Below are 43,762 nucleotides of genomic sequence, written 5' to 3' on the forward strand. Positions count from 1 at the left end.
TTCTTTTTTTAAAACCCCCCCGCCATTTGGGTTTGGCGGGGGGGCCAAAACGCGCCCCCCGGGCGGGGTTTGCATGGGGGGGGTCGGGCCCTACGCCGCCCCGCGCGAGGCGATCTATTCAGCGGCCATGTGCGGTTCGCTGTCTTCAATCTGCGCATCGTCGTCTGAGAGGAATTCGGGCAGCTCTTCCCCATAGCCGTCGGCGCCGGCGCCGCTATCAGCGCCAGCACTGCCGTCGAGGTCGACCAGGCGCAGCGGCTCGGGCAGCCAGCCACTATCGGTCAGCAAGCGCTCGGCTTCCTTCGCCATATCACCCTTCTTCAGATGGTCGATAAGCTGTACGGCCTGTTCCCCCTTCGCCTCTCGCACTGCCTCGAGAATGCGAGACTTGGTGATGCGGCCGAGATAGTTTTCGACTGTCGGTGTCCAGCCGGCGTCGACCATATCGAGACCGACCGCGCGTGCCAGTCGATCAGCTTGCGCGATCCGCTGCCGAACCCCGTGTGCCGAGATAGCGCCGCCATAGCGGTCGGCTTTCTCGTGGAGCGCGTTCACGCCGTAGCTGACGCAATGGGCGAGCAACGCCGCGCGGCTGGTCTCATCAAGTGAGGCGATCCAGTCCCAAAGTGCATCGTCCTCGGTCGGCAGGTCCGATTTCCAGGCCTCATGGCGTTCGGCCACCGATTTCGCCGAGGGGCTGTCCTTCAGGTCACCTGCCTGCAGAGGAAAGAAGACGTGACGGATCGAGGCCTCCAGGCACCCGTTCGTGGTGCGGTGCTGGAACGTGTCGGTGACCAGCTTGTGCAAGAGCGCTGTCATGGCGACGTGAGGGTTGCCGGCAACCGCATCGCGCAACGCCAGCGTCCGGCGTGCGGTCAACTCTGTCACCAGTCGGTCCGGCAGAGGCTTGACCGCATCGTCCTCGTCTTCCTCGCACTCGACTGCCTGGCCGCCAATGGTGACAACGGCACGGTGCACCGACGAACTGTCGGCAGCCCCGGACCCGCCGTCCCTGTTCGATTCATTCGCGCCGTCGAATGACATCGGCGGCACGTCCTCAGGCCGGAGAAAGCCGCGGTCGACCGAGAGCGAGCCGTCGGCGTCGATGCTGACGAACGCGCCGGCGATGGCGATGTCGGCCGGATCGAACTGCCTTGGGCGCTTGTCGAAATTGGCGAGCGCGGTCTCGATTTCACCGAGTCGCTGATCGACGTCTTCGGGCAGCTCGTCAGCACCCTCAGATTCGGTTTCAAGCTTGGCATGCTCGGCGTTGAGGGCATCGATGGTAGCCTGCTCCTCGGCAGAGAGATCGAGCGGATCACTCTGCAGCTGATACAGCCCACGCGTTGCGTCGTAGGGGAAGCTGACAGCGACCTCGACCCACTTCCAACCCTCGGCTGCAACTTCCTGGGCAACCGCCTTGAGCTTCTCGGTGACCAGGCGGTCCAACAGCGCTGCATCCTGCAGCCAGCCGCCGTCATCCGACTGGAACAGGTCGTGCATGACGATACCACCCGCGGCCTCATAGGCGTCGGTCCCCACGAAGACGGCGCGCTTGTCGGAGGCGCGCACCGTCGTTTCGGTCAGCATGCGCCGGATTTGATAGGGCTCTTTCGACCAGGCATCCCTGATTGCCTCCCAGATCTGCTCCTGGCGAGCGCGGTCTTCAGAGACCGTGAAGTCGGGTAGGAACAGCACATTGCTGGGCCATTCCCCCCTAAGAACCGTACGTGCGAGTTTCCCCGCATACGGCTCAAGCCTCTACAAAACTCCGTTTTACCGGAGCCGCCAGTTCACCGTTCCAAGTATAGCTGTGGGCCTGCCAGTGGCAGTTGGTGTGCAACAGCGTGAGGTTGGATCTTGCTTCCGATCCGCCGAGACCACGGGGAACGACGTGGTGGATTTCCCACCCGGTATTCACCGTAATGTATTCTCGACAGATAGGGCAGATACCACCCTGCGCCTTCCAGAGCTTGGGCGCCAAGTTCCGCCCTTGCCGATCCATGAGCTGACCATGCCTGTCGGCAAAGTAGCTATCCCATGACGGGTCGAACGGGTTGGCCTCGGCTCTGATCTTGCGATGACGCCGGATAGGAACGTCGGTGGCTTTTACGAGCCGCACGAACTTGCTGTTTCCCTCGTCGTCATTCACCTCTGCCCGGAACACCCAGTTTCGCGTGCCTTCCCGAGCGAAGTAACGATCCTTCACCCAAGTTAGCGGCTTATGTGGGTGCCTGCGGCAAGCCCATTGCCAGAGTTGCTTCCAGATGAGGTGATCGACCTTTCCGAAGGTCTCTGCCGCCACCTGATTGCGGTGATAGTTCGCCCATCCTCGGATAACCGGATTGAGGCGACCGATCACATATTCCTGCTTCGCGGTTCTGGCGTCCCTGATGATCGTCCGGACCTTGCGCAAGAACGCTTGCACATTCTTCTTGGCAGGCTTTATGAGGAGCTTCCCATCATATTTGCGCACGTTCCAGCCGAGGAAGTCGAAGCCTTCCTCGATATGCACGATTTTGGTCTTCTCCTCCGAGAGGGCGAGCCCCCTCTGTTGCAAGAAGTCCTCCATCAGCGACCTTGCCTCCTCCAGCAGCTCTTTCGAGGCACCGGTGATGACGAAGTCGTCCGCATAGCGGATCAGATTGACCTTGTTCTTTCGACATTGTGGGTGGCTGGGAGCGAAGCGCTTGCGCAACACCCTTTCCATCCCGTCCAAGGTCATGTTCGCGAGCGTCGGCGAGATAATGCCGCCTTGCGGCGTTCCCGCTTCCGTCGCGAACAGTTCGCCATTCTGCACGAACCCGGATTTCAGCCATTTCTGAAGCACCACCTTGTCCGTGGGGACGTTGGCGATGAGCCAGTCATGACCGATGTTGTCGAAGCAACCGGATATATCCGCGTCGAGAACCCACTGGGCCGATACACGTTGGCGCAGTGCCTGGAAGCACTGTTCCGCCGCGTCGCGGCTCGCTCGCTCCGGCCGGAAGCCGTAGGAGTTCGGGTCCGCCGTGGACTCCGAGATCGGTTCCAATGCGAGCAGGTGGAGTGCCTGCATCGCCCGGTCCCGCATCGTCGGGATGCCCAATGGACGCATCTTTCCGTTCGCTTTCGGGATGAACACCCGTCTCAACGGCTGTGGCTGATAGCCTCGCCGTGCGAGCGACAACATTCCTCTGGCACGTTTACCCGGTGTATCCCAGATTTCTCCGTCAACACCGGGTGTCTTCTTTCCTTGGTTTTCGGTGACACGCTTCACGGCAATGGCTTTGCCGCTACGCGAGTGGGTCAGCAGCCATTGCAAAGCTTTCACCTTGCCCCAGCGGCCTTCCCGAACTGCCTTCGCGATACGCATCTGCAGCCGCCGAGCGGTTCGGTGCGCGCTAGCCCAGTCGATCTGATGCCAGTCGACCTCACCGCCGGAGGCCGCACCAGTCAGGGTTCTACAAACTCTCTCGCGACGAGAGACCAGTCGGAAGTCTGCTCCCTTTCGGGCGGGGTGATGTTGGCGAACCGCAACCCCTATCCACGCCATTACAGCGCGGCATTCGCTTTCTCCGACCTCCCATACCCGCACCCCCAACAGCGTTCCTTGCGGTCGGCCTGCCCATTGCTAGGCAGAGATACGGGCTTATCGTGTTCCACGTAAGTGACGATGGAAGGTTAGGTGCCGGCTTTTCCCCGGTGGGTTCGAAGTCCTCGCTTCGGAAATGGCAAATCCGAAGTCCAACCCACTTACCATTTTGGTTCGTGCCTGACAGCATCTTTGGCACGTTACAACTAACGAGGTTTAACGCCGATTCACATATGTTAACCTTACTTCCAAGCCTAGCCTCCTGCCACATAATGCTTGCAGCTTCGCGTTCGCCCTCGCGGGTTCTGCTTCACCCTTTCGGGATCGGAGTACATTCTCAGGATGGCTTCAGACACAGCAGTCTCCCGTCATGCCTGCATCCCTAGGCTACTGCCGGAGGAACGGCAGGTTTTGTCGAGTCGCCGTTAGACGACAAGCAAAACAATCACTTACGCAGCTTCACGCCGCACAGCCATGAGTTGCTCCAGCGTCATCCCGTCATCGGCATACACATCGAGCAGCACTGGGGAGACAGAAGCCAGCCTAAGCCGTTGCTTAACGACGTTGACCGGCACGAAGAAGGCTGCGGCAATCTCCTCCTCGCTCATGCCTTTTTGGCGCATGTCCTGGAAGGCGCGAAACTGATCGAGCGGGTGCAGCGGCGCTCGCTCAATGTTCTCGGCGAGCGACACCTCCTCGGCAACGATCGCGCTGTGACGGGCGCGCACGACACAGGGCACGAGGGCGGTCTTGGCGAGGCGCTTTTGCTTCACCAGCAGCTCAAGCGCGCGGAAGCGCCGGCCTCCGGCAGGTACCTCAAACATGCCAGTCTCGTTGCCGTCGCTGTCGACGACGGACAAGACGCTGAGGCTCTGGATCAAGCCGCGGCGGGCGATCGAGGCCGCAAGATCCTCGATCGAGACGCCGACCTTGACGCGCCGGACATTGGACTGGGAGAGCACCAGCTTGTTGAAGGGAATGTCGCGCGAGGACGACAGGGTGATCTTCTGAACGGCAGTAGCCATCGGGATGTACTCCGCGACGGGCGGCCGAGAGCCTCTCTCTCGACCTCCAAACCCGTCATGAGAATTCCGTCACTCCCCGCCCTCTGATGTGCTCTGCAGCCAAGCGACACTTGTCGCGGAGCAGCCGGTCGGTCCTGGCGCTCTGCAACGACTTCGCCGCAGCGGGGTCCGGCATCGAGGCAGACTTCGGTCATGAACGCATCAGCAGGAAGACGCCCAACTGGAAGCGGGCGGCCATTACGCTGCCTCCCGCCGATCGTCGTCAGCGGCGACTTTGTCGGGCAAGAACCCCAAGAGATAATCCGCAGCCCTGCTTGCCAGAGAGGCGGCGCGAACGATCGCACGGTTATCCTCGCGCAGGACCTCCAGCCACGAGCCGATATAGTCGGCGTGACGCACGGTCGGAGTGATGCCCAGCGAGGCGCAGCAGAAAGCCGCACTTATCTCGGCAACCAGCTCTTCGAAGGCATACTTCTTGGTGCCGAAGGAACCAGACAAATCCCGGTTGAGGCGTGAGGCATGACCGGTGGCGTGCCCGAGTTCATGCAGGGCGGTCCGGTGCCAATTGATCGGCTCGAAGTAGGCTTGGGGTGGCGGGACCCGTACATAATCCTGGGCCGGAGCGTAGAAGGCGCGGCTGCCACCAACCCGGAAATCGATCCCCGTCTGCTTGATCAGCCTCTCGACCTTCGGCTCGATCAGGCCGGGTAGGGGCGGGTGCGTGGCCATCGCAACATCGTCGGGCAGCCCGTCGCACTGCGCGGCGTTGAACACCGTGAAGCGTTTGAGGAATGGGATCGATCGGGCTTGCTCGCCGGTTTCGCGGGTACGCTTTTTCTCGTCGTCGGGCACGAACCGATGGGCGTAGACGACTGTCGTTCCATGCTCACCCTTGCGGACGCTACCGCCAAGCGCGAGCGCCTGGCGGAAGGTCAGCCAGCTCTGTCCTGAAAAGCCCTGCTCGATCACCGAACCCCAGAGGATCAGGACATTGATTCCAGAGTATTGCCGGTCGGTGGCGGCGTTCTTCGGCATGGCGAGCGGCGCCTTCGCAGCTGCCATTCCCCATGGCTGAACCCAGGGCAGCCGACCGGCCTCCAGCTCGCCGATGATCTTGCTGGTGATGTCGTCATATACGCTGGCCCGGCTCGGGGCAGCTTGGTGCCGATGCTTGGTCATTGCGAGTCTCCGCGTCGGGCGCCGGGAGCCTCTCTCCCAGCCTTCAACCCGTCAGTGCGCCAAGCGCGGCGCTCTAACTCTATGGACTCGAACGAAGATTGCGGTTGCTGACCAACTCCGAGGTGAAAGACACCGTTCGAAACCGCAGCGTGAGGCGATCAGCAGAACCCACTAAAGCCGGGCGCGCGGGAGTAGGCCCAAGAGACCTGGCAGTGAGTCCATGGAAACGGAAGCCGCACAGATAGCCGAAGCCAGTCAGGAGTGGTTTCACCGGCCACGGAAGTGGGGAGCCAGCCGAAAGGCTCGTGGAGTGCGCGTCAGCGCAACCGTTCCGATTAGCAGGTCAAAGGAGCATCTTTGCCGCAGGCGCTCCAGTCGGCGCTTTTCGCAGCCGTATATTCAGAGAAAAGATCGTGCGGCAGGGCATCCGGAATGGCGAGACAGAAAAGTGTGCTCAATGCGACCCGCGATCCGTCTGTTTCCGAGCGAAACTATCGGACCATAGAGATTGGCTGAGGGCTCCGTTTTGAAAATCCCCGAACAATTCGACGAGACCACGCCCCTGCGCGTCGCGATTGCAGCACGAATTGCCTTTCCCGATGGCTCGATGTGCGCAGCAGGCCTACGCAAGGAACGTGACGCCGGCCGACTTGAAACCGAGCTAATCGCAGGAAAGGAGTACGTCACCTTGCTGGCGATCACCAGAATGAGGGAACTATGCCGCGGGCGTCGAAAGGGCCACGCCTCGTCTGGCGCGGCGAAAGCTGGAAAAAGGACGGAACACTCCGAAACAAAGCTGGATGGTTTATCCGCGATCGAACAACGTTCATCAGCGCTGGCAGCGGCGAAAAAGGCCATCCAGGACCTGAAGCTGAAAAGGCGCTCGCGGCCTACATCGCAAGCAAGTACCACCGAGCGCGCGGTGCCGAAGATGTCTTGATAGCCGATGTCGTCAGCGTCTACCTGAGAGAGGTTGCACCGAAGCATGCCGCGCCGGAAGAGACGGCGGCTCGGCTGGACAACGTCCTCGATTTCTTCGGTGAAAAGACCCTCGCCGCTATTAACGGCAAACTCTGCCGCGACTACGCCGCGTCCTGTCCCACAGAAGCCGTTGCGCGCCGCCAACTCGAGGATTTTCGTGCAGCCATCAACTACTATCGCAGGGAAGGTTACACGACTGCCGCACCGACGATTGTCCTGCCCGACAAGGCTGGTGCACGCGAGCGCTGGTTGACGCGCAGTGAAGCGGCCGCTCTCATCTGGGCAGCTTGGCGTATGAAGCAGAAATGGAAGGGCCAGGAGAGCGGCCGGCGTACCGGACGACACCTCGCCCGCTTCATGCTTGTCGCGCTTTATACAGGAACACGCTCTGCCGCAGTCTGCGGCGCCGCCGTCCGTCCAACCAAAGGGCGTGGTTATGTGGACCTTGACCGCGGCATCTTTTACCGCCGTGCCGATGGCGCAAAGAAGACCAAAAAACGCCAGCCGCCCGTGCGCCTGCCGGACCGGCTATTGGCTCACCTCCGCCGCTGGGCGTGCACGGATCTCGATATCAGAACCAAGGCGCGCGGCAAAAGCGCAAATATCGGCCGAAAAATATCGCAAGATTTTGTCGTGGAATGGAATGGAAAGCCGGTGGTGTCGGTAAAGAAGAGCTTCAGGAGAGCTCGCGAGGCAGCCGGCCTCGGTCCCGACGTCACTTCGCACACGCTTCGCCACACCGCTGCGACCTGGCTGATGCGGGCCGGCACCGACATGTGGCAGGCGGCGGGCTTTCTGGGCATCACCGTGGATGTCCTGATCGATACTTATGGCCACCATCATCCCGACTTCCAGGCAGACGCCGCCGAGAAGATCGCCAAGAAGCAGGTCGCCGCCGAGGCGACGAAATCGGTCTCAGGACAGATGACAATGAAACATGAACTCGGCAGGGGGGGCCCTATGTTTCCCACCCAAAGCTCGAAAGGAAACGCGATCATTGCGAAGCAAGCGTGACGATCGGGCCCAAAAAGCTGCGGCTTTGCTGGTAGCGCACATCGTTCGGGACGATGGGGTCGCAGGTTCACGCTGCCACCCGCACCACTTTCTCTAATTTGGGTTGGGCGGTCACGCCGTTCGAATCCACTCCGACTCCCCGGACTGAACGAAACTGCGAACTACGAGCTGCCGATCCCCTCGAAACAAGAGGACCAGCTCTCCTCCTTCATGAATGATCGCTGCGACCGCGGCCGAATTGCTTCCACGAGGTCCGGTTCGAACCGCCGTGTTGTTGCGATTTTCGTCTAAGAGTTTGCGCCAGCGAGCAAGACGCTCAGGATCCAGCATACTAGCGGCCAAAGCTGCTTGTACCGCATAGCCGGGTTCATTCTGCTCCATTCCTCTGAAACGTGGCGAAGACAAGCCGCTTGCTTTCGCGCACGCAGTCTTCAAGCGGCTTCGCCTTCGCCAGATGCGCCGCAATCGCGCTGGCCAGTATGCAACCTGTTCCGCGCATTGATGTGGCAAGGCGCGGTGTATCGACGTGGATGGGTTCATGATCGGAGCGTAATAAAATATCGGTCGATCGGAGTCCCGAGGCATGCCCACCCTTGATCAGCAGGGCCTGAGGGCCGGCGGCCAACAGTCTTTGTCCTTGTCGGAGCGCATCGTCCTCATCCACTGCCAGTTCGGAGCCAATAAGGTGCGCCAGTTCGGGAAGGTTGGGCGTGACAAGGCAGCAAAGCGGCATCAGATCGCGCTTCATGACAGCGATAGCGGCTGCCTCTAAGAGCGCCCGGCCTGAGGTGGAGGCCAGCACTGGATCGAGTACTGCCGGCACCTGTCGATTTTCGCGCAGTACGGCGGCAACCGCAACGACGATCTCGGCCGTTGCGAGCATGCCGATCTTGATTGCCGCCACCTTGTTGGCCTGCAGCGCGGCGCGCATCTGATCGGACACAAGATCGGGCTGCGAAGGATGGATTTTCATCACGGCTTCGTGCGTCTGCACCGTCAGCGCTGTGACAGCCAGGCAGGTGCGGACGCCAATGGAAGAGATCGTCTCGATATCGCGTGCAATTCCAGCCCCACCGCTGGAGTCAGATCCGCCGACCACGAGCACATGCGGTTCTCGCCTCAGCGCCATGGCTTTGTCTTTTCGATCCATTCTCGCGTGCGCGCTTCGGGATCGGCATTCAACGTGATGTCGGTGACCACCGCCGCGCTGTCCGCACCAGCCTTGAAGACACCGTCGAGCCGGTCAGGGGTGAGGCCGCCTATGGCGACTAGGGGAATGGGTACCACCCGATGCTTCCACTCGCTGATCCGCTTGAGCCCTTGCGGCGCCCATTTCATCTGCTTCAGGACGGTGGGATAGATGGGGCCGAGCGCGATATAGTCGGGCTCGGCAGCGATCGCCGTTTCCAGTTCGGGATGATCGTGCGTGCTGAGCCCGAGCTTCAATCCGGCGTATCTAATCGCCAGCAGGTCGGCCGCAGCCAAATCCTCTTGGCCGAGATGGACGAAGTCGCAGCCTTCCTCAATGGCGAGCCGCCAATAGTCGTTGACGATCAGTTGGCAGCAGTGCTGGGCGCATAAACCCTTCGCCTTGCGGATCTCCGCGCGCAACCCGGCCTCATCCAAGGTCTTGATGCGCAACTGAACCAGCTTGACGCCAAGTGGCACCAGCCGTTCGATCCAGGCGGCGCTGTCGACGATCAGGTAGAAGGGATCGAGCTTCATGAGAAAACCGCCCTGCCGATCGTCGGCGTCGAGGGCACGGCGACCTCGCGCGGTTCGAGCATTCCCGAGCTGAAAGCTTCACGACCGGCCTCGACCGCCTTGCCGAACGCACGCGCCATGCCGACCGGATCGGCCGCCTTGGCAACTGCGGTGTTCAGGAGTACGGCGTCAAAGCCGAGCTCCATGACGGTTGCCGCGTGCGATGGCCGTCCGAGACCAGCATCCACGATCAGCGGGACATCAGGGAAATGTCCGCGCATCGAGCGCAGCGCCATGATGTTGACCGGCCCGAGGGCGGAACCGATCGGTGCGCACCAGGGCATCAAGACCTTGCAGCCCGCCGCAAGCAGCCGCTCGGCGACGACAAGGTCGTCGGTTGTATACGGGAACACCGCAAAACCGTCCTCGCACAGGATGCGGGCGGCTTCGAGCAGACCGAACACGTCCGGCTGCAGCGTGTCGTGATTGCCGATCACTTCGAGCTTGATCCAGGGCGTGCCGAAGACTTCGCGCGCCATTTGTGCGGTCGTGACCGCTTCCTTGACGGAGTGGCAGCCAGCAGTGTTGGGCAGGATTCTGACACTAAGCGAGCGGATCAACGACCAGAATTTTTCGCCAGCCCTGCCGCCTGCCATTTCACGGCGCAACGAGACGGTCACCACCGCCGTGCCCGAAGCCCTGACTGCATAGGCAAGGATGGCCGGCGAAGGATATTGAGCCGTGCCAAGAAGCAGGCGCGACGGAAGCTCGGCTCCATAAAGCTCGATCATGGCCTAGCCGCCCTGCATGGGCGAGAGGATTTCAATCCGGTCGCCGTCGTTCAACTGGAATTCCGCCCGGTTGGCTTTGTGCACGAGGTCATTGTTGACGGCCGTCGCCAGCCAATCGCCCTCATAGTCAAGCGCGGCAAGCAGCGCCTCCAGCGTTGTGGCGGCAACCTCATGCGCTTCGCCGTTGACCATCAGTTTCATGAGCAAGCTCCTTGGTTCTGTCTTGAGTGAAAACCAGATCGGCAGCCTGGCGCGCCATGGCGGGAGCCAGGAGAAAACCGTGACGATAGAGCCCGTTGATCGCGATGATTTCACCCTTGATTTCGACGCGCGGCAAATTGTCGGGAAAGGCTGGGCGGACGCCGACACCGGTTTCAACGATCTCGGCCTCGCCAAAGGCCGGGTGGAGGGCATAGGCGGTACCCAGCAGTTCCATCATCGAACGCGCCGTAACCGGTCCGACGGACTGGCTTTCAATCATCGTCGCACCAATCATGAAACGGTGGTCGGTGCGCGGCACTGCATAGAGTGGAAAGCGCGGATGCAGCAGCCTGACGGGGCGCGACAGCGAGATATCAGGGATACGCAGGGTGAGCATTTCGCCGCGAACGCCGCGCAGCCAGTCATTTTGCGCCGCCATTCCTGTACAGTCGATCTGACGATCGAAACCAAAAACATGCTGGGCGTCGGCGCCGAAGCGGAACTCGACCCCCGTGGCCGCGAGCTTATCATGAAGTGCTGCCATCGCCTGGCGCGGATCAAGATGGCCCTCAGCGGGGAAGAGCAATCCGCGGCGGAAGCGGCCGGCTAAGTCGGGCTCCAGCAAGGCAATTTCATCTTCCTCGACGCGCCGATAGCCCGTCGTGCGGCTGGCGAACCGGTCGAGCTCGCCCGCATCGCGCGGCCCGGCCACGACCAGCGTTCCGGCCCGCGTCACCTGGCCGGGCGTTGCGGCATCCCACCAGTCGGCGGCACCGCGCCCGAGATCCAGCACCGGCTGCTCGGCGCTTTCACGCTCGCACCATGGCGCCAGCATGCCGCCGGCGAACCACGACGCATTGCCCCCAAGGGCAGGCCTTATCTCGGCAACGGTAACCGCCGCGCCGCGTGCGGCGAACTCGAAGGCGGCGGTGAGGCCGGCGACGCCGGCCCCTTTGACCAAGACCCTCATGATCGCTCACGTGGCTGAGGTATGAGCGGTGCGTCGGTCTCGTCCGCCGGCACGTAGAGATCGCCGCCCTCGCGGTATTTCGCCGCCATCGCCGCCATGCCCTCTTTCTGTGCCTCGGCGCGGATGTCGTGAGAGATACGCATCGAGCAGAATTTCGGTCCGCACATCGAGCAGAAATGCGCCACCTTGTGCGCCTCCTTGGGCAAGGTCTGGTCGTGGAAGGACCGCGCGGTTTCCGGGTCGAGCGACAGATTGAACTGGTCCTCCCAGCGGAACTCGAAGCGCGCGCGGGAAAGCGCATCATCCCTGACTTTCGCTGCCGGATGGCCCTTCGCCAGGTCGGCGGCGTGGGCGGCTATCTTGTAGGTGATCACGCCGATCTTGACGTCGCTGCGATCGGGAAGGCCGAGATGCTCCTTGGGCGTGACGTAGCAGAGCATGGCGGTGCCGAACCAGCCGATCATCGCGGCGCCGATGCCTGAGGTGATGTGGTCGTAGCCCGGCGCGATGTCGGTCGTCAGCGGTCCAAGCGTATAGAACGGCGCCTCGCCGCAGACGGCGAGTTGCTTGTCCATGTTCGCCTTGATTTTGTGCATCGGCACGTGGCCAGGCCCCTCGATCATCACCTGGCAATCCTTCGCCCAGGCGATCTGCGTCAGCTCGCCGAGCGTTTCCAGCTCGGCGAACTGCGCCGCGTCGTTGGCATCGGCGATCGAGCCTGGACGAAGGCCGTCGCCGAGCGAGAAGGAGACGTCGTAGGCTCTGGCGATGTCGCAGATCTCGGCGAAGTGCTCGTAGAGGAAGCTTTCCCGGTGATGGTGCAGGCACCATTTGGCCATGATTGAGCCGCCGCGCGAGACGATACCCGTCACCCGGTCGACGGTCAGCGGGATGTAATGCAGCCGCACGCCGGCGTGGATGGTGAAATAGTCGACGCCTTGCTCGGCCTGTTCGATCAGCGTGTCGCGGTAGACCTCCCAGGTCAGATCCTCGGCAATGCCGCCGACCTTTTCGAGCGCCTGGTACAGCGGCACCGTGCCGATCGGCACCGGCGCGTTGCGGACGATCCAGTCGCGGATGTTGTGGATGTTGCGGCCGGTCGACAGGTCCATCACCGTATCGGCGCCCCAGCGGATCGCCCACACCATCTTTTCGACCTCTTCCGCCATCGACGATGTGACGGCGGAGTTACCGATATTGGCGTTGATCTTGACCAGGAAATTGCGGCCGATGATCATTGGCTCGCTCTCGGGATGGTTGATGTTGGCGGGAATGATCGCCCGTCCGCGCGCCACCTCGTCACGCACGAATTCGGGCGTGACGAAATCGGGCAGTGTCGCGCCGAAAGCCTCGCCGTCGCGCTCAAGCTTGCCGTGCAGGATCTCGCGACCAAGGTTCTCGCGGATGGCGACGAACTCCATTTCGGGTGTGATGATGCCTGCGCGCGCGTAGGCAAGCTGCGTCACCGCCTTGCCTGCTTTGGCCCTGAGCGGTCGGTGGCGGATGGGAAATTCCGGCGTCAGGCGTTCGCCCGTCGCGAATCCGTTGTCCTCCGGCCGGACATGGCGACCGTCACCGGCCTCGACATCGCCACGCGCCAAGATCCATTCGTGGCGAAGCCGGGCCAGGCCCTTTTCAATGCTGGTTTCGACAGTCGGGTCGGTATAGGGGCCGGACGGATCGTAGACGGTGACGGGCGGCTCGCCGGCTGTCGGATGGACGGAGATTTCGCGCATCGGCACCCTGAGCTGCGGGTGGATGGTACCGGATTTGTGGATTTTGCGTGAGGCAGGCAGCGGTCCCGTCGAGACGGCGGGGGTGAGGGCATTCATCTTGAGGCTCCTTTGCTCGTTGCATTGGAGACCCAGTTCTGTGCCGGAAGGATGAAAAGACGCTTTGGTCGACCTGCTCGAAACAGGACCTCGGGCGTGAACTCCCGCAAAGCGCTTGCACCGTCCCTACGCCAGTATGAACTGGATCAGGTTCAACGGGTCACTGCGCCGCGAAAGCCAGCAGTATCTCAGCCCCTTGCCGGGACTCCCCTGGTGAATGCGTGAGGTTGGACGGGACGGCTCCGGTTTGTCAAGCGCGTTCTGGCCGCGGCTGATCGGCGGCCGGTCAGACCGTGCGGAAAAAATCGTGCATGTCTCGGCGACAAGTCAAGCGTCGGAGATGAAGGCAGGGACAAGGGAATCGCAAACCGTCGGACTAAAAATCGATCCTGATGATCACACCTTCAATGGGCACCAAAGGTTTGCGCGTAGATCGCCTCGATTCTTCCTGCCTCGTCACTGGTCAGCGCGGCGAATTCCTTTTCGCGCGCGCGATTCGATAGATGTCCATCATTCTGGTGAAGAAAACGGAAGAGCAGATCGGTCAACCGCTCGGGCATGTCGATAAAGGCGTCCACCTGCTGCCGGAACTGATCGTAGCGCTGCAGAAATGCGGTTTCCTCGGGAAGGTCCCGTTCGATCGTCCGCTGAACGCAGGCATAGAGGAATTCGGCGTGCGGAGTTGCATCGAAGAACCGGTAGAAATCACCGGTGTCATTCAGCACCCGGACGTTGAATTGCGGCGTCGGTTCCCATTCCACCAACGGCAGAAGGCGCTGCGAATAGCTCTCGAGCACGCCCCTGTACTCGTTGATCTGGTCCAGGATCGCGGCCGAGACGGGAAAGACCACTCCCGGCGGATTGAAGCCGCGCATGGCAAGGACGTGGTGGATTAGGTAGCGGTGAATGCGGCCGTTTCCGTCCTCGAATGGGTGAATGTAGACAAAGCCGAAGGCGAGGATTGCGGCGGCTACGACTGCATCAAGCTTTTGCGCGGGGCCCTGATCGAACGCTGCCATTCCATCGATTAGCCGCGGCAGGTCCCCGGGCCGAGCGCCGATGTGATCGGGCAAGGGCGTGCCGTTGTCTCGGTCATGCTCGCCGACGAAACCTCCTTCTTTTCGGAAGCCAAGTCTTACGAAACGGGCGTCGCCAAGTACAATTCTTTGCAGACGCAGCAGCTCATCGCGATCGATCGGCCAGCGGCCGGCTTCGCCGATGGCGCGGCCCCAGCGCTGGATGCGATCTTGCGGCGGGTGCTCGCCCTCAATCGCATAGCTTGATCGCGAGTCTTTGAGCAAAAGAAAGGCGGCGGTCCGAGCAAGGAGGTCGCGCGGCACGTCCGCTACGATTGCCTCCGCGCGCCGCGGTAGTTCAAGGCCGATGAATTTTTCCAGAATCTTGGTGCGGAACACCAGAGGGCAGAACTCACGCGTGCCGGGGAGATTGTCCCTTACGCGGTAGCGCGAAGCGGTCTTGTCGGGTCCGGGCCACTGCAGCTCGGGATCGACAACCGGAATGTATCGTCCGGCCGCGGCGTCCGGCAGATCGATACGCGCGCCCCTCAGCCATTCATATAAAAACCAGATGCGGCGGACATAACTGCCGGTCGGGCTTTCACGGACCAGCGCCTCGATCGGCGCGGGACCGGTCACTTGGAACAGCCGCTTGAGGACGGCAAGGTCCAGTCCCTCGTACTTGAGCGCAAAGGTCAGGTGGCCCTCGAGGGTAGGATTTGGGGCGTGGCGGGGGGTCATGATCCGCCAGCCATCCCGTTCGGTAATGCGATGATGCTCGCCAGTGGCGAACAACCTACGGGGCAAGGGCACGGCGAGCCTGTAGGCTCCGATCAGGGCGCTGTACCCGGCCGGGGTCGCCGTTTCAGGAAGGCGGAGTTCCTGAAAAACGGTAACAGGACCTGAAAATTGGTGCTGTTGCACCGCAGGCATGAAAAGCGAATCCTTCCATCGAATTTTGGTTTAGCCGGCCAAATCCTATGAAAAATGATCCTATTCCATGAAAATTGATGCTACAAGACAAATTTTCCGAAAACCGATTCTAAGACGGTGCTGAAGTCGATCAAGCAAGAACTCCGCCACCGGCTCAAGGAAGCGACTTCAGACAAAAAGGTGAGTCCAGGAACCGCCATTCGCCCGTCTCTTAGTCACGAGGCCGGCACGGATGGCCCGCCTTACGTCGAGCCGGATTGCTCGAGGAGCAGCGCGCCGTTCGGGGCTCACTCATAGAGCGCTCCGGCGCGCGATCCCGATTTGATAGCCGCGATCACGCTCGCGACTGATCTTGGTGACGTGGCGGCGTCGGAGTAGAAAAGTGATGCAGGATCTCGGTGGCGTCGTGTGTGTGTGTGTGACCTGAAGTGAGTTCTCTGCGGTATGGGGCGGCACGCAGCGCGCGCGTCTTCTCGGCAAACAGATCGACGAAGCGGCACCGAAGGGAAGTTCCTGGCATTCATTCTCGCCATCGCTGCCCCAATTTGCCGACCGGACTGCCGATCGATCTCGCCCAATACTTTGCGCGCGCAAGGGCCGAAGCTGAACTGGGCGGCACCTGCTCATTCGGGAGCTAACTCATGCTTGGCGCGCTAGCCCGAGAGAGCTGTGCCTGATCGAATGCGTGAAATCGTAGCTCGGGGTGGAGAGGCTGACGCGGTCATCTGTCACCCGCCTTCGGGCTGTAACGGAAAGCGCGACATCGTCTCCAATGCTCGTTCCCCACGTCGAGGGGCCCAGCGGCTTGGCTGCGGGGGGACTGTCAGCTAGTGGCCGCCGGGCCTTGACGACCAGCGAGCGTAAGAGGAGGCCCTGTACTGGCTGACGAAAACTTGCGAGCAAAGCCACGGAAAAGCATCATTCGAACGAACTCTTTCGTCGAGACGAGGAGGGCAGTGAGGCGGTAGCCGCCGCTTTGAAGCTCTCCGGCAGCTGCTACGCTGGTCGTTCAGAGGGTCGCAGCTGCGCTTGCGCCGTCATATCAGATAAGTCTAATATGATCCGCGCCTGGCCATCGAACGCCGCGGCGCCCTCGGGTCGGCGCTATTCATCGGGTGGGCATGTCGGGCACGCAAGGGAGGACGAAATGAGACTGGTTCAGTCATTTGCATTTGCTGCTGTGCTGCTTCTTTCGTCTGCATTGTCTGCGGCCGCCCACTCGGCTCGTGAGGACATCGAAGCGGCGTTGGTAAAATTCATGGACGCCTTCAACAGCGGAAACGCAGCAGCGGTAGGTCAAATGTATACCGACGATGCCGCCCTGCTGCCACCCGACGGCAAACGCGTCGATGACCGCAAGGGCGTGGAAGAATTCTGGCAGGGCGCAATCAAGGCCGGGATGAAGAATCTCACCCTGAAGGCGCTGGAAGTGGAAGGGAGCGGGAATCTCGCCTACGAAGTTGGCGCATTTACGCTCGGTGTGCCGAGCAAAGGCGGCGCCCTCTCCACCGTCGCGGGCAAGTATCTCGTCGTCTGGAAAAAGGGCGACGACGGGACATGGCGCCTACATCGGGACATCTGGAACTTAGGTGCGGCCGAATAGGGATAGATATCCAGGCCCTCATCGACTGTCTTGCGAAGGGTAGGGCGGCTGTATTGACCGGGATCTGGTGCTCTATTGCCAGCGCTGTCGAGTGGTGGCAGGACGATGGGACCGGCTAACCGCGCGGTATAGCTTCGGTCTGGCGCGCTTTCCAATGGATTTGCCGCCAATTTGGCGGATCGCTGATCAGTCGCGGTGATTGCGACCACGTCACCAATTCCAATTCCCCGCTTCATGAAACGAGTCTGGAGCGTGCTTAAGCAAGGGATTGCTAATGTGCGAGACAGCACGCTTCGCTCTAGCGGGTATGGCCCAGCGGCTTGGTTGAGGGGGGACTAGCAGCTAGAGGCCGCTGGGCCTTGACCAGCAGCATGCTTAAGAGGAGGCGCTGGCTGGCTGGCCAAAAACTTGCGCTCAAGGCAACGCAAAAGCATCATTCGAACGGACACTGCCCGCCAGAAGCTTATTCGAGCCAATACCACCATGGAATGCAAGCCCAGCAACCGGATTCAGCAAACATCGCATCAGGACCTGCGCTTGCCTGTCCATGGCCGCGCCAGTCCTTCGGCATTCAGCATTGCGACGCGGAGCAGCCAGCCGACCCATTATAGACCGCGACGGACGGTGATTAGGGCCAGCGCGGCGATAGGCAGCGAGCGTAACCATTGGCGTAAGTGGAGTGTTTCACGATCTCAATTGGTTGGCTCCGCCAGGTTTCCAGCTGGCTGCCACCGGGCACGTGGCAGCTGGAGTAAACAATGAAATATTCGAAACTGGCTTTTTTGGGCGGGAGCCGCGCTAGCTGCCTGCCTTTTGCCGAAACCGGCTTGGCCGAGCCAGTTCGGCTGCGCATATTGCAATGAGGGGTGAGAAACCTGGCATTCGACGGGAGCAGTGCAGTAACATCTGCGAAGCCTAGTCGAGTCTGCAAGCGGCAATCATTCGTCGTGAGTCGACGCTAGAGTGTGCGTTTCGCAGCACTCCGGCTGGCTATCTCGCGTAAGACGGCATGAAGAAGCGTTCCAATTTCCTGTTCGGCGCGCCCGGGTGCAATTCCTGATTCGGACAACTGAACGAGAATTGTCTTGGCGGTGCTGCGCCAGAACGCATTCGCCTCCTCGCCGTTCTTGGATTCCAGCACGCGGGCAACTCCCTCGACCAACTTCCGCCGCCGATACAGCGGAAACGCCCTTATGCTTGACACCGATCACCTCACCCATTCAGTCTCGCGATTAAGCATTGGCGGGTTAGAAAATCTGGTTAACGGCGTATTCTTTTTGGTAGTAGTAAGAGTTCTGTGCGGGCGCTGAACGGTGCCGCGATTAGCCAATGAGCGCGATGGCTTGGGCGCAAACTGTCGGGCAGGAATGGGTAAGAGCGGACATTGGCCGATCTCCGCTCTTCAGGGCCGGAAAAATCTCGACAATGCTCCCAATCGATTCCAGAGCCGGTGTCATTGGCTGGCGTTCCGGAATAGCCGATGTCGTCACGATAGGATTTGATCGTCGCTGCTGCGCGAACGGAGCAAGCCGGCACGCTCCGGCATCGTCAGCCGATCGACTTCATTGCCCCGCGCAGCAGTATAACCGCTGTTCCTGGGGCTCCCAAGCAGGATGTAGCTGCCCCTTTTGTTGACGCGATGTAGGTGGCCGATCATGATAACCAAGGGCGCAAAGAGCGACCCTCATGCTGGTGGGAGAATAAAAATGCAGCCACTTGTCATAGACGCGAAGCCTCAACCTATTTCAATTGATCCCGCTAACGCTGCAGTTCTCGTGGTGGACATGCAAAATGACTTCGGCTCCAAAGGTGGAATGTTCGACAGAGCCGGAATCGATATCTCCGGGATTCAACGGGCTGTCGACCCTACTGCCAGCGTAATAGCTGCCGCTCGCAATTTGAGAGTGCCCATCGTCTATCTGAAGATGGGGTATTATTCCGACCTCTCGGACCTTGGGACATCGGACGCCCCCAACCGTATCCGACATCTCCAGATCTTTGGGGTCGGTGAGAGCATGACAGCCCCGGACGGTAGCGAGGGCCGGATTCTGATCCGCGACACCTGGGGAACAGATATCGTTAACGACCTCAAGCCAGAGGCAGGGGATGTCGTCCTCTACAAAACGCGGTTCAGCGGTTTCTACGAGACCGAACTCGATTCTGTTCTGAAGACCGCAGGCATCAAACACCTCATCGTGACAGGATGCACGACCAGCGTGTGTGTGGAGTCGACAATTCGGGATGCCTTCTTCAGGGACTATCTCTGCATACTGCTAACGGATTGCACTAGCGAGCCCATCTCCTGGGATGCCTCAAGGAGCAATCATGACGCCTCGATCACGCTCGTGCAGATACTCTTTGGATGGACATCGACGTCCGACCATTTCCTGAAGGCGATCGAGGAGCGAGTTCAGGGGGGTCTTGAACTAGCCGAATGAACTGGCGAGGCCGCGTATCACCCGAATTCAGATCACGGCCTTGAGATTGGGTGCGGTGACGTAGGCCCATGGCAGGAGATCGTCGATTCGGCTGTTGGGATAGCCGTTGACGATCCTAGTGAGGACGTCGGCGAGATAGCCGAGCGGCTCGATGCCGTTAAGTTTGCATGTTTATGGCGACCGTCGAACTATGCCGAGTGCCTCTTTCACCATGGCGGTCAGAGCGTGCTTCTCCCGCCGTTTTGGCCGCAGGCCAGTCGTTGACACTCGGCATAATTCTCATGCTCAAAGGGCGTTCAGGAATTCCAGAAGCCGGTCGTTTGGTCGAAATCGCTCGGCTTTGGCGCGTTCGTACGGCTTCAGCTTGGCGAGTGCGGATTCCTTCAGCTCAAGATGTGCGTGAAGATAGATCAGCGTCGTTTCCATCGTCTCATGGCCCAGCCACAGGGCAATGACCGAGCAATCGACACCGGCCTGCAGCAATTCCACGGCGGCGGTGTGCCGCTTATGTCTTGGTCGACATAGACGGCACACCTGCGCCATGCACACGCTGCAGGCGACCCGGGATGTCCGCAAAGTCTCGCTCTGGCTCGGTCACGCCAGCCTCCAAAGCACTGAAATCTACCTGCGGGCCGAGCCGACTGCTTGCCGCGATGGCGCCCCCGTCGCTCAAGTCGGGTCGCTTCCGCACTCCCGCCAGGCTGCTGGCAGTGCTGAAGTCCGTCAGCCGATCGGCAGATTATGTCGAGTGATCGCTGCTCAAATACCGCAGGCGGCAAGCAATTGCCGCTGCGGACTCCGCATAATCAGACGCTCAGCGTAATTCCGGAAGTCGATTGGCCTCGTCGCCACGATGACCTTGACCGCACCAGTCGGCCCGATCACGACGTCACCGGGCGCGGCCTTGTCGCTGATCGTGGTTCTGAACGGCCTGCCGCGGATGGCGCCGTTCAGCCCGGTCTCCCGCATCAATCGTTCAATGGTGCAGCGGGCCACATCGAAGCCTTCGCGCTTCAATTGCCGCCACACCTTGCGCACGCCATAGACGGCGAAGTTCTCTGCAAACACTCTTGTGATCTCCGGCTTCAGAGCCAAATCCCGTTTCGCCCGCAATGACAGGCGGGAAGGATCGTGGTGCTGTGCCGCACGCGCGTGATAGGTGGACGTGGCAATCGGCAGAACCCTGCAGATTGGCTCGATCCCGTAGTCGCCACGATGATCATCAATGAAGGCGATCATTTTTTGAACGGGCGGTCGAGCTCCCCCTTGGCAAAATAAGCGGATGCTTTCCGCAGGATCTCATTGGCCTGCCGAAGCTCCCGGTTCTCCCGCTCCAGAGCCTTCATCCGCGCCGTCATTTCGGTGGGGAACCCCTGCACGTTGGCCGCTGTCCACCTCCATCCGCTTCAGCCAGCCAGTGCGGCTGGCGTGAGATAACGAGCCGCCACGTTTCACTCAGAACCCCGGCCCCGGCCGGGGTTTTCATTTGCCCGGGTGATGCTAGGCTTGATAGTCTCTCTTCCGCATTTGCTTCGGGGGATGCCATGCGCACGATCGTTTTGCTGTGCAGTGCCGTGCTTTTCTCGCTCGCCCACATCCCGGCCCGCGCCGAGGAACCTTCGGTCGAACGCGGCCTCTACGTCTCGATTACCGGCGGCTGCCACGACTGTCACACCATGGGTTATCGGGAAAGCGGCGGGAAGATCGACCCGGAGAAGGCGCTCAAGGGCAGCAACATCGGTTTCCAGGGTCCATGGGGGACGAGCTATCCGGCCAACCTGCGGCTCATGGTGGCAGACGACGGCGAAGATGAGTTCGTGCGCATTGCCCGCTTTTTCGACGCAGTGCCGCCAATGCCCTGGTACAATCTCCGCAAGATGGACGAAACCGACGTGCGCTCGCTCTACCGCTATATCCGGTCGCTTGGCCCCGCCGGAGCGGCAGCACCGCAGCTGGTTGCGCCCGGCGAAAAGGTGATGACGCCCTTCATCGTGCTGGAGCCGCCGCAGATGCCGCCGCCCTGCAGTCGCGATCTCGATTGCGGCATAGGTGAAATCTGCGGCACAGCGGAACCGCGGATGTGCGTTAAGCGGTAGGCCTCAGAACAGCCGTCTGGCTCCGGTCGAGTTTTTTATTTGTCGCCATGGTGATATGTTGCCCGCATGGCGAAGTTTCGCAGGTTCTGGAGGCCAGGGGAAGGGGGGAGAGGCAAAGATAGCCCCGGCCATAATTGCTCCCATCATGACCGAAATTGCTGCGGCAATGGACGTCCAATTTGCCCACACGGCGCCGGCTTTTTGTGTTTGACCGTGCCTTCAACTCTGCTGTCATACACGGATATCGCCACTCTCACGCTGCTGACGACGCCATGCTTGGACCAATGGGCACCTTCCGGTTGCGTTTCGAACGCTTCGGCGCCCCATGTTTTGACGCACAGCGCTGCCATGGAGCTGCTGCAGGCGGGCGTCGATTGTTCGGTCCCGCTCGACGGTGTTACTGTCAATCTCGATGCGACCGTCGTCGAGGAAGCGCGAGAGGCCTTCCCAGCGCGTGAGAGTGTAGCGGATCGTCAAGGCGAGCTTTGTCGTGTGGCTGATCAGGCCGAGCTTCTCGCGCAGCCAAGGTTCGAGATCGGCGACAATAGCGCGGCTCCTTTCCTGGCGACGCACGGCGTTCGTCTGCCGACCTCGTCACTCCAAACCTGGTCGAAAACGCGTTGGCGAAGCTCTGGATCGGACGGGTATAAACCGGCCTGTTGAAAGGGATTTTTGGAACCCATGCTTCAGAAAGGCCGTCACTGGTGATCAAAATTAGCGCCCGTCGGGATGAACGAGTGAACGGTATGTAAAAGGAGGACATTTGCAATGATTGTCCGCCCCAACCGGCTACGAAAATTGTCCCCAACTGGCGGTTGGTAGACGCCAAGCAGCCGGGCACGTATCGTTTGTTACGATCGGGCCGCACCGGGCACAGCCCACCCCAGCGCCCACGCCCGTGCTCGGCGCAACGCTCGATCGACCCGTCGTGCTGCAGAGTGCGGCGGGTTTTTCAATGCCGATCGCGCAGCTCTTCACTGCCTTGGTGAGGGTCAGACGGTCGTTGCCGTTCTTTTTGATCAGCTTGCTGACCTGGCTCGGCCACACGCCATTTTCCCGCGCGAAATGTTCCACCTCATAAAGCGCATCGACCGACAGGCGGCCTCGGTCGAACAAGTGAACAAGTCTCGATTGCTTTTGTTCTCGTCCATTTCCGTTCCTACTCACTCGACATCCGACGCAGCTGGGAAATGAGGATCCGTCCGCCAATCGAGGAATGGCGGGCGGATCCTATCAGCGCAGGAAGGGACTTTTCTGCGCAGATACAAATTCGGGGCTGTTGGAGCGTCATTTCTGGCTAGCGAGGATCAGCTAGCAACCATTCCTATCACCAAGAAGGTGATGGAGACGGCGAAAACCGGTGCAAGCAGCCAGCGAGCTTGGTGGACACTGTTCTCCATAGGCTCCTCCGTTGAGCGACGCCAACGAGTACGAACAGACACAGTTCCGGGTGGCTGCATGTGCGGGGCTATTGCGCGCTGCAGCGAAGACTTTGGTCCCACGCACGGCTAGACCGAAGGCTCAGTGAGGAACGTCTGCACAAGCTTCATGTTTGGGGGAGCTTTGGCGCAAAGTTTCGCGTCCAGTGCAAGAGAGCTCACAAGGAGATAGCTATGAGAATGCGTTTTTCCATCGCAGCCGCGGGATTTCTGCTGCTGGCTGGTGTCGGTGCTGCCGCCGCTCAGGACGTGGTGATCGACCCGGAACAGGAGACGGTGATTAAGGAATATGTGAAAAAGCAGCCACTCGCTTCGGTGAGAATTCCTGGAGTGGAGCTCAATATCGGCTCAACCCTGCCCGACACAGTCGAGCTTCATGAGGTCCCGAACGTCAAATACCGCTACGTCGTCGTCGACAACCGGACCGTTGTCGTTGATCCAGGCACACGCAAGATCGTCAAAGTCATCCAGTGACCTGAACGATTTGGGGAGGAGAAGCCCGCCGTTACCAAGTTAGGCGGCGCGGGGACGAAGCGTGTTTGATAGGCTGTCGGGCGGCAATCGATCTATAGATCTGCCAGCACCAGGCCTTGGGCAACGCTTGATCAACCCGCCGTGCTGATGGGCACGGCGGGTTTTTCCAGATGAAGGCGGGTTAGAACAGGTTGTTAATTTATGATAGCTTTGCCGCGGGAGGCGATCAAATCATGGACAAAAGGGTCGAGGGAGACTCGGAGGAACTGGCGCGGGGCGAATTCGAGCTCAGAGCCGAACGGTATGGCGTGAACGCCTTCATTCTCGTTGTCGAACTTTTAAACCTGCTGGAAAAGCGCGGAACCATCAGCAGCGACGACGTCGCGCAAATGGCCGATGCCGCAGCACTGGCTGTTGCCGCATCCAGTCAACCTGACATGAGCAGCATTAATCTCTTGCAGGCCATCGCTGCCGCGCGCCAGTCCAAATAACGGCTGTCGAGAGCGTTTTTCAGCTATTCCAAGTCCATGTCCAAACGGGGTTGCGAGGAGGTCCTATCGATTGCGCACTAAGCGTCCTTGCTGGCCGCGCCCCCGATGATCTCGTCGGCGCTGCGAGCATTGAGCACGGGCAGGGCGGCCCAGCGCCGGCGGCTGGCAGCTAGGTCTTCCAGCATTGCCGGCTTGCGAGCGTCGGATCCGAATCGACGTAGGCGCTCCTCCAGCGCGCGCTGCGAAGCGGAGCTAAACCCAACGCACGGATTCGTTCCCGATAACGTCGCGCTTTGGCGCGGTTGCGGCAGTCTCCATTGAGAACCAGCGACGGTCCTGCAGCCGGCTTTCGTCGACAAATAGCCACCGCAGCCGCGATCATCTTGCAATTTGCGGATCTTATGTGCGGCTGCACGTGATCAGGTCGTCGGCAGACAGTGCGATCGGGCACAAGAGATCGAGCGGCTCTGGGCCGGACGTTCCATGTGCCAGGTGTCGGACCCCTTTCCCATTCGAGGCGCAAGTGGGATAGTTGTGCAGATCTGCGATTTAGTTGATCTCCTTCACGACCACCAGAATGAGAACAGTCACGATTGTTCCATGGTGGCGCAATGGCAACGACCCGACTCTGATCTCTCTGCCCAAATGAAATACTTTCCAAAGAAGTCTCGGATCGAATTCTGCAAGTCTTTCTATCTCACAGTACGTCCTGCCGCTTTTGACAACTCCTTCCCCTTGCATATCTCGACACTCGGTCTTTCTTCGTTGTTCGGGTCATTCAGATCGGAGAAACGACAAGTGCCGGCAACCAAGATTTTGTGGGGACAGGTCCTCACCACCCTTGGGTTCGTCCTCGTGACAACATGGGCAGCGACACAATGGACGGCATGGCGGCTCGGCTTTCAGAGCCAACTCGGTCCGTCCTGGTTCGAACTGGCGGGACAGCCCATTTATCCCCCGCCGGCATTTTTCTGGTGGTGGTTTTTCTATGACGCCTACGCGCCGAAGGTCTTTGTTGAGGGCGCGGCGATTGCGGCAAGCGGCAGCCTGATGGCGATCGCCACCGCGATCGGGATGTCGGTATGGCGCGCGCGCGAGGCAAAGGACTCCGCGACCTATGGCTCGGCACGCTGGGCGACGCGAGACGAAATCAGAGCCGCAGGCATAGTCGGTCCTGATGGCGTGGTGCTCGGCAAGCTCGACCACGACTATCTACGGCATGACGGTCCCGAACACGTGCTGTGTTTTGCGCCGACCCGAAGCGGCAAGGGTGTTGGCTTGGTCGTGCCGTCGCTGCTGACTTGGCCGGGTTCGGCAATTGTCCACGACATCAAAGGCGAAAACTGGGAACTGACGGCCGGATGGCGCGCACATTTCGGCCGGGTGCTTCTGTTCGATCCGACCAATGCCGCATCCGCGGCCTATAACCCTCTGCTGGAGGTGCGACGAGGCGAGCGGGAAGTTCGAGATGTGCAGAACGTGGCAGATGTCCTGGTCGACCCGGAAGGCACATTGGAACGCCGCAACCACTGGGAGAAGACCAGCCATGCGCTGCTGGTCGGCGCCATACTGCATGTGCTCTACGCGGAGAAGGACAAGACCCTTGCCGGCGTGGCAAACTTCCTCTCCGATCCACAGAGCCCAATCGAGACGACGTTGCGCGCCATGATGCTGACCCGGCATTTGGGCGATGCCGGCCCGCACCCGGTCGTGGCGTCGGCTGCCCGAGAACTGCTCAACAAATCCGAAAACGAGCGCTCCGGCGTGCTCTCGACGGCCATGAGTTTTCTGGGCCTCTACCGCGATCCGGTTGTGGCCAAGGTAACGTCATGTTGCCACTGGCGGATCGCCGACCTTGTCGAGGAGAGACGGCCGACGACCCTCTATCTGGTCGTGCCGCCATCGGACATCAGTCGCACAAAGCCTCTCATCCGCCTCGTGCTTAACCAGATCGGCCGCCGACTGACGGAAGATCTCCATGCGAAGGATCATCGACAGCGTCTGTTGATGATGCTCGACGAGTTCCCGGCGCTCGGCCGGCTCGATTTCTTCGAAAGCGCGCTGGCCTTCATGGCCGGCTATGGCATCAAGTCGTTCCTGATCGCACAATCGCTCAATCAGATCGAGAAGGCCTACGGACCGAACAATTCCATCCTCGACAATTGTCACGTACGGGTGAGCTTCGCCACCAATGACGAGCGGACAGCCTGCCGCTCGCCGGCCACAAGGACAACCACGCCGGCCTGATGACCAGGGATCAGATGGCGGTCCTTCGTGCCTCGATGTCGGTCGGCGACGGGCGGGAGTGGGACGCCTTCGAGGGATTGGCTGTCGGGGATCTGGAGCTGCAACGGTTCCTCGACGCCGTTCCGTTCGCGGCAAAGGGCCAGCGGCGCCGACACGCCCAGCGCATCGTGGTCCCTGGTCGTCTCGTCGCGGAAGCCAAAGGCAGCGTCTCCACGCAGGTCGGCTTCGGCAGAATTCTGGACGAGATTGCGCGCGCTGGCGGGCCGCTCGCCGACGCGATCGTCACGGCATCGCCCGATGTCACGGTTTCGACCAATCTCGGCCCCTGGGTCAACCGGCGCGGCCTGTTCGCCCGTCAGTCACTCACCGACACTTCCCGCAGCGAACGCATCGCCTCGGCGCAGAAATGGGAATTCGGCACCTCCGGCCAGCACATCGAACTGGGCATCGCCGAGAACAATCTGTTCATCCTGCTGTCGGCACTTGGGCTGTCGCATTCGATTTTCGGCAAACGGCTGCTGCCGATCGGCACGCTCTACGATCCGTTCATCCAGCGCGGTCTCGATGCGCTCAACTATGCCTGCTATCAGGATGCGCGCTTCCTGCTGGTCGCGACGCCATCCGGGGTCACATTGGCGCCGGAAGGTGGGGCGCATCAGTCGATCGCCACACCGTTGATCGGCATAGCGCAAGACGGGCTTGCGGCTTACGAGCCGGCCTTCGTCGACGAGTTGGGCGTCATCATGCGCTTTGCGCTGGATTATATGCAGCGCGACGGCGACGCCGTGCAGTCGGAGCGCACCTGGCTGCGCGACGAGACGGGCGGTTCGGTCTATCTGCGGCTCTCGACGCGCCCGGTCGAGCAGATAACGCGTGGCGTGACGCCCCTACTCGAGCAGGACATCATCGACGGGGGCTACTGGCTGCGGCCTCCGGGTCCGAATGCCGAAGTGATTGTTGCCTATACCGGCGCGGTTGCGCCGGAGGCCATCGAGGCTATCGGCATGATGGCGGAGGACCGTCGCGATGTTGGTCTCCTGGCGGTGACCTCGGCCGATCGCTTGAACGCAGGCTGGACGGCGGCAAGTCGCGCGCGCGAACGCGGCCTCGTTCACGCCAGGAGTCATATCGAAAGGCTGTTTGCCGACCTCCCTGCGCATTGCGCGATCGTCTCCGTCACCGACGGTCATCCGGCGGTACTCGGCTGGCTGGGTTCGGTGTACGGCCACCGTACGCGCAGTCTCGGCGTCGAGCATTTTGGCCAGTCGGGGACGATCGGCGACCTTTACCGCCACTTCGGCATCGACGCCAATTCCATAGCCACAGCGGCCGACCGGATTGCCGGTGGCCGCCCCATCCGCTATCTGCGCGCGCTGGATTGATGCTGGCGACATTCTGTGGCCGAGGCCTGATCGTGGATCTGAAATCATCCCACTCGCTGCTCGGGTAACGCAATATCTGAACGGCGCGCCTCTGTCGGACCGGGCTAGTGCTGAAGCCCGGTGATCATGGCGACGATCTCGTTCTTGTCGGTCTCGCTGGTCTTGCGCACGCCGATCTGTTTGCCACGTCGCAGAACACAGATCCGATCTGAGAGCCTGAACACCTGGTCGAGGCTGTGGCTGATGATCAGCACGCCGATATTGCGCTGCTTCAGCGACAGAACAATCGTCTCGACCTTGGCGGTCTCGGCAACGCCGAGCGCGGCGGTTGGCTCGTCGAGCAGGATCAGCTTGCTTGCCCAGTGCGTGGCGCGCGCGATCGCCACGCCCTGGCGCTGGCCGCCCGAAAGATCGCGGATGGTGGCGTGAGCCGATGGGATGCGAACGTCGAGATCCTTCACCAGCTTTTCGGTGTCGTCGATCATCCGGCGTCGGTCGAGCAGGCCGAAGCGGTTCACCGGCTCGCGGCCAAGAAACATGTTCATGTAGACGGTCTGCTGATCGGCGAGCGCCAGGTCCTGATAGACCACCTCAATGCCGTGTGCGCGCGCCATGGTGGCGCTCGACATTGCCACCGCCTGCCCCTCGATGATGATCGTCCCGGATGTCGGAGCATGCACCCCCGTCACGATCTTGACCAGCGTCGACTTGCCGGCACCGTTATCGCCGACCAACGCCACGATCTCGCCGGGATAGAGCTCGAGCGAGAAATTTTCGATGGCGGTGAGGCCGCCGAAATTCTTGCGGATATCGCGCAGCTGCAAAACAGGGGGCATGCCGGTCGTGGTCGCGTTCATCACTTGCTCCTAGACAGGCCAGGCAGCGGTTTCGCCAAAACCGTTTTCGATCGTTTCGACTTGGGGCGCCCCCTTTGAGACACCGGAGATGCCGACCACGTAGGCGCGGGTCACGAACGCCTGGCCGCGAAAGCCGAACACCGCCGTGTCGCCGGGGCGTGGAGCATTGGCGCCGCTAGCGTCAATCATTGCGTAATAGTCGATTGCCGCAGGCGGCGGCACCTCGACGCTTCTGAGCGCGGCGGCGGCCGTGGTGGGTTCTGCGGACACGATTGCCTTCACCTCATAGTCCGGAAAGATCGGATCGATATAGAAGCCGCCACCCAGGCAGTAGGCTTTGCCGCCAGACAAATGCGAGACCTCGGTCAAATACAGAACGGCAGGGAGCTCCGGCAGATCTTCCATGACGTGCAGCGCGGTGGTGCCGGCCAAGCCATTGCCCGGTTCACATTGCGTGGCGCCGGCTTCGGCCAGCGCGCCAAGCAGGACACTCGACGTTGTGCCGGGCGCGTTCACCTCTATGTCGCTGCGGCCGGACTTGGCGAGCGCTTCGGCAGCTCTGCCCAGTGTCGCCAGATTGTGTGTCGGCAGGACCGTTCGCGTGGTCTGGTCGAACAACAGCGCCGGGAAGGTGGTGATGCCAGCGAACCGTGCGCCGTCGAGACCATCCAGTTTTTCGGCGACCGCGGCGATATCGGCCGCCTCAAAACCACCTTCGTGGCCGCGGTAGAAAACGTCACCATCGGCGCGGATGCGGGCAAGCAGGTTTTGCGTGTACCCGGCGAGCCTTGCGCCGGCAGCGGCTTCTTCAGCCTTGGTGTCGTTGAAGACGGTCCAATAGTCCGGCCTGAACGTTTTGGCCGCCGCATTGGCCTCGTGCCTTGCGATCTGCTGCAGGTGGCCAAGATGACCGAGCCTCAGGCCGGCTCTGTGCGTTGCCCGCGCGCAGGCCATGTCGACGGCAACGGCCTGATCGATGCCGCCATGCTTGAGCGCATGGCAGAACGAACTGGCGCGGCCGACCTGCTTGGTCATGGCGAAAATCTTCAGGCCGAACCGGTCGGCCTCGCGCTTCAGGACCCGGGCGTTGCTTTCGACGGCATCGAGGTCGAGCACATAGGAATTAGCCGGCAGCTTTGCTTCCTGGTGCAGGCGCATGGCGCTTTCTATAAAGCTCGGATTGCGGCGCCGCAGAACATCGAGGAACATGACAAAACTCCTTCAACGGGACTTTTCGCGCAGCGATACGGCGACCGCCGCAAGAATGATCAAGCCGCGCACGATCATCTGGTCGGAGACGGACAGGCCCATCAGGATGAGGCCGTTGTTCAGCATGCCCATCATCAGCGAGCCGACCAGCGCACCGACAATCGATCCCTTGCCGCCGTTAAGCAGGGTTCCGCCGACAATGACGGCCGCTATCACCGTCATAAGGTCGGTTTCGCCGAGCGTATATTTCGCGGCCTGCAGCCGGCCGGCATAGAGCAGCCCGGCAAGGCCGGCGAGCCCGCCGCTTATGGTCAGAACGGCCAGCCTTATCTGCGCCACGCTGATGCCGGAAACACTGGCGGCACGGCTGTTGTCGCCGGTGGCCAGCACATGGGCGCCGAAGCGCGTCTCGCGAAAGATGAGATGCGCGATCGCAACGGCAATGACCGTCCACCAGATCAAAGACGGAACACCCAGCAAAGAACCCGAGCCGAAGAAACCGGTGAAGGCGTTGTTGATGACCGGGATCGACCGCAAATCGGTCATCGAGCGAGATACGCCGGCAAACAGCCCGAGCGTCGCCAGCGTTACCAGGAATGAAGGCAACTTGACGTAAGCCACGAGGGCGCCGTTGAGCAGGCCGATCAGCAGGCCGGCGCCGAGGCCGGCCAGCACCCCGGCCAACAAGCCGTAGGCGTTTATCGCCACCGCGGCGGCAAGGGCTGCCACGGCAACGATCGAACCTATCGAAAGATCAATCTCGCCAGCCGACATGACAAAGACAAGGCCGATCGCCATGATCGTCACGGGTGCGGTCTGCAGCACGATGTTCGACAGGTTGCGGACGGTCAGAAAACCGCTGTCCTTCAGGACGATCGCGAAGAACAGAAAGATCGCCAGAAATCCGAGATAGACGACATATTGCTGCAGGTTGAAGCGGCTGACCAAGCTCGCTGCCCGGCCGGGGCTGGTGTTGATACTCGACATTCTCACTTCCTCCGGCGGGCCGCCATTGTCTGCCGCTATTTCATGGCGGCCGCGATGGTCGCGGGCACGTCCTTGTTGAGCGACCGCTTCCACCCGTCCTTGACAGTGTCCTTGGTGACGGCGAGGGAATCGACCACGATGAACGGCGCGGCCTTCTTGCCGATCAACGAGGCGGCCGTGGCGCGCGCCAGCGTCACGCCGATGTCGTAAGCTTCGTCTGCGATGAGTGCCGCAACGTTGCCGCCTTTGACCATATCCAGTGCCGCCGGTTCGTTCAGGTCGAGCGTGACGATCTTGGTGTGGCTGTTGCCGGCCCCCCGCAATGTGGACAGCACGCTAAGCGCCGGCTCAGCCCAGGTGACGTAGATACCGTCGAGGTCCGGGTGCTGTGTGATCATCGCCTGCGCGATTTCCTCGCTGCGCGCGGGGTCGGCCATTCCGGCCTCGGCCACGATCTTCATGTCGGGATAGTCCTGCTCGATCGTGTGCTTGAATGCTCCGTCACGCTGGTTGGTGACGTAGAAATCGGCATCGTGAAAGATGTAGCCGACCTTGCCCTGCTTGCCGAGCGCGTCGGCCATTGCGATCCCGGCCTTGTTGCCCATCTGGAAAAGGTCGTCCGAAACGATGGTCACATAGTCCTTGTCCTGAACGTAGCCTGCCGGCGAATTGTCGACGAATCCCAATTTCACGCCGGCCTGGCGCGCAGGATCATATACGGTGGCCGCACTTGCGGGATCGACCGGTAGGGACAGTATAATAGAGGGCCTTTTGGCGAGTACTGTCTCGACGTCGGATTTCTGACGGGCCGCATCAAAGCCGGCGTCGGTCTGAGCGACGACCGTGATGCCGAGCCGCTTCAACTCGTCCTGGGCGCCGCTGTTCACCGCGTTGGTGTATGCGCTCATCTCATGCCAGACCAGCGCGGCGGTGTATTTGCCGTCCTTGATCTGCTGCTCCTCAGCTGGTGTGAGCACGACGCTCTTTGCCGGCGTCGGCTTTTCCCCGTTCGGTCCCGTGGTGGTGCCCTCGGCTGCGAAGGCGTTGGCGGCGACGAGCGCTACCAGTGCCGACAACATTCCAATTGCTGTGCGCATGTCAGTTCCCCTTGCTTTTATGGTGTCGGCGGCCCTGATTGGCCGCCGGGCATTCGCCTGTCACTTGGCCGCATCGAGCACCGATTGCGGCGCGTCGCGGTTCAACGAGTCCTTCCAGCCCTGCGCAACGTTCTGCTTGGTCACGGTAAGCGCCGGGGCAACGACGAAGGCCGGCGTCTCCTGGCCGAGCAGCGCCTTGACGCCGACAGCGGCCATGGCGCGACCGAGCTCATACGCCTTGTCGGCCACCAGTGCGGTCACGTTGCCGCCCTTGACCATATCGAGCGCGACCGGTTCGGCGAGGTCGAGCGTAACGATCTTGGTCTTGGTATTTCCGCTTGCCCGCAAGGCCGACAGCACGCCGTCGGCCGGTTCGGCCCAGGTGACGTAGATGCCGTCAAGGTCGGGATGCTGCACGAGCATGGCGCTGGCCAGCTCTTCTGCCCGCGCCGGATCGGAGATCCCCTGCTCGGCGACGATCTTGATACCGGGATAATCCTTCTCGATCGTTGTCTTGAAAGCCTGGTCGCGCTGGTTCGTCACATAGTAACTGGCGTCGTGGAAGATGTAGCCGACCTTGCCCTTGCCATCGAGCGCCTTGGCCAGTGCATCGGCCGCCTGCTTGCCCATCTGGAACAGGTCGTCAGTGACGATGGCGGCATAGTCGGTTCCGTGCTTGTAGCCTTTCGGCAGATTGGAAAGGAATACCAGCTTGGTGCCGTCGGTGAGCGCCTGACGGAACGCCTCGGCCGAAGTGACCGGATCGAGGGGCAGCGACAGGATGACGTTTGGCTTCGCCGCGAGCGCGGTTTCGATGTCGCTGCGCTGGCGCGCGGCGTCAAAGCCCGCGTCGGTGGTGGCGACGATTTGAATGCCGGCACGGGCAAATTCATCCTTGGCACCGGACGTGACCGCATTGGTGAAGTCGGAGGAGGTGTGCCACAGCAGCGCGGCCTTGTAGCCCTTCTCCTTTACTGCGGCCAGGTCCGCGTCCGACAATCTAACCTCGGCGCTGGGTGTCGCCGTCTCGCCGCTCGGTCCCACTGTCTGTGCGCCGGCTCCGCCGGCCAACAGCATAAGGCTGCCTGCAAGTGCTGTAGCAACAAGTCTGTCTATCAGCATGGTCTTTCTCCCATTTTCGCTCTCAGTTGTCCTTCATTCCGTAACGCCGCAATACTCCAGCATGAACCGGGCGAAGCCTACGATGCCCGCCAGATATTCCTCGACATCGACGTGTTCGTCGAAGGTGTGGCAGTTGCGAATGTCGCCTGGCGCGCAGTACACGGCGGGGATGCCGAGCCGGTTGGTGAAAAACGATGACTCTGACCAGAATGGCGCGCCTTCGATGGCGCCGCGACCAGCCATCGATCGGGCCATGGCGGCAGCAAGAGCGCCGACCTCCGGCCTGTCAGGTGCAATCTCGGCGGCGTTACCCCCGAGCGGATGATCGCGGCCGGCCGGATAGGCGAACGCCAACATGATTTCGGGATCGGCGATGGCGCCGCGCACCACTGCCTCGATTTCGGCGGCGGCCTCGTCCAGCGACTCGCCGGGTAACAGCTTGCGGATCAGCGACAACGTGCAGCGTTCGGGCACCGCGATGTAGCCGCCGCCCGCAAGGCCGATGATCAGCAGGAAGCCACGCCCAATCAGCGGGTGCTCGGCTCGTGTTGCAACATCTTCCGAATGCTTCCACAGCGCGCTCATGACGGCGTGGCTTGCACGCAAGGCATCCTTGCCGAGTTCGGGTACGCCGAAATAGGCTGATCGTCCGGTGATGGTGATGTCGGTAATGAAGAACCCAATTTGGGCCGGATAAACCGAAAGGCGGGTAGGCTCCACATAGACGACGAAATCGGGCGCCACGACTTCGCCTCTCTCGATGCGGCCGACGAAGTCCTTGATGCCGGCGGAGACGCCGGTTCCAGGCTGGCCGCTCTCCTCGTCGCCGACGAAGGCAAACGCAACGTCGCCGGCCAGTTGGATGTCGGCTGTGTCGAGCAGAGAGAGTGCCGACAGCGCGGAGCAGATGCCGGCCTTGAGGTCGCCGGCGCCGCGGCCCCAGATCTGCCCGTCGATCATTGGCGCGGCAAACGGATCCTGCTTGGCGGTGCCAGCCCAGTGCTCGCGCCAGCCCTCGACATGGACCGTATCGGTGTGGCCGATGAAGAGCAGCCGCTTGCCGGCGCCAGCACCTTTGCGCTCACCCCAGACGTTGGGCCGGCCGGGCGCGAATTCCGCACGCCGAATTTCGCTCAAGCCAAGCACGCGCATCCGGTCTTCAAGGAAGGCGACAAAGTTTTCTTCGTGACCGGTTATGCTTTCGCGGCCGATTGCCCGCTGCAGAAGCTCCACCGCTGCGTCGCAATCGAGGGCGGCGCGCAAGCGGGCGGTGATGTCCTTTAAGGCAGTCATAGCGTGGCCTCGCGCAGCACGGCCGAACTGGCTGGGGGAAGCGAAATGCGTCCGTCGGGCGCGTCGACGCCGAACAGTGTGTTGTGCAACTGGCTGAGCCCGATGGCGGCAGCGCCGATGAGCGCTGCCCGCGACCCCAGTTCGCTGGCCTCAACGGCGATAGGGTAGGGGAAGCAGCGCGGCAGCAGGTCCCTAACGCGCAACAGGATTTCCGGCCGCAGCCCGATCGAGCCGCCCAGGACGACCTTTTGCGGATTGGCAATTGCCGCTATGGCCACAATGCCTTGTGCGAGGTAGCGCGCGGTTTCGTCGAGCACCGTCGCGGCATGCCTGTCTCCAGCCAATGCACTGTGGAAAATCGTCGGCACGTTGACGATGTTGCCCGTCAGCGTTGCGTAGCGTTCAACCATGGCGTTGGTTGCGACCACGCGCTCGAAAGCGCCGGCGCGCAACGATGTCGGCGCGAAAGGATCGGCGCCAATCGGCAAAAAGCCCATCTCGCCGGCGGCATTGCTGGCGCCCCGCACCAGATTGCCTCCAACCATGAGGCCGCTGCCGATACCGGTACCCAGCGCTATGAAGGCGAGATTGTCGATACCGCGGCCGCACCCCTGCCAGTTCTCGCCGAGCACCGCCAGATTGACATCGTTCTCGATCATCACATGAAACCCGAATGCGTGCTCGAAAGCGCGAACGACATTCATCGTGCCAAAGCCGGCAATATTCGGGGCAAGCAGGACGCGGCCCGTCTTCTTGTCGGGTGCACCGGGAACACCAATCACCGCCAGCCTTATCTTTGTGCGCGAGATTCGGTGCCTCTCGGCCGCCTGAAGCGCCAGATCCACGATCTGGTCGACGATGAACTGTCCGCCCCGAGGATCGGTCGGCGCCGTTTCCTCCGCGAATATCTGGCAGGCAAGATCGGTGAGGGCGACCCGGACTTTGGCGCCGCCGAGGTCGACGGCCGCGATGTAGGCCGCGTCAAATACGAGTTCGTAAGTGACAGCCGTGCGTCCGACATGTCCGCTCGTGCGCCCTGTCTCCTGCACCCAGCCTTCCTGCTCAAGTGTCCTGACGATCTCGGAGATTGTCTGCTTGGACAAGCCGGTCTGCTTTGCGATTGAAGCGCGCGAGATCGGCCCGCCTTGCACGATCGCCTCCATGACGGAGCGCTGCGAGAACTGACGAGAAATGCGCGGCACGTCGTTCAACAGCAGCTCCGATTAATTCGTTCTGTCACCGAACTTAATAATCATTTTGGACGGCAGTCAACTGGCCGCTCAAAAAAGGGGTTTGTGCCACAAGCTCGCGCTGCAGATCTCGCGGCAAGCTCCAAGGTGCGCAAGTACGCAGACGTGATCGGTCGCCTTACAGCTCCGGTCGTCGCGGGCGACCATGTGCATGTTCACAACCTTGAAAGTCCGCGCGAAGTTTGAACTGCGCCCGCTCTCGAAGCGCACGGCGATGCCCGTGCGTGATGTACTTGGGGTCGACCGTCGAGAGCGGGCCGACTGATCTCATTTTCTTCTGAGCCAGGCGTCAGTATACCGTAGTCGGTCCTTGAAGTAATCTAGTGTCAAATAATCGTTGTTTGCAATTGCGCAGGCCGAATTTTCCAAATAGGAACGCCGGAGATCAACAAGGGAACGATTTTGATGGATGAAGCAATTGGGCAGAGAAGGGCTGATCTGCTAGGGATGACAGCAGATATCGTCGCAGCCTATGTCCAGAGCAACGCAACGCCCGTGGCGGATCTGCCGAATTTGATCGCCAGCGTTAATTCTGCGTTGTCTGGCCTGGCTAAGCCGGTCGCTGCACGATCGCCAATACTTACGCCCGCGGTGAATCCTAAGAAGTCGATCTTTCCCGAATACATCATAAGCCTTGAGAACGGGCGCAAGTTCAAGTCGATGAAGCGCCACCTGGGCTTGCTTGGCATGACACCTGATGAGTACAGAGCCAAGTGGGGTTTGGCGTGGGACTATCCTATGGTAGCGCCCAGCTATGCGGCTCAGCGGTCTGCGCTTGCCAAAGCTGCCGGTCTCGGCCGCAAGGCGGCCGCCAAAACGCCGCCAAAGAAAGCACCAGCAAAGCGCAAGGCCAAAGCCTGACAGTGCACGAATTCGGGCCATGCCGTCAGGTCTAGATGGTCCAGGTGGCGTGGCTGGGAATGAGCTGCCTGGCTTCGCAGTTCAGTAAGCGCCGCTCACGCCACAACACAAGCTTCAGCACGGCTTGCGTCTTCACGTCCTCGTATCCTGACGCGGGCAGGAGAGGTCGAAATGTGCGATCGACAAATCGAGCCGATACATCGTCGCCCTCGACAGCCAATCAAATCATATCGATAAAATCGCACTACATCGACACATCACGCTCTGCGCGATGCCTCAAAGCAACAAAGCCGCTGAATCCAGCAGCGCTCCCTGCTTCAAGGGCATGGCCATACGGGTGCTGGGTAAGCCTAAATTTCTTCCCCGAGCAATATCCTGGCCTCCTTGGCAGCAGCGATGAATGCCTGGCGCGCTATCCTTGGTGGTTTTTCTCCACGGATTACGGCAAGGCATGCTTCGATTGCGGCGAGCCGCGACTTGCCCTCCGGCCTCGGCCAATCCCTCAGCAGAACTTCGGCCGCGTCGGATACCGACGCAACAACTCTGTCGCGATCGATCCGGCCGGGTTGAACGACGACGGGCTTTCTGAAACGTCTCGTACGCACGACAGCCTCCAAGAACAAGATATGTTAGCTTCTGCGGATCCTTTGCGCCACAGCAAACGTCGGCAAGTAACAGAAGGCATCCCGCTTGGCCCAGAAGCTGCCGCCGCGATCGACGCTCGACCGGTAGGCTCAATTCTGGTGCAAGATCGCCTGGGACGGAAAAGGTAACGAATCAACGATCAAGTACCCTTGGTATGAAGGCGAAACGGTGAGAGATATTCCAGTGCGCATGCGCCAGATTCGCATGCGCACAGGCAAAAGGGAATCCCACCCGGGACTCTTATGTCAGGCGGAAACCACTAGGAACAATCTATTGACTAAGAACTCTGACTAGTAAAGAGTTCGTTCTTTAGCGCGGCCGACAGAGAACATAAGCGTTCCTTGCGTCCGGCCGTTGGAACAACGTCGTCCCCCCGGGTTGAGCCGCCAAGTCATGCCGAAGCGCACAACAGGCCGGTACGAAAGCGTGACCGCAGGCGGCGAGAAGGTTGATGCCTTCGTCCCCTTCGATCTGCCGCCCGTGCGGCCGGTGCTTGTCATCGACACCAAGCTCGAACGACGCCTTGGGCAAGCCGAGCAGGCGCTTGTCCGACTCGATCTGGCGGGCGAGATGGTGCCTTCGCTCGACTGGTTCATCTACGCCTTCGTGCGCAAGGAAGCGGTGATCTCGTCTCAGATCGAGGGCACGCAAGCATCGCTCGTCGACCTTCTCGCTTTTGAAGCCGAGGAACAGCCCCAACCCAACGCCGATGTCGAGGAGGTGACAAACTACCTCGACGCCCTTGCCTACGCGCGCAACCAGCTCGCGTCGAAGCGTGGTCTGCCGCTTTCCCTGCGGCTCTTGAACGAAGCACACAAGCGGTTGATGCGCGGCGTGCGCGGCGGAAGCAGGCAGCGCCAGAACTGGATTGGCGGAAGCCGTCCCGGGAACGCGGCTTATGTTCCGCCGCCTTCCGAGAAACTCTCTCAGCTTCTCAGCTCTTTAGAGAAATACATCCACGCCGACGACCAGCTGCCGAAGCTCGTGCGGACGGGTCTCTTGCATGCCCAGTTCGAAACCATTCACCCCTATCTCGATGGCAATGGGCGGATCGGGCGCCTGATGATCGCCCTCCTGCTGGAACACTGGGGACTCTTGAGGGCTCCGCTTCTCTATCTCAGCCTCTTCTTCAAGCGTCATCGCGAGGAATACTACCGGCGCCTCAATCTCGTGCGGCTAGTGGGCGACTGGGAGGGCTGGATCGATTTTTTTCTCGATGGCATCGCCACGATCGCCGATGAAGCTGTCGGCTCGGCGCGTGAATTGTTCAACCTCGTCAGCGCGGATCGCACGCGGCTGCTCGGTGTCGAATCCGTATCCGTTTCAGCTCTTCGATTGTTCGAGCGGCTTCCGCGGCATCCGATCGTGACCGTCGCATCGGCGATGAAGCTGCTCGACACGAGCAAACCGACCGCAGCCCGCGCCATCGAGGTGCTGGCCGAAATCGGTATCCTCGTGGAAACGACGGGAAAGAAGCGCGACCGCAGTTTCGCATATCGCGCCTATATGGAACGTCTGCGAACCGGAACGGAACTGGACTTCAGCCGATGAGCGGCCGCCGGCGGAGCACTCAACCCTATAGCCGAGCGTCCGATATCCCGTTCGCCGTTTTGCTGCCATGCGCGCCAGCACTGGGACCATCTCATCAACATAGTCGAAGACGATAACCTCGGTCTTCCCGTTATCCTGGTGGTGCAGACGGCCGCCGTATTGGGCCAGCGTGCCCTTCCAGACGCGTTCGGCGAGCGCATCTGGGTGGAACCGGCGGGCGTTCGAATGCGAGCCCGATCGCGGCGCGGGGACCTCCTGCCGTTGTTTTCACGGGTCAAAAGTCAAAGCGGGAGGTCAACGCCGGATAGACTCCGGCGCTCACGACAAGTCCCGTTGCCAGCGACGATTGAGCCGCCTCGATCTCTGCTTCCTGGAGTGCTACGTTGCCGACTTTCTCGACGGAAACCACTTTGCCGTCCAAAACGAGAATGACGACGACAGGAACTTGGAAGAGCGCTGCAAGAGTGTGGCAAGTGATCGAGACGATCGCCTCGCATTGTCGATCTCCGCGACGTCGCGACTATAGGTTTGCAGCATCGTTGCTTGCCTCCTCAGCAGCGCCGCTCCAATTGCGCGGCGCCGGGAGATAAAGGCAACGCCACTGACGATAAGTCGATCCCAAAAAGTCGAATGTTTTCGTGCTCTTCACAAAACGGGCTGTTTTGTCATTCCAAATCGATGGGACATTGCCGGCGCTCCAATAATGACGGGGTTGGGCTGAAGGCGCTGGCAACCACATCTTCAGACTACGCCTTATCGAAAGGCAAGAAAGACGGAACGCGGGAGGTCAGCCGCGCTGAAAGCTTGACCTACGCTGCTGAAATAGCAGCTTCGACCGATATTCCGGTGTCGACGGATTTGGAGAACGGATACGCCGATACCCCCGAAGGGATTGCCGATTCGTGGGCCATGGTGCACCCGGCTTGACCTTTGATCAGATTGCGGAGGCTGGCGTACTGCGAATAAGTGTGGGCGGTTCGCTTGCCCGCGCAATCGCCGGAGCGCTGTTGAAAACATGCCAGGAGATCGCGGCTGGTGACTTCACCGAATTGGAAACCACTCCGACTTGGAACTCTCTCCGTAGCCTCAAGCTTGTCTTCTAGATTCGCTACGAGGTCGAGAGCAGGCATTATGCGCAATTCAAGAAAGTTAGCCTATGCAGCCGCGGGCCTTCGTGGGACGTTAGGCTGCGCTCTGGTCAGAGCTCCACTGAATACTTCGGCGAATCGGTTTGAATCCGATCCTATGCTTCTTCGCCGCTTGGCGCAGCGCATGCTGCAATTCGTTCCGGACAGCACCGAGGTTGAACTGGGCGGCGGTTTCTCGGGTTGCCGACGTCGCGGTCAATCTTCCACATGGTCATCAGCTCTTCTGGGAACGCCTTCATGAGATGTTCCGGTTCGGGGTCCGTCAGCCAAATCATGTATTCTTCGGGCGCCAGTATGACCGGCACACGGTTGTGGAACGTCGCCATGAGCGGATTCGGCTCACAGGTCAGCACCGTGAAGCGGATGTTGCCGCCGATAGCGGGGTCGCGCCAATTCTCCCAGAGCGCCGCCAAGGCGAACGGCTCCCCCGACTTCATCGCAATGGCATACACACAGCGCCCTATGGGCGCGCGTTCCGGCTACGGCTTTTTTTCCGCGGAAAGCGCCGTTGTGGCAGGGTCTTCACGTCGGTTTCGCACAAGAGCCCGTCGAGCGTCAGCAGCGGCGCGCGCATCGTCTTGGCATAGGCGTAGTGAAAGCAATCGAAATTGCTGAGGTAGCGTTTGCCAATTCCGTGTTTTTCGGCAACCGCGACGGCATAGGACAGTACCCGCAGCGGCGATCCTGGCTCGCGAAGCGCGATTCTTCTGGCTTCCAGCCATTCGACCACGACGGCCTCGGCGGCGCTGTACGGGCAATTCAGCTGGTCCGGCCGGGATAGAACAATAATCGCCTCCCACGCGGCAAGCGTCGATGTGAAGGGGGAGGGCGCTTCCAGCAAGGCGACTTCATAGCTATCGGCCGTATCCTCGCCAGCCATCATCGACACGATGGCACAGGCATCGACGAACATTATTCGTCGCCCTGCAGATCGTGATCCAGGTCGCGATAGGCTTCTTGTGGGACCGGCTTTCGACCAGGTTGGAATGACAGGCCATGTTTTGCCAGAATCTTCTGTGCAGTCTCGCGCGGCCGCTCCTTGTGCATCCGGTTTCGGATTGTCTCGCGGAGAGCGGATATCACCGCTTTGGTGATATTGGTGCGGTCGAGGCGGGCAAGCTCCCGCGCCAATTTGTCAGCTTCATCGTTTCGGATGTTCAAGGTCATGTGTGTAGCTCCAACCGCGTATCCATTCATTACGCTATTGTGTAGCTTTTTTCAATGCTCGGTCGCTACGGCGCGGGGCGGCGTACTATTCTATACGGCGGCTATTGGCTGCGGCGTCCGGGTCCGAATCCCGAGGTGATCGTCGCCTATACAGGAGCCGTCGCGCCGGAAGCCATCGAGGCGGTGGGTATGATGGCGGAGGATCGTCGCGACGTCGGTCTTTTGGCGGTGACCTCGGCCGACCGGTTGAACGCAGGCTGGACGGCGGCAAGTCGCGCACGTGAGCGGCCTTGTTCATGCCAGAAGCCATGTCGAAAGGCTGTTCGCCGACCTTCCAGCCCATTGTGCGATCGTCACCGTCGCAGACGGCCACCCAGCGGCACACGGCTGGCTGGGCTCAATCTACGGCCACCGCACGCGTAGTCTCGGCGTCGAGCACTTTGGCCAGTCGGGGACAATCGGTGATCTTTACCGCCACTTCGGCATCGACGCCAATCCATAGCCACAGCCGCTGAGCGGATTGCTGGTGGGCGCCCCATCCGCTATCTGCGCGCGCTGGATTGACCGATGATGTCATTCACGGCTGTTGCGGACCGGAAGGCGAATATTGTGTCTAAGATGCGGCCTCGCCCAGATGGCTCTGCGCCGCCATGTCGGTTCTATGCCGCTATGTCACCAGTCGGGTGCCGCGATAGCAAAACTGTTCAGCCCGCGACTTCGAGCTGTTCGATCTCAGCAATCTCGGCCTGCTTCGCTCTGCCTTCGACCGCGAGATCATAGCTGGCCTGCAATGTTCATCTGCGTGGTGCCGAAGAACTTGGCCAGGCGCAGAGCAGTATCCGGAGTGATCGGGGTCGCCTCGTGCGTCAAGCGCTCAATGCGGGTGCGCGGTACATGCAGCTTCTTCGCCAGCGTATAGGGCTTCAGGCCAGGCGGTGCGAGATATTCCTCGCGAAGGATTTCTCCTGGATGGATCGGGGTGTCGAGGTTCAACATTGTGAAGCTCCTGGCAGTGAGCGATGCGTTGGTTTGCGTAGGTTGTTTGCGTTAGGGCATGGGCGGTCACGATATCCTCAGTGATAGTCGGTGATTTCAATATCCTCTGCCGCCCCATCTACCCACCGAAAGCAGACACGGAATTGATCATTGATGTGGATCGAATGCTTACCGGCACGATTGCCTTTCAGCGCCTCAACCTGGCGGCGTCTTGAGGTCCGCCAATTCAGCAGCGTTGTCGATCATGAACAGCTTCCGCTGAGTGGACGGACGAGGTCCGACGGGAAACCCTTCGGTGCTTTGCCTTCCGAAACGGCCTTGCTGGCTCTGTCTTTGAACGAACGTATCAACTGCTGCCTCCAGCAAACGCATCATCGCATGATACCGAAACGACTTGGCTCATTCCCAACAGACTGATTCACCGGATCGCCGCGGGCAGGGCGCCTTCTGGCTTTGGGCCGGACGCCAATTGCCGATTTCAACTTGATAGTCGAACGCGAGCACAAAATTTCGCCACCCTTTCACGACGCCGCTTCGGCTTTCAAGGGAACCAGGATGACGACACCGCTCAGATTGTCCTTGTCCGCCTCGTTCGCGTTTTCGCTTCCTATGTGGACGGGAACGAAGCTTGCGCGTTCCCCTTCTCGGTCGCTTTGAACAGGACACTTCGAAAGACACGGAAAATCGCTCAGCGATCAGGCGTCGAGGTTAGCTGAGGATAACTACGCGCTCCCGTCCGTCTCGCTTTCCTCGTCAATCGTCCGAACCGGCAGATAGGCATTCGTTTCCAGCCATTGTCCCAAGATGATCTGGATAAGGTCTGGCCTGCCGATTTTCATCTCGGCCGCTATGGAATCGAGTGCATCTGCGGTCGCGGGCTCCAGCGGCACGCCACCGACGTTTCGGAGCATCAAAGCAGCGCGACGCAGAAGGATCTGCAAGTTCGCGCGAGACATTTCGGCTATGCGCTGAGCTGCGATTTCGAGATCTTCAGCAACAGATCGGCGAGTCATTGGTGTCACTCGGTGCATGGCATCTGGCCTTCGCCCTGGTATTCAGTTGGATAGTGATTGGCCAAGGCTGCGGCTATCGTGGGTCGAAGGCAGTAAACAATCATTTTCCGCGCTTCTTTGCAGAGGACGGCCGGCCCTCAGTATGCTCGTCGTCTTCCATTTGTGGTTGCCGGGCCGATGCGTTGGGCTCGTCCGATGGCCAGAGCTACCGGGTCGCTTCGACTGATTGGACCTATTGCAGCAGTGCCGACTATAGGCACCATGGGCGGCTCGTCATCTTGCATTTTGTTCCCAGTCTTCAGCTCAGCAATTTCCTCGTCACGCCTGGCAATGCGGCTTTCCAGATTGGCCAGACGCTCGGTCAACAAATAGCGGCCGACCGCAAATCCGCCTCCTCCGAAAAGAACCGCAAGACTGGCAAAGGCGGCCGGGTTGGCCAGCATCAGCGCGGAGTTGGCTTCCAAAAAGCTGATAAGATCCTGCATGGTCAACTCGACCCGGTCATGCTGAAAAGAAGCGAGCTGGCGTCACCGGCTGGCTCGGCCCCGGTTGGCATACTTGTCGCGAATCGTCCGGGCTCGTTGCATTTCGAACGTGCTGAGTCACTTGCCGTCATCACCATACCCGTCCGGCGGCATGAGGGCCGTTCCGACGGTCATGGTTCATCCCAAGATTGGCGGCGTGTCGTCGTAACCGAGCGCCACCAGTCCGGGATGCCGGTGAGCGAGGGCCAGAATTTGAGTCTCAAGCTCGCAGTTATAAGCCATGAGCGCCTTTACGGTCTCAAGCGGGCTGTCGTATCGGGCGATGAGCTTGACCGCCTCAGAATGAAGTTCAGCTCTGGCTTCAGCGTCTAGGCGAATAGTGCCCATTGTCGTTCCTCCTGATGTTTGCCCGACGCGGAGCCGAGAGTTCGTCAAGACGGTCCTGGAGATGGCCATTGAGGACGATCATTTCCTTGAGCGCCTTCACCGCGTCGCCTTTGTGCTGGGCTATGAATCTGTCGGCGGTCGCCTGCAGCGCAGCCTCCTGGCGGCTGTCCAGTCTCACAATGTGGTCCATGGCCGTTGCTCCAAACCTCCTTTGCTAAGTGAACAAAACGGGAACAAAAATGTCAAGAGCGAATTGACTCTGCGAGGAATGCCTTCCTATTTGTCAGTAGGTGGGGCGGTTGCT

Annotated in this window: 37 protein-coding genes, 12 pseudogenes, 1 riboswitch and 1 other annotated feature; of the genes and pseudogenes, 15 read left to right on the forward strand and 34 right to left on the reverse strand. The window is 60.7% G+C overall.

Annotated elements, in window-relative coordinates; all coding sequences use genetic code 11:
• Positions 1-114: 114 nt before the first annotated feature.
• The 4 genes and pseudogenes from NKH16_RS29885 to NKH16_RS29900 all read right to left on the reverse strand — a co-directional run.
• Positions 115-1,680, reverse strand: a pseudogene (locus NKH16_RS29885) (DNA-binding protein); the annotation flags it as partial.
• Between the two features lie 73 nt (positions 1,681-1,753).
• Positions 1,754-3,472: a group II intron reverse transcriptase/maturase gene (gene ltrA / locus NKH16_RS29890; RefSeq protein WP_352903284.1), complete on the reverse strand. Its 1,719-nt coding sequence runs from the start codon at positions 3,470-3,472 to the stop codon at positions 1,754-1,756.
• 572 nt (positions 3,473-4,044) lie between these two features.
• Positions 4,045-4,599: pseudogene (locus tag NKH16_RS29895) on the reverse strand (ParB/RepB/Spo0J family partition protein); the annotation flags it as partial.
• A 237-nt stretch (positions 4,600-4,836) separates the two neighbouring features.
• A complete protein-coding gene (locus tag NKH16_RS29900; protein WP_352903245.1) occupies positions 4,837-5,778 on the reverse strand; it encodes an ArdC family protein in 942 nt (313 codons plus the stop codon).
• A gap of 508 nt (positions 5,779-6,286) precedes the next feature.
• Here NKH16_RS29900 and NKH16_RS29905 point away from each other — a divergent pair.
• Together NKH16_RS29905 and NKH16_RS29910 are read left to right on the forward strand one after the other, a co-directional pair.
• Entirely contained in the window at positions 6,287-6,718 is a 432-nt protein-coding gene (locus NKH16_RS29905; RefSeq protein ID WP_352452167.1) for an excisionase, read from the forward strand.
• Entirely contained in the window at positions 6,715-7,773 is a 1,059-nt protein-coding gene (locus tag NKH16_RS29910) for a tyrosine-type recombinase/integrase (protein ID WP_352745697.1), read from the forward strand. The genes NKH16_RS29905 and NKH16_RS29910 overlap by 4 nt, the downstream gene beginning before the upstream one ends.
• A gap of 228 nt (positions 7,774-8,001) precedes the next feature.
• On the opposite strand, the pseudogene NKH16_RS29915 reads toward NKH16_RS29910, so the two are convergent.
• The 8 genes and pseudogenes from NKH16_RS29915 to NKH16_RS29950 form a co-directional block, all read right to left on the reverse strand.
• Positions 8,002-8,145, reverse strand: a pseudogene (locus NKH16_RS29915) (ribosome small subunit-dependent GTPase A); the annotation flags it as partial.
• On the reverse strand, positions 8,141-8,902 hold the full coding sequence (locus NKH16_RS29920; protein WP_352745824.1) for a hydroxymethylpyrimidine/phosphomethylpyrimidine kinase: 762 nt from the start codon (positions 8,900-8,902) through the stop codon (positions 8,141-8,143). The pseudogene NKH16_RS29915 and the gene NKH16_RS29920, both read right to left, overlap by 5 nt.
• Positions 8,893-9,498, reverse strand: a complete 606-nt coding sequence (locus NKH16_RS29925; RefSeq protein WP_352452169.1) for a thiamine phosphate synthase — start codon at positions 9,496-9,498, stop codon at positions 8,893-8,895. The genes NKH16_RS29920 and NKH16_RS29925 overlap by 10 nt, the downstream gene beginning before the upstream one ends.
• Positions 9,495-10,268, reverse strand: a complete 774-nt coding sequence (locus tag NKH16_RS29930) for a thiazole synthase (protein WP_352452170.1) — start codon at positions 10,266-10,268, stop codon at positions 9,495-9,497. The genes NKH16_RS29925 and NKH16_RS29930 overlap by 4 nt, the downstream gene beginning before the upstream one ends.
• Before the next feature lie 3 nt (positions 10,269-10,271).
• A complete protein-coding gene (gene thiS, locus NKH16_RS29935) occupies positions 10,272-10,469 on the reverse strand; it encodes a sulfur carrier protein ThiS (protein ID WP_031253541.1) in 198 nt (65 codons plus the stop codon).
• The gene (thiO, locus tag NKH16_RS29940; protein WP_352903250.1) at positions 10,438-11,439 is read right to left on the reverse strand and encodes a glycine oxidase ThiO; all 1,002 of its coding nucleotides are present in this window, start codon (positions 11,437-11,439) and stop codon (positions 10,438-10,440) included. The genes thiS and thiO overlap by 32 nt, the downstream gene beginning before the upstream one ends.
• Positions 11,436-13,271: a phosphomethylpyrimidine synthase ThiC gene (gene thiC, locus NKH16_RS29945; RefSeq protein WP_352745705.1), complete on the reverse strand. Its 1,836-nt coding sequence runs from the start codon at positions 13,269-13,271 to the stop codon at positions 11,436-11,438. The genes thiO and thiC overlap by 4 nt, the downstream gene beginning before the upstream one ends.
• 105 nt (positions 13,272-13,376) lie before the next feature.
• Positions 13,377-13,493: riboswitch (TPP riboswitch) on the reverse strand.
• 182 nt (positions 13,494-13,675) lie between these two features.
• Positions 13,676-15,220: a Fic family protein gene (locus NKH16_RS29950; RefSeq protein ID WP_352903253.1), complete on the reverse strand. Its 1,545-nt coding sequence runs from the start codon at positions 15,218-15,220 to the stop codon at positions 13,676-13,678.
• 1,147 nt (positions 15,221-16,367) lie between these two features.
• On the opposite strand from NKH16_RS29950, the gene NKH16_RS29955 reads away from it, so the two are divergent.
• Positions 16,368-16,823: a YybH family protein gene (locus tag NKH16_RS29955; protein WP_352576660.1), complete on the forward strand. Its 456-nt coding sequence runs from the start codon at positions 16,368-16,370 to the stop codon at positions 16,821-16,823.
• A gap of 958 nt (positions 16,824-17,781) precedes the next feature.
• Here NKH16_RS29955 and NKH16_RS29960 read toward each other — a convergent pair.
• On the reverse strand, positions 17,782-18,027 hold the full coding sequence (locus NKH16_RS29960; protein ID WP_352745710.1) for a DUF6074 family protein: 246 nt from the start codon (positions 18,025-18,027) through the stop codon (positions 17,782-17,784).
• Between the two features lie 451 nt (positions 18,028-18,478).
• Here NKH16_RS29960 and NKH16_RS29965 point away from each other — a divergent pair, with 451 nt between their 5' ends.
• The gene (locus tag NKH16_RS29965; protein WP_352452176.1) at positions 18,479-19,261 is read left to right on the forward strand and encodes a cysteine hydrolase family protein; all 783 of its coding nucleotides are present in this window, start codon (positions 18,479-18,481) and stop codon (positions 19,259-19,261) included.
• 27 nt (positions 19,262-19,288) lie between these two features.
• Here the strand turns inward: NKH16_RS29965 and NKH16_RS29970 are convergent.
• The 3 pseudogenes from NKH16_RS29970 to NKH16_RS29980 form a co-directional block, all read right to left on the reverse strand.
• Positions 19,289-19,432 (reverse strand): annotated as a pseudogene (locus tag NKH16_RS29970) (transposase domain-containing protein); the annotation flags it as partial.
• Between the two features lie 114 nt (positions 19,433-19,546).
• A pseudogene (locus tag NKH16_RS29975) lies at positions 19,547-19,765 on the reverse strand (tyrosine-type recombinase/integrase); the annotation flags it as partial.
• Positions 19,766-20,155: 390 nt separating this feature from the next.
• Positions 20,156-20,662, reverse strand: a pseudogene (locus NKH16_RS29980) (IS3 family transposase); the annotation flags it as partial.
• Positions 20,426-20,542 (reverse strand) — a sequence feature (AL1L pseudoknot). It overlaps the preceding pseudogene by 117 nt.
• A 143-nt stretch (positions 20,663-20,805) precedes the next feature.
• Between NKH16_RS29980 and NKH16_RS29985 the strand changes: the two are divergent.
• Positions 20,806-21,357 (forward strand): hypothetical protein, encoded by a 552-nt coding sequence (locus NKH16_RS29985; protein ID WP_352748879.1) that lies wholly within the window; start codon positions 20,806-20,808, stop codon positions 21,355-21,357.
• A 384-nt stretch (positions 21,358-21,741) separates the two neighbouring features.
• On the opposite strand, the pseudogene NKH16_RS29990 reads toward NKH16_RS29985, so the two are convergent.
• Positions 21,742-21,949 (reverse strand): annotated as a pseudogene (locus NKH16_RS29990) (IS66 family transposase); the annotation flags it as partial.
• Between the two features lie 197 nt (positions 21,950-22,146).
• Positions 22,147-22,473, reverse strand: coding sequence for a hypothetical protein (locus NKH16_RS29995; protein WP_352903256.1), 327 nt, complete (start codon positions 22,471-22,473; stop codon positions 22,147-22,149).
• A 497-nt stretch (positions 22,474-22,970) separates the two neighbouring features.
• Between NKH16_RS29995 and NKH16_RS30000 the strand changes: the two genes are divergently transcribed.
• Positions 22,971-23,270, forward strand: coding sequence for a DUF1236 domain-containing protein (locus NKH16_RS30000; protein WP_352903258.1), 300 nt, complete (start codon positions 22,971-22,973; stop codon positions 23,268-23,270).
• Between the two features lie 233 nt (positions 23,271-23,503).
• Positions 23,504-23,761 carry a hypothetical protein gene (locus NKH16_RS30005; protein WP_352903260.1) on the forward strand — a complete coding sequence of 86 codons (258 nt, stop codon included), beginning with the start codon at positions 23,504-23,506 and terminating at the stop codon, positions 23,759-23,761.
• A gap of 77 nt (positions 23,762-23,838) precedes the next feature.
• On the opposite strand, the gene NKH16_RS35110 is transcribed toward NKH16_RS30005, so the two are convergent.
• Positions 23,839-24,072, reverse strand: coding sequence for a type II toxin-antitoxin system VapB family antitoxin (locus NKH16_RS35110; RefSeq protein WP_502901454.1), 234 nt, complete (start codon positions 24,070-24,072; stop codon positions 23,839-23,841).
• Between the two features lie 487 nt (positions 24,073-24,559).
• On the opposite strand from NKH16_RS35110, the pseudogene traG reads away from it, so the two are divergent.
• Both traG and NKH16_RS30015 read left to right on the forward strand, forming a co-directional pair.
• Positions 24,560-25,999, forward strand: a pseudogene (gene traG, locus NKH16_RS30010) (IncP-type conjugal transfer protein TraG); the annotation flags it as partial.
• Positions 25,969-27,390, forward strand: a pseudogene (locus tag NKH16_RS30015) (transketolase-like TK C-terminal-containing protein); the annotation flags it as partial. The pseudogenes traG and NKH16_RS30015, both read left to right, overlap by 31 nt.
• A gap of 104 nt (positions 27,391-27,494) precedes the next feature.
• On the opposite strand, the gene NKH16_RS30020 reads toward NKH16_RS30015, so the two are convergent.
• From NKH16_RS30020 to NKH16_RS30050, 7 genes are read right to left on the reverse strand one after another with little or no spacing between them, the layout of a single operon-like run.
• Entirely contained in the window at positions 27,495-28,247 is a 753-nt protein-coding gene (locus tag NKH16_RS30020) for an ATP-binding cassette domain-containing protein (RefSeq protein ID WP_352745716.1), read from the reverse strand.
• A 9-nt stretch (positions 28,248-28,256) separates the two neighbouring features.
• Positions 28,257-29,456, reverse strand: a complete 1,200-nt coding sequence (locus NKH16_RS30025) for an alanine racemase (protein ID WP_352903262.1) — start codon at positions 29,454-29,456, stop codon at positions 28,257-28,259.
• Between the two features lie 12 nt (positions 29,457-29,468).
• Complete coding sequence (locus tag NKH16_RS30030; RefSeq protein WP_352678478.1) at positions 29,469-30,443, reverse strand: ABC transporter permease; 975 nt, start codon at positions 30,441-30,443, stop codon at positions 29,469-29,471.
• A 35-nt stretch (positions 30,444-30,478) separates the two neighbouring features.
• Positions 30,479-31,540 (reverse strand): substrate-binding domain-containing protein, encoded by a 1,062-nt coding sequence (locus NKH16_RS30035; protein WP_352903264.1) that lies wholly within the window; start codon positions 31,538-31,540, stop codon positions 30,479-30,481.
• Positions 31,541-31,600: 60 nt separating this feature from the next.
• Complete coding sequence (locus NKH16_RS30040) at positions 31,601-32,662, reverse strand: substrate-binding domain-containing protein (protein ID WP_352621947.1); 1,062 nt, start codon at positions 32,660-32,662, stop codon at positions 31,601-31,603.
• A gap of 33 nt (positions 32,663-32,695) precedes the next feature.
• Entirely contained in the window at positions 32,696-33,955 is a 1,260-nt protein-coding gene (locus NKH16_RS30045; protein ID WP_352903266.1) for a M20 family metallopeptidase, read from the reverse strand.
• Complete coding sequence (locus tag NKH16_RS30050) at positions 33,952-35,157, reverse strand: ROK family transcriptional regulator (protein ID WP_352837642.1); 1,206 nt, start codon at positions 35,155-35,157, stop codon at positions 33,952-33,954. The genes NKH16_RS30045 and NKH16_RS30050 overlap by 4 nt, the downstream gene beginning before the upstream one ends.
• Positions 35,158-35,250: 93 nt before the next feature.
• Between NKH16_RS30050 and NKH16_RS30055 the strand changes: the two genes are divergently transcribed.
• Positions 35,251-35,391, forward strand: coding sequence for an SAF domain-containing protein (locus tag NKH16_RS30055; protein ID WP_352837629.1), 141 nt, complete (start codon positions 35,251-35,253; stop codon positions 35,389-35,391).
• 219 nt (positions 35,392-35,610) lie between these two features.
• The gene (locus NKH16_RS30060) at positions 35,611-36,066 is read left to right on the forward strand and encodes a Ros/MucR family transcriptional regulator (RefSeq protein ID WP_352903270.1); all 456 of its coding nucleotides are present in this window, start codon (positions 35,611-35,613) and stop codon (positions 36,064-36,066) included.
• Positions 36,067-36,416: 350 nt separating this feature from the next.
• Here NKH16_RS30060 and NKH16_RS30065 read toward each other — a convergent pair whose 3' ends face one another.
• The gene (locus tag NKH16_RS30065) at positions 36,417-36,671 is read right to left on the reverse strand and encodes a DUF982 domain-containing protein (RefSeq protein ID WP_352638206.1); all 255 of its coding nucleotides are present in this window, start codon (positions 36,669-36,671) and stop codon (positions 36,417-36,419) included.
• Positions 36,672-37,104: 433 nt separating this feature from the next.
• Between NKH16_RS30065 and NKH16_RS30070 the strand changes: the two genes are divergently transcribed.
• Entirely contained in the window at positions 37,105-38,262 is a 1,158-nt protein-coding gene (locus tag NKH16_RS30070) for a Fic family protein (protein ID WP_352903272.1), read from the forward strand.
• 543 nt (positions 38,263-38,805) lie between these two features.
• On the forward strand, positions 38,806-39,189 hold the full coding sequence (locus tag NKH16_RS30075) for an isocitrate lyase/phosphoenolpyruvate mutase family protein (RefSeq protein WP_352903274.1): 384 nt from the start codon (positions 38,806-38,808) through the stop codon (positions 39,187-39,189).
• A 316-nt stretch (positions 39,190-39,505) separates the two neighbouring features.
• Here NKH16_RS30075 and NKH16_RS30080 read toward each other — a convergent pair.
• From NKH16_RS30080 to NKH16_RS30090, 3 genes and pseudogenes are all read right to left on the reverse strand, one after another.
• A pseudogene (locus NKH16_RS30080) lies at positions 39,506-39,859 on the reverse strand (SOS response-associated peptidase family protein); the annotation flags it as partial.
• 11 nt (positions 39,860-39,870) lie between these two features.
• Entirely contained in the window at positions 39,871-40,323 is a 453-nt protein-coding gene (locus tag NKH16_RS30085; protein ID WP_352903276.1) for a type II toxin-antitoxin system VapC family toxin, read from the reverse strand.
• Positions 40,323-40,577, reverse strand: a complete 255-nt coding sequence (locus NKH16_RS30090) for a type II toxin-antitoxin system VapB family antitoxin (protein ID WP_352903278.1) — start codon at positions 40,575-40,577, stop codon at positions 40,323-40,325. Before NKH16_RS30090 ends, NKH16_RS30085 begins: the two co-directional genes overlap by 1 nt.
• 87 nt (positions 40,578-40,664) lie before the next feature.
• On the opposite strand from NKH16_RS30090, the pseudogene NKH16_RS30095 reads away from it, so the two are divergent.
• A pseudogene (locus NKH16_RS30095) lies at positions 40,665-41,141 on the forward strand (transketolase-like TK C-terminal-containing protein); the annotation flags it as partial.
• Between the two features lie 210 nt (positions 41,142-41,351).
• Here the strand turns inward: NKH16_RS30095 and NKH16_RS30100 are convergent.
• The 3 genes and pseudogenes from NKH16_RS30100 to NKH16_RS30110 all read right to left on the reverse strand — a co-directional run bounded on the left by NKH16_RS30100 (position 41,352) and on the right by NKH16_RS30110 (position 42,586).
• The gene (locus NKH16_RS30100; RefSeq protein ID WP_352745273.1) at positions 41,352-41,573 is read right to left on the reverse strand and encodes a HigA family addiction module antitoxin; all 222 of its coding nucleotides are present in this window, start codon (positions 41,571-41,573) and stop codon (positions 41,352-41,354) included.
• Positions 41,574-41,650: 77 nt separating this feature from the next.
• Positions 41,651-41,923: pseudogene (locus NKH16_RS30105) on the reverse strand (type II toxin-antitoxin system RelE/ParE family toxin).
• Positions 41,924-42,295: 372 nt separating this feature from the next.
• On the reverse strand, positions 42,296-42,586 hold the full coding sequence (locus NKH16_RS30110; protein WP_352903280.1) for a hypothetical protein: 291 nt from the start codon (positions 42,584-42,586) through the stop codon (positions 42,296-42,298).
• A 2-nt stretch (positions 42,587-42,588) separates the two neighbouring features.
• Here NKH16_RS30110 and NKH16_RS30115 point away from each other — a divergent pair, with 2 nt between their 5' ends.
• Positions 42,589-43,443, forward strand: a complete 855-nt coding sequence (locus tag NKH16_RS30115; protein WP_352903282.1) for a hypothetical protein — start codon at positions 42,589-42,591, stop codon at positions 43,441-43,443.
• Here the strand turns inward: NKH16_RS30115 and NKH16_RS30120 are convergent.
• Positions 43,433-43,648 carry a hypothetical protein gene (locus NKH16_RS30120; protein ID WP_352877045.1) on the reverse strand — a complete coding sequence of 72 codons (216 nt, stop codon included), beginning with the start codon at positions 43,646-43,648 and terminating at the stop codon, positions 43,433-43,435. The two genes, NKH16_RS30115 and NKH16_RS30120, sit on opposite strands and share 11 nt — an antisense overlap.
• Positions 43,649-43,762 lie beyond the last annotated feature (114 nt).

Origin of the sequence: Mesorhizobium sp. M1307 (assembly GCF_040318155.1) — a bacterium.
In the GTDB taxonomy this organism is placed as follows: domain Bacteria; phylum Pseudomonadota; class Alphaproteobacteria; order Rhizobiales; family Rhizobiaceae; genus Mesorhizobium.

Coding starts and splice junctions, on each gene's coding strand:
- NKH16_RS29900 (WP_352903245.1), bottom strand. CDS start 5,778: ATGACCAAGCATCGGCACCAAGCTGCCCCGAGCCGGGCCAGCGTATAT.
- NKH16_RS29920 (WP_352745824.1), bottom strand. CDS start 8,902: ATGGCGCTGAGGCGAGAACCGCATGTGCTCGTGGTCGGCGGATCTGAC.
- NKH16_RS29925 (WP_352452169.1), bottom strand. CDS start 9,498: ATGAAGCTCGATCCCTTCTACCTGATCGTCGACAGCGCCGCCTGGATC.
- NKH16_RS29930 (WP_352452170.1), bottom strand. CDS start 10,268: ATGATCGAGCTTTATGGAGCCGAGCTTCCGTCGCGCCTGCTTCTTGGC.
- thiS (WP_031253541.1), bottom strand. CDS start 10,469: ATGAAACTGATGGTCAACGGCGAAGCGCATGAGGTTGCCGCCACAACG.
- thiO (WP_352903250.1), bottom strand. CDS start 11,439: ATGAGGGTCTTGGTCAAAGGGGCCGGCGTCGCCGGCCTCACCGCCGCC.
- thiC (WP_352745705.1), bottom strand. CDS start 13,271: ATGAATGCCCTCACCCCCGCCGTCTCGACGGGACCGCTGCCTGCCTCA.
- NKH16_RS29950 (WP_352903253.1), bottom strand. CDS start 15,220: ATGCCTGCGGTGCAACAGCACCAATTTTCAGGTCCTGTTACCGTTTTT.
- NKH16_RS29955 (WP_352576660.1), top strand. CDS start 16,368: ATGAGACTGGTTCAGTCATTTGCATTTGCTGCTGTGCTGCTTCTTTCG.
- NKH16_RS29965 (WP_352452176.1), top strand. CDS start 18,479: ATGATAACCAAGGGCGCAAAGAGCGACCCTCATGCTGGTGGGAGAATA.
- NKH16_RS29985 (WP_352748879.1), top strand. CDS start 20,806: ATGCGCACGATCGTTTTGCTGTGCAGTGCCGTGCTTTTCTCGCTCGCC.
- NKH16_RS30000 (WP_352903258.1), top strand. CDS start 22,971: ATGAGAATGCGTTTTTCCATCGCAGCCGCGGGATTTCTGCTGCTGGCT.
- NKH16_RS30005 (WP_352903260.1), top strand. CDS start 23,504: ATGGACAAAAGGGTCGAGGGAGACTCGGAGGAACTGGCGCGGGGCGAA.
- NKH16_RS30020 (WP_352745716.1), bottom strand. CDS start 28,247: ATGAACGCGACCACGACCGGCATGCCCCCTGTTTTGCAGCTGCGCGAT.
- NKH16_RS30025 (WP_352903262.1), bottom strand. CDS start 29,456: ATGTTCCTCGATGTTCTGCGGCGCCGCAATCCGAGCTTTATAGAAAGC.
- NKH16_RS30030 (WP_352678478.1), bottom strand. CDS start 30,443: ATGTCGAGTATCAACACCAGCCCCGGCCGGGCAGCGAGCTTGGTCAGC.
- NKH16_RS30035 (WP_352903264.1), bottom strand. CDS start 31,540: ATGCGCACAGCAATTGGAATGTTGTCGGCACTGGTAGCGCTCGTCGCC.
- NKH16_RS30040 (WP_352621947.1), bottom strand. CDS start 32,662: ATGCTGATAGACAGACTTGTTGCTACAGCACTTGCAGGCAGCCTTATG.
- NKH16_RS30045 (WP_352903266.1), bottom strand. CDS start 33,955: ATGACTGCCTTAAAGGACATCACCGCCCGCTTGCGCGCCGCCCTCGAT.
- NKH16_RS30060 (WP_352903270.1), top strand. CDS start 35,611: ATGGATGAAGCAATTGGGCAGAGAAGGGCTGATCTGCTAGGGATGACA.
- NKH16_RS30070 (WP_352903272.1), top strand. CDS start 37,105: ATGCCGAAGCGCACAACAGGCCGGTACGAAAGCGTGACCGCAGGCGGC.
- NKH16_RS30085 (WP_352903276.1), bottom strand. CDS start 40,323: ATGTTCGTCGATGCCTGTGCCATCGTGTCGATGATGGCTGGCGAGGAT.
- NKH16_RS30090 (WP_352903278.1), bottom strand. CDS start 40,577: ATGACCTTGAACATCCGAAACGATGAAGCTGACAAATTGGCGCGGGAG.
- NKH16_RS30100 (WP_352745273.1), bottom strand. CDS start 41,573: ATGTTGAACCTCGACACCCCGATCCATCCAGGAGAAATCCTTCGCGAG.
- NKH16_RS30110 (WP_352903280.1), bottom strand. CDS start 42,586: ATGACTCGCCGATCTGTTGCTGAAGATCTCGAAATCGCAGCTCAGCGC.
- NKH16_RS30120 (WP_352877045.1), bottom strand. CDS start 43,648: ATGGACCACATTGTGAGACTGGACAGCCGCCAGGAGGCTGCGCTGCAG.